Annotated in this window: 62 protein-coding genes and 3 pseudogenes (2 of these 65 only partly in view); 49 read left to right on the top strand and 16 right to left on the bottom strand. The window is 63.1% G+C overall.

The genetic code is table 11. The features are described from left to right. The 5 genes and pseudogenes from BJI47_RS05905 to BJI47_RS24455 all read left to right on the top strand — a co-directional run. Positions 1–1,220: the 3' portion of a carboxylesterase/lipase family protein gene (locus BJI47_RS05905; protein WP_088942844.1), read on the top strand. Its footprint begins 250 nt before the window's first position; 1,220 of the gene's 1,470 nt are visible here — the last part of the coding sequence; its start codon lies beyond the left edge, outside the window; the stop codon is at positions 1,218–1,220. A gap of 184 nt (positions 1,221–1,404) precedes the next feature. Further along, a complete protein-coding gene (locus BJI47_RS05900) occupies positions 1,405–1,698 on the top strand; it encodes a hypothetical protein (protein ID WP_125458665.1) in 294 nt (97 codons plus the stop codon). Beyond that, on the top strand, positions 1,695–2,675 hold the full coding sequence (locus tag BJI47_RS05895) for a hypothetical protein (protein ID WP_088942842.1): 981 nt from the start codon (positions 1,695–1,697) through the stop codon (positions 2,673–2,675). The genes BJI47_RS05900 and BJI47_RS05895 overlap by 4 nt, the downstream gene beginning before the upstream one ends. A 1-nt stretch (position 2,676) precedes the next feature. Further along, positions 2,677–3,618, top strand: coding sequence for a hypothetical protein (locus BJI47_RS05890; RefSeq protein WP_088942841.1), 942 nt, complete (start codon positions 2,677–2,679; stop codon positions 3,616–3,618). Next, positions 3,603–3,755: pseudogene (locus BJI47_RS24455) on the top strand (ISL3 family transposase); the annotation flags it as partial. The gene BJI47_RS05890 and the pseudogene BJI47_RS24455, both read left to right, overlap by 16 nt. Positions 3,756–3,775: 20 nt before the next feature. On the opposite strand, the gene BJI47_RS05885 reads toward BJI47_RS24455, so the two are convergent. Genes BJI47_RS05885 through BJI47_RS05870 form a run of 4 tightly spaced genes read right to left on the bottom strand, consistent with a single transcriptional unit; the run spans position 3,776 to position 6,840 of the window. Further along, positions 3,776–4,525: an enoyl-CoA hydratase-related protein gene (locus tag BJI47_RS05885; protein WP_088942840.1), complete on the bottom strand. Its 750-nt coding sequence runs from the start codon at positions 4,523–4,525 to the stop codon at positions 3,776–3,778. Continuing rightward, positions 4,522–5,214, bottom strand: a complete 693-nt coding sequence (locus BJI47_RS05880; protein ID WP_176224690.1) for a nitroreductase — start codon at positions 5,212–5,214, stop codon at positions 4,522–4,524. The genes BJI47_RS05885 and BJI47_RS05880 overlap by 4 nt, the downstream gene beginning before the upstream one ends. A gap of 50 nt (positions 5,215–5,264) precedes the next feature. After that, positions 5,265–6,209, bottom strand: coding sequence for a TauD/TfdA family dioxygenase (locus BJI47_RS05875; RefSeq protein WP_088942839.1), 945 nt, complete (start codon positions 6,207–6,209; stop codon positions 5,265–5,267). A gap of 10 nt (positions 6,210–6,219) precedes the next feature. After that, positions 6,220–6,840: a TetR/AcrR family transcriptional regulator gene (locus tag BJI47_RS05870; RefSeq protein ID WP_254900412.1), complete on the bottom strand. Its 621-nt coding sequence runs from the start codon at positions 6,838–6,840 to the stop codon at positions 6,220–6,222. A gap of 101 nt (positions 6,841–6,941) precedes the next feature. Between BJI47_RS05870 and BJI47_RS05865 the strand changes: the two genes are divergently transcribed. After that, positions 6,942–8,540, top strand: a complete 1,599-nt coding sequence (locus BJI47_RS05865; RefSeq protein ID WP_088942838.1) for an ABC transporter substrate-binding protein — start codon at positions 6,942–6,944, stop codon at positions 8,538–8,540. 129 nt (positions 8,541–8,669) lie between these two features. Then, positions 8,670–10,205 carry an acyl-CoA synthetase gene (locus BJI47_RS05860; RefSeq protein ID WP_088942837.1) on the top strand — a complete coding sequence of 512 codons (1,536 nt, stop codon included), beginning with the start codon at positions 8,670–8,672 and terminating at the stop codon, positions 10,203–10,205. 74 nt (positions 10,206–10,279) lie between these two features. Here the strand turns inward: BJI47_RS05860 and BJI47_RS05855 are convergent, their stop codons facing one another. After that, positions 10,280–10,753, bottom strand: a complete 474-nt coding sequence (locus tag BJI47_RS05855; RefSeq protein ID WP_254900411.1) for a carboxymuconolactone decarboxylase family protein — start codon at positions 10,751–10,753, stop codon at positions 10,280–10,282. Next, positions 10,750–11,103, bottom strand: coding sequence for a GNAT family N-acetyltransferase (locus BJI47_RS05850; protein WP_088942835.1), 354 nt, complete (start codon positions 11,101–11,103; stop codon positions 10,750–10,752). Before BJI47_RS05850 ends, BJI47_RS05855 begins: the two co-directional genes overlap by 4 nt. A gap of 74 nt (positions 11,104–11,177) precedes the next feature. Between BJI47_RS05850 and BJI47_RS05845 the strand changes: the two genes are divergently transcribed. From BJI47_RS05845 to BJI47_RS05830, 4 genes are all read left to right on the top strand, one after another. Further along, positions 11,178–12,170 (top strand): pirin family protein, encoded by a 993-nt coding sequence (locus BJI47_RS05845; protein WP_088942834.1) that lies wholly within the window; start codon positions 11,178–11,180, stop codon positions 12,168–12,170. A 212-nt stretch (positions 12,171–12,382) separates the two neighbouring features. Beyond that, on the top strand, positions 12,383–13,138 hold the full coding sequence (locus BJI47_RS05840) for a phosphoglyceromutase (protein ID WP_088942833.1): 756 nt from the start codon (positions 12,383–12,385) through the stop codon (positions 13,136–13,138). A 150-nt stretch (positions 13,139–13,288) separates the two neighbouring features. Further along, complete coding sequence (locus BJI47_RS05835) at positions 13,289–14,464, top strand: cell wall metabolism sensor histidine kinase WalK (protein ID WP_088942832.1); 1,176 nt, start codon at positions 13,289–13,291, stop codon at positions 14,462–14,464. After that, complete coding sequence (locus BJI47_RS05830) at positions 14,461–15,150, top strand: response regulator transcription factor (RefSeq protein ID WP_088942831.1); 690 nt, start codon at positions 14,461–14,463, stop codon at positions 15,148–15,150. The genes BJI47_RS05835 and BJI47_RS05830 overlap by 4 nt, the downstream gene beginning before the upstream one ends. 59 nt (positions 15,151–15,209) lie before the next feature. Here BJI47_RS05830 and BJI47_RS05825 read toward each other — a convergent pair whose 3' ends face one another. Next, positions 15,210–16,010: a hypothetical protein gene (locus tag BJI47_RS05825; RefSeq protein WP_088942923.1), complete on the bottom strand. Its 801-nt coding sequence runs from the start codon at positions 16,008–16,010 to the stop codon at positions 15,210–15,212. Positions 16,011–16,202: 192 nt separating this feature from the next. Between BJI47_RS05825 and BJI47_RS05820 the strand changes: the two are divergent. The 10 genes and pseudogenes from BJI47_RS05820 to BJI47_RS05775 form a co-directional block, all read left to right on the top strand. Beyond that, positions 16,203–16,466: pseudogene (locus tag BJI47_RS05820) on the top strand (hypothetical protein); the annotation flags it as partial. Then, positions 16,463–17,830 carry a hypothetical protein gene (locus tag BJI47_RS24025; protein ID WP_176224689.1) on the top strand — a complete coding sequence of 456 codons (1,368 nt, stop codon included), beginning with the start codon at positions 16,463–16,465 and terminating at the stop codon, positions 17,828–17,830. The pseudogene BJI47_RS05820 and the gene BJI47_RS24025, both read left to right, overlap by 4 nt. A 7-nt stretch (positions 17,831–17,837) precedes the next feature. After that, positions 17,838–18,683 carry a sugar phosphate isomerase/epimerase gene (locus BJI47_RS05810; RefSeq protein ID WP_176224688.1) on the top strand — a complete coding sequence of 282 codons (846 nt, stop codon included), beginning with the start codon at positions 17,838–17,840 and terminating at the stop codon, positions 18,681–18,683. Between the two features lie 142 nt (positions 18,684–18,825). Next, a complete protein-coding gene (locus BJI47_RS05805; protein ID WP_088942829.1) occupies positions 18,826–19,662 on the top strand; it encodes a thioesterase family protein in 837 nt (278 codons plus the stop codon). A 31-nt stretch (positions 19,663–19,693) separates the two neighbouring features. After that, the gene (proC, locus tag BJI47_RS05800) at positions 19,694–20,509 is read left to right on the top strand and encodes a pyrroline-5-carboxylate reductase (protein WP_088942828.1); all 816 of its coding nucleotides are present in this window, start codon (positions 19,694–19,696) and stop codon (positions 20,507–20,509) included. 127 nt (positions 20,510–20,636) lie between these two features. After that, positions 20,637–20,873 carry a helix-turn-helix domain-containing protein gene (locus BJI47_RS05795; protein ID WP_088942921.1) on the top strand — a complete coding sequence of 79 codons (237 nt, stop codon included), beginning with the start codon at positions 20,637–20,639 and terminating at the stop codon, positions 20,871–20,873. A gap of 231 nt (positions 20,874–21,104) precedes the next feature. Next, positions 21,105–21,206: an AURKAIP1/COX24 domain-containing protein gene (locus BJI47_RS05790; RefSeq protein ID WP_003402602.1), complete on the top strand. Its 102-nt coding sequence runs from the start codon at positions 21,105–21,107 to the stop codon at positions 21,204–21,206. Positions 21,207–21,408: 202 nt separating this feature from the next. Continuing rightward, positions 21,409–22,518 (top strand): NAD-dependent epimerase/dehydratase family protein, encoded by a 1,110-nt coding sequence (locus BJI47_RS05785; protein WP_176224687.1) that lies wholly within the window; start codon positions 21,409–21,411, stop codon positions 22,516–22,518. Beyond that, on the top strand, positions 22,515–23,591 hold the full coding sequence (locus tag BJI47_RS05780) for a lysophospholipid acyltransferase family protein (protein WP_088942827.1): 1,077 nt from the start codon (positions 22,515–22,517) through the stop codon (positions 23,589–23,591). The genes BJI47_RS05785 and BJI47_RS05780 overlap by 4 nt, the downstream gene beginning before the upstream one ends. 18 nt (positions 23,592–23,609) lie before the next feature. Continuing rightward, on the top strand, positions 23,610–24,098 hold the full coding sequence (locus tag BJI47_RS05775; protein ID WP_088942826.1) for a GNAT family N-acetyltransferase: 489 nt from the start codon (positions 23,610–23,612) through the stop codon (positions 24,096–24,098). Positions 24,099–24,117: 19 nt separating this feature from the next. On the opposite strand, the gene BJI47_RS05770 is transcribed toward BJI47_RS05775, so the two are convergent. After that, on the bottom strand, positions 24,118–25,047 hold the full coding sequence (locus tag BJI47_RS05770; RefSeq protein ID WP_088942919.1) for an HAD family phosphatase: 930 nt from the start codon (positions 25,045–25,047) through the stop codon (positions 24,118–24,120). A 352-nt stretch (positions 25,048–25,399) separates the two neighbouring features. Between BJI47_RS05770 and BJI47_RS05765 the strand changes: the two genes are divergently transcribed. The 14 genes and pseudogenes from BJI47_RS05765 (at position 25,400) to BJI47_RS05715 (ending at position 34,168) form a co-directional block, all read left to right on the top strand. Further along, the gene (locus tag BJI47_RS05765) at positions 25,400–25,672 is read left to right on the top strand and encodes a glutaredoxin family protein (protein WP_088942825.1); all 273 of its coding nucleotides are present in this window, start codon (positions 25,400–25,402) and stop codon (positions 25,670–25,672) included. Between the two features lie 181 nt (positions 25,673–25,853). Continuing rightward, positions 25,854–26,672, top strand: a complete 819-nt coding sequence (locus BJI47_RS05760; RefSeq protein WP_088942824.1) for a redox-sensing transcriptional repressor Rex — start codon at positions 25,854–25,856, stop codon at positions 26,670–26,672. Beyond that, positions 26,669–27,982 (top strand): annotated as a pseudogene (locus BJI47_RS05755) (glutamyl-tRNA reductase); the annotation flags it as partial. The gene BJI47_RS05760 and the pseudogene BJI47_RS05755, both read left to right, overlap by 4 nt. A 65-nt stretch (positions 27,983–28,047) precedes the next feature. Next, complete coding sequence (gene hemC / locus BJI47_RS05750) at positions 28,048–29,025, top strand: hydroxymethylbilane synthase (RefSeq protein WP_088942822.1); 978 nt, start codon at positions 28,048–28,050, stop codon at positions 29,023–29,025. Continuing rightward, on the top strand, positions 29,018–29,188 hold the full coding sequence (locus BJI47_RS24020) for a hypothetical protein (RefSeq protein WP_176224686.1): 171 nt from the start codon (positions 29,018–29,020) through the stop codon (positions 29,186–29,188). Before hemC ends, BJI47_RS24020 begins: the two co-directional genes overlap by 8 nt. Continuing rightward, positions 29,185–30,747 carry a bifunctional uroporphyrinogen-III C-methyltransferase/uroporphyrinogen-III synthase gene (locus tag BJI47_RS05745; protein ID WP_088942821.1) on the top strand — a complete coding sequence of 521 codons (1,563 nt, stop codon included), beginning with the start codon at positions 29,185–29,187 and terminating at the stop codon, positions 30,745–30,747. The genes BJI47_RS24020 and BJI47_RS05745 overlap by 4 nt, the downstream gene beginning before the upstream one ends. Positions 30,748–30,821: 74 nt before the next feature. Continuing rightward, positions 30,822–31,796 carry a porphobilinogen synthase gene (gene hemB, locus BJI47_RS05740; protein WP_088942820.1) on the top strand — a complete coding sequence of 325 codons (975 nt, stop codon included), beginning with the start codon at positions 30,822–30,824 and terminating at the stop codon, positions 31,794–31,796. A 16-nt stretch (positions 31,797–31,812) separates the two neighbouring features. Further along, a complete protein-coding gene (locus tag BJI47_RS05735) occupies positions 31,813–32,436 on the top strand; it encodes a hypothetical protein (protein WP_088942819.1) in 624 nt (207 codons plus the stop codon). A 79-nt stretch (positions 32,437–32,515) separates the two neighbouring features. Then, the gene (locus BJI47_RS24450) at positions 32,516–32,638 is read left to right on the top strand and encodes a hypothetical protein (RefSeq protein ID WP_254900410.1); all 123 of its coding nucleotides are present in this window, start codon (positions 32,516–32,518) and stop codon (positions 32,636–32,638) included. Between the two features lie 71 nt (positions 32,639–32,709). Continuing rightward, positions 32,710–32,868 carry a hypothetical protein gene (locus BJI47_RS24015; protein ID WP_176224685.1) on the top strand — a complete coding sequence of 53 codons (159 nt, stop codon included), beginning with the start codon at positions 32,710–32,712 and terminating at the stop codon, positions 32,866–32,868. 65 nt (positions 32,869–32,933) lie between these two features. Next, entirely contained in the window at positions 32,934–33,398 is a 465-nt protein-coding gene (locus BJI47_RS05730; protein ID WP_254900418.1) for a hypothetical protein, read from the top strand. Further along, on the top strand, positions 33,395–33,643 hold the full coding sequence (locus tag BJI47_RS05725; protein WP_254900409.1) for a hypothetical protein: 249 nt from the start codon (positions 33,395–33,397) through the stop codon (positions 33,641–33,643). Before BJI47_RS05730 ends, BJI47_RS05725 begins: the two co-directional genes overlap by 4 nt. Positions 33,644–33,658: 15 nt before the next feature. Beyond that, positions 33,659–33,940, top strand: coding sequence for a metal-sensitive transcriptional regulator (locus tag BJI47_RS05720; protein WP_088942818.1), 282 nt, complete (start codon positions 33,659–33,661; stop codon positions 33,938–33,940). Positions 33,941–33,964: 24 nt separating this feature from the next. After that, positions 33,965–34,168, top strand: a complete 204-nt coding sequence (locus BJI47_RS05715; RefSeq protein WP_254900408.1) for a heavy-metal-associated domain-containing protein — start codon at positions 33,965–33,967, stop codon at positions 34,166–34,168. Positions 34,169–34,276: 108 nt separating this feature from the next. On the opposite strand, the gene BJI47_RS05710 is transcribed toward BJI47_RS05715, so the two are convergent. After that, positions 34,277–36,250, bottom strand: a complete 1,974-nt coding sequence (locus BJI47_RS05710; RefSeq protein WP_088942817.1) for an acyl-CoA dehydrogenase — start codon at positions 36,248–36,250, stop codon at positions 34,277–34,279. A 114-nt stretch (positions 36,251–36,364) separates the two neighbouring features. Here BJI47_RS05710 and BJI47_RS05705 point away from each other — a divergent pair, with 114 nt between their 5' ends. From BJI47_RS05705 to BJI47_RS05655, 11 genes are all read left to right on the top strand, one after another. Beyond that, a complete protein-coding gene (locus BJI47_RS05705; protein ID WP_088942816.1) occupies positions 36,365–37,633 on the top strand; it encodes an adenosylmethionine--8-amino-7-oxononanoate transaminase in 1,269 nt (422 codons plus the stop codon). A 13-nt stretch (positions 37,634–37,646) separates the two neighbouring features. Then, positions 37,647–38,789: an 8-amino-7-oxononanoate synthase gene (locus BJI47_RS05700; RefSeq protein ID WP_088942815.1), complete on the top strand. Its 1,143-nt coding sequence runs from the start codon at positions 37,647–37,649 to the stop codon at positions 38,787–38,789. Beyond that, the gene (gene bioD / locus BJI47_RS05695) at positions 38,786–39,466 is read left to right on the top strand and encodes a dethiobiotin synthase (protein WP_088942814.1); all 681 of its coding nucleotides are present in this window, start codon (positions 38,786–38,788) and stop codon (positions 39,464–39,466) included. Before BJI47_RS05700 ends, bioD begins: the two co-directional genes overlap by 4 nt. Before the next feature lie 133 nt (positions 39,467–39,599). Next, on the top strand, positions 39,600–40,259 hold the full coding sequence (locus BJI47_RS24445; RefSeq protein WP_254900407.1) for a hypothetical protein: 660 nt from the start codon (positions 39,600–39,602) through the stop codon (positions 40,257–40,259). Between the two features lie 184 nt (positions 40,260–40,443). Continuing rightward, positions 40,444–41,769: a glutamate-1-semialdehyde 2,1-aminomutase gene (gene hemL, locus BJI47_RS05685; RefSeq protein ID WP_088942813.1), complete on the top strand. Its 1,326-nt coding sequence runs from the start codon at positions 40,444–40,446 to the stop codon at positions 41,767–41,769. Beyond that, entirely contained in the window at positions 41,766–42,440 is a 675-nt protein-coding gene (locus BJI47_RS05680) for a histidine phosphatase family protein (protein ID WP_088942812.1), read from the top strand. Before hemL ends, BJI47_RS05680 begins: the two co-directional genes overlap by 4 nt. Beyond that, a complete protein-coding gene (locus BJI47_RS05675) occupies positions 42,433–43,035 on the top strand; it encodes a TlpA disulfide reductase family protein (RefSeq protein ID WP_088942811.1) in 603 nt (200 codons plus the stop codon). Before BJI47_RS05680 ends, BJI47_RS05675 begins: the two co-directional genes overlap by 8 nt. Further along, positions 43,032–43,853: a cytochrome c biogenesis CcdA family protein gene (locus BJI47_RS05670; protein WP_088942810.1), complete on the top strand. Its 822-nt coding sequence runs from the start codon at positions 43,032–43,034 to the stop codon at positions 43,851–43,853. The genes BJI47_RS05675 and BJI47_RS05670 overlap by 4 nt, the downstream gene beginning before the upstream one ends. Then, complete coding sequence (locus BJI47_RS05665) at positions 43,850–45,493, top strand: cytochrome c biogenesis protein ResB (RefSeq protein WP_088942809.1); 1,644 nt, start codon at positions 43,850–43,852, stop codon at positions 45,491–45,493. The genes BJI47_RS05670 and BJI47_RS05665 overlap by 4 nt, the downstream gene beginning before the upstream one ends. 3 nt (positions 45,494–45,496) lie before the next feature. Then, entirely contained in the window at positions 45,497–46,465 is a 969-nt protein-coding gene (gene ccsB / locus BJI47_RS05660) for a c-type cytochrome biogenesis protein CcsB (RefSeq protein ID WP_088942808.1), read from the top strand. Between the two features lie 91 nt (positions 46,466–46,556). Continuing rightward, positions 46,557–47,957, top strand: coding sequence for an AAA family ATPase (locus tag BJI47_RS05655; protein ID WP_254900406.1), 1,401 nt, complete (start codon positions 46,557–46,559; stop codon positions 47,955–47,957). A 49-nt stretch (positions 47,958–48,006) separates the two neighbouring features. On the opposite strand, the gene BJI47_RS05650 is transcribed toward BJI47_RS05655, so the two are convergent. Then, positions 48,007–48,207, bottom strand: a complete 201-nt coding sequence (locus BJI47_RS05650) for a hypothetical protein (RefSeq protein WP_088942807.1) — start codon at positions 48,205–48,207, stop codon at positions 48,007–48,009. Between the two features lie 100 nt (positions 48,208–48,307). Then, positions 48,308–48,520: a BldC family transcriptional regulator gene (locus BJI47_RS05645; protein WP_084346180.1), complete on the bottom strand. Its 213-nt coding sequence runs from the start codon at positions 48,518–48,520 to the stop codon at positions 48,308–48,310. Positions 48,521–48,836: 316 nt separating this feature from the next. Between BJI47_RS05645 and BJI47_RS05640 the strand changes: the two genes are divergently transcribed. Next, positions 48,837–49,157 carry a DUF4229 domain-containing protein gene (locus BJI47_RS05640; protein WP_088942806.1) on the top strand — a complete coding sequence of 107 codons (321 nt, stop codon included), beginning with the start codon at positions 48,837–48,839 and terminating at the stop codon, positions 49,155–49,157. Beyond that, positions 49,157–50,245 (top strand): PLP-dependent cysteine synthase family protein, encoded by a 1,089-nt coding sequence (locus BJI47_RS05635; protein ID WP_088942805.1) that lies wholly within the window; start codon positions 49,157–49,159, stop codon positions 50,243–50,245. Before BJI47_RS05640 ends, BJI47_RS05635 begins: the two co-directional genes overlap by 1 nt. A 52-nt stretch (positions 50,246–50,297) precedes the next feature. On the opposite strand, the gene BJI47_RS05630 is transcribed toward BJI47_RS05635, so the two are convergent. Further along, on the bottom strand, positions 50,298–50,600 hold the full coding sequence (locus tag BJI47_RS05630) for a hypothetical protein (protein ID WP_088942804.1): 303 nt from the start codon (positions 50,598–50,600) through the stop codon (positions 50,298–50,300). Positions 50,601–50,645: 45 nt separating this feature from the next. Next, entirely contained in the window at positions 50,646–53,102 is a 2,457-nt protein-coding gene (gene pepN / locus BJI47_RS05625) for an aminopeptidase N (RefSeq protein ID WP_176224684.1), read from the bottom strand. A 75-nt stretch (positions 53,103–53,177) separates the two neighbouring features. On the opposite strand from pepN, the gene BJI47_RS05620 reads away from it, so the two are divergent. After that, positions 53,178–53,558 carry a phage holin family protein gene (locus tag BJI47_RS05620; RefSeq protein WP_084346175.1) on the top strand — a complete coding sequence of 127 codons (381 nt, stop codon included), beginning with the start codon at positions 53,178–53,180 and terminating at the stop codon, positions 53,556–53,558. Between the two features lie 4 nt (positions 53,559–53,562). Here the strand turns inward: BJI47_RS05620 and BJI47_RS05615 are convergent, their stop codons facing one another. From BJI47_RS05615 to BJI47_RS05605, 3 genes are all read right to left on the bottom strand, one after another. Continuing rightward, on the bottom strand, positions 53,563–54,432 hold the full coding sequence (locus tag BJI47_RS05615; RefSeq protein WP_088942802.1) for a 1,4-dihydroxy-2-naphthoate polyprenyltransferase: 870 nt from the start codon (positions 54,430–54,432) through the stop codon (positions 53,563–53,565). A 63-nt stretch (positions 54,433–54,495) separates the two neighbouring features. Next, a complete protein-coding gene (locus BJI47_RS05610; protein ID WP_088942801.1) occupies positions 54,496–55,773 on the bottom strand; it encodes an Hsp70 family protein in 1,278 nt (425 codons plus the stop codon). Between the two features lie 169 nt (positions 55,774–55,942). After that, positions 55,943–56,182: the 3' portion of a nuclear transport factor 2 family protein gene (locus tag BJI47_RS05605; RefSeq protein ID WP_088942800.1), read on the bottom strand. The gene runs 264 nt beyond the window's last position; 240 of the gene's 504 nt are visible here — the last part of the coding sequence; its start codon lies beyond the right edge, outside the window; its stop codon occupies positions 55,943–55,945.

Genomic DNA, 56,182 nt, shown 5'->3' with positions numbered 1-56,182 from the left:
TCAACCTCAATATCTGGACGCCGGATATTGCCGAGACCCATTTGCCGGTCTTCGTGTGGATCCACGGTGGCGCATTCGTCAACGGCAGCAATGCAGTACCGATCTACGACGGCAGCGCCTTCGCCCGCGACGGGATCGTCGCTGTCGTCATCAACTATCGACTCGGAGCCGACGGTTTCGCACGGATCGAGGGTGCGCCGGCAAACCGAGGGCTGCTCGACCAGGTCGCAGCGCTGGAGTGGGTACGTGAGAACATCGGAGTGTTCGGGGGCGATCCGGGGAAAGTGACTGTCGCGGGGGAGTCCGCCGGAGCAATGAGCATCGGGACGCTGTTGTCGATGCCGCGCGCGGAAGGGTTGTTTTGCCGGGCGATCCTGCAGAGCGGCGCCGGTCATCACGTCATCTCCGAAGCAACGGCAGTCAAAGTTTCTACTGCGCTGGCCCACGCGGTAGGGGTGAGCGCCGATGTCGAGGGGTTCGGTTCGGTCCCCGTCGACACTCTCGTGGATGCGCAACGAGACCTCGGTGACCGCATCACTGCCGAGGCGCCTACCGGTGCGTGGGGCGAACTCGCTTTCAACGCAATGCCGTTCGAGCCCTACATCGACGGGGATATCGTTCCAGAGTTGCCGTATACGCGAATCGTGGAAGGCGCCGGTGCCGACGTCGACCTACTCATCGGAACTACCAGTGAGGAGTTCGCGTTCTTCCTCGTTCCAGCCGGGGTGACCCAGTACGTCGACGAAGCCCGCCTGCGCCTCGCGCTCCGCGCGTATGGCGCCGACGTCGATGCCGCGCTTGCCGAGTATGCCGCGCAGTCACCCAACGCATCTCCGGGTGAGCTTCTCATCGCGGTGATGACCGACTGGTTCTTCCGATTGCCGGCGTTACGAGTCGTCGAGGCCAGAGGCGGGCAGGCATTCGTCTACGAATTCACTTGGCGGTCAACGCTGTACGACGGCAACCTCGGCGCGTGCCATGCCTTGGAGATCGGTTTCGTGTTCGACGCGCTGGAGCGAAGCGAACGAATCACCGGAACCGGCCCACCGCAGAATCTGGCCGGCGAAATGCACAGAGCCTGGGTCGATTTCGTGCGCGACGGCACTCCGGGGTGGACTCCTTACGGTAGCGAGCGTTCGGTCATGATGTTCGGTGAGCAGTCCGGCGTCGTCGACGATCCCAGGGCGACGACGCGCGAACTATGGTCGGGGGTGCGCTGATCGGCATCATGTGGCGGTCTCGCAACTGCTGAACACTGCGAAAGTCGCGTTTTGAACAGCGTCATCGAGATCGTCTCTCATTCAAGTACCCTGCGACCCTATGTGCGGGGTAGTTCGTCGCTTTCGTTGCGAACGTTTGTACTCGAGCTAGAGTGCCTTTCGGGATCACGATTGGGGAGAATCGTTGAAGGTCGATACTGAAATTTTGCGCATGTTCGCTGCATATCTCAGCAGCGCAAGCGCAGCGCTCGAGAGCCAGAACGTACTAGCACCGTTCGCTGAAGTTGAGTGTGCGCTTCCTGGCACCGGTTTCCAAGCCACGGTTGCAGCAGCATCTGGTGTGACAGCCACCGCCGTCCTCGGGCTATCGGGACGTATGGAGGCAGTGGCGCGTGTGGCCAGAGGCGTCGCCGGGACCTACGACACGACGGAAGTTGACTTCGTTTCGAAGTTGCAATCGATGGATACCGGTCGATGACGCCAACGGTTGCCGAAGTTTCGGGTTGGAGTCCGGCGTCGCTGATCAACGCCGGACGGCAGTTGGGCGGAATTGCTTTTGCCTTGGACTCTCAGCGTGCGGGTGTTCTGCAGGAGCAGAATGCACTTGCCGATACCTGGCATGGTGAAGCAGCTATTGCCGCAGCCGAGAGAGTAGTTGGCGAGTGCTCTCTGGTGAGTTCGGTAGCGGAACTCCTTCAATCCGTTGCCGATGAACTCACTGGGTCCGGTGGAATTGTCGACGGTGTTCGGAACCGCGTCGTTGAGGTGGTGTCTGACGCTACAACGCGATGCTTCGATGTCGAAGCTTCCGGCATGGTAAGCGCAGACAAAATGATCGCACTGTGTGCAGTAATTACGGGCCCGGCATTTGAAGATGCTGCATTGGCATTGCAGTTGGAGGCGGCCGAATTGACGCGACAGTTGCTCGAGGCTTTGCGGCAAGCCGAAGCGGCCGCGGAAGGCGTCTCGTCGAGGCTGGCAGTACACATTGCAATCGCGCAGGACCTGGCACTTCTGAGCAGCAACGGGAGTGTCGTAGAGGATGTCGACGGTGGATTCTCGTGGCAGCCCGACTATCCAGCTACCTTCGCTTCAGCGACAGTTGGTGTGATGACTGACGTGACTGGGAAGGGGTTGACCAGTGCGGCGGTGAGCTCGGTCGACGATGTGGGCAAACTGACCGGGAAGGGATTTGGCCCCGCGGGGGCAGTTCTTGGAGTCATACCAGCGATTCACAATGATATCGCCGGAGGGATGAGTCCGACCGCGGCGATCGTGACGGAAGGAGCCGCGGCGGCCGGTGGATATTTGGTCGGGTCGGTCGCCGGTGGAGTAGTGGGAACGTTCATCCCGATTCCTGTCGTGGGCACTGCGATTGGCGTTGGCGTTGGTGCTGCCCTGGGCGGTCTCGTTGCCTGGGGCGGTTCCAAAGTCATGCAGAATCTGTGGGATTGACATGGGTTCTGAAAGGGACTATCAGCAACCTCGCACAGATCTTCCAGTGCTGCAGTGGATTCCACGGTGGCCGCAGAGGATTCGGTGGACGGGTTTCTCGAGTGCAGTGTTCATTGCGGCGTTCGCCATACTGGTTTTCGTAGCGTTGTTCAAGGGAGTTGCCAACGGAAGTTGGCTGGCCACTGCCGGATTCGTCGGTCTCGCCATCGTGTTCGTGATCATGGCTGCACACATGTCGGGCACAGCTGGTATTCGGTACGTGTCACTTTCTCGACGCGTGAGAGGCTGTGATCACCCCCTCTACGGGACAGGCGTCGAGATCGGACAGCAAAGACTGGCCTACGCAGCCATGTTGACTGTTCTGGCTGGGGCGATGACCTACGGGTTCGCGGCAGTTTTCGCATGGGCCGTTGGCCAAGGCTCGACACTTCTACCTGCTGGTCGTGACGGTCGTACTGGTGCAATGATCGCCGGTGCAGCCGGCGTCGTTCTGTTGGCCGCAATGCTACTGCTTGTGCTCTTACGCAATGTTGTGACCATGTCGATCTTCGAAAGCGGACTTCACAGGACGGTAGCGAAATGGCGGTTCGGTCGAGTGCAGGTTGTAGACAGTTTTCTGCCATGGGAAGACATCGACGACGTCGTTGCCGATGACTATGTCGTCCACGTCGGTAAGTCGGTCGCGAACCCGATAATTCGTCTGAGCCATCACGACGCCGTCCTTGACGACACGTGTGTCGGACAGGATCAGAAAGGAGAACTGGTCGTGCTCGCGTACTACATGGTGTCCGAGCCGAACATGTTGCTGGCGCTGGTGAACTTTATGCGTCAAAACCCTGATGAGCGAACAGCAGTGACGCGAACGGACGCCGTCGAGATGCTGCGCCCGCCCCTATTGTCTACTCGTTTTCGGCTCTCCAGCCTATCGACGGGGTCCGCATAATCGGCGTGGACGAGCACAAGTGGAGACACGTGCGTGGACACGGCGAACCCAGTTTCGTCACGGCGATCTTGGATCTGACGCCGGTCCACGACGGGACCTTTCCCGCTCGTTTGCCGGCCATGGCCCCGGGGCGTTCCACCGCGGCGCTGTTGGACGGTCAGCGGCCGCGCCACTGGGGCGGGCGCTTTTCGAAGAATGCGCTGATGCCCTCGCTCATGTCTTCGGAGGCGCGAAAAACCTCGATGGCCTGTTCGGTGGCCTGCCAGCCGAGCTTGTCCTCGGCGGCCGTGATTGCACGCAGCGCGCGCAGGGTTTCCCCCACCGCTATGGGGGAGGACAGGCAGATGTCCTCGGCGAGCGCGAGCGCCCGCTCGAGCGCGCAGCCCGGCTCGGTCACCTCGTTGACCAGGCCCAGCTGGTATGCGCGTTCTGGTTCCAGGTGGCGGCCGGAGATGAGTAGCTCCCGCGCGATGTTCGGCGGCAGTGCCCGTGCGGCGCGGAAGAGTGCTCCCGAGGTAGCGACGAGTCCGCGTCGGGTCTCGGGAAGCCCGAAACGCGCTGTGCGGGAGGCGATGATCGCGTCGCAGGCGAGTGCGATCTCGAATCCGCCGCCGAGCGCGAGTCCTTCGACCGCGGCGATCAGCGGCGTGCGGCGCTCGCGCCGGATGACCCCGTACTCCCCGCCCCGCTCGGTCCGCAGGCTCACGCCCGCGCTGAGGTCGGTGCCCGCGCTGAACACCTGAGCGGTCCCGGTGATGACGCCGGCCCACAAATCCGGGTCGTCCTCGAGCCGGTTCAGCGCCGCGTCGATGCCCTCCGCGGTTGCCCGGTCGATGGCGTTGCGTTTGGCCTCCCGCTCGAGGCGGATGACCAGAACCCGGCCATGGAGCTCCTCGACGACGCTCATGCGCGCACCCAGGTTGCGGCTGTGGCGATGTCTGCCCGCGGGGTGCGGAAGGAGTTGGCGGGGTGCTCTTCGTCGGCGTAGCCGAACGAGATGGAACAGACCACCTTCCGGTCCTCGGGCAGGCCGAAGAACTCGCGCATGTAGGGCGCGCTACCGGCGAGCGCGGCCTGCGGGATCGTCGCCACGCCGAGGCTGTGCGCGGCGAGCAGGAAGGTGTTGACGTACAGGCCGCAGTCGACGGCTCCATAGGTCCCGAGGGCCTCGTCCGAGGTGATGACGGCGACATGGGGCGCACCGAACAGCTCGAAATTCTTCATCGTCTGCGCCGACGAGGCCTGGCGGTCGCCGGGCGCGATGCCCACGCTGGCGTACAGCTGCATCGCGCAGTCCTTACGGCGGACGCCGTAGTCACCCTGATACGCGGTGGGGAAGGGGAAGTCCGGCGCCTGCGGAGAGGACCGCACGTACTCGCCGAGGCCTTTCCTGAACCGTTCGGTGCCCTCACCCTCGGTGATCGACACCTGCCAGGGCTGGGTGTTGCACCAGGACGGGGTGCGCTGCGCCATCTCGAGGATCTGCTCGATCGTGCTGCGGGGCAAAGAGTCTGGGCGGAACGCGCGGCAACTGCTGCGCGTGTCGAGCAGTGCTTTCAGCTCGGAGTGGCGGCTGGGAGCCTGCGCCTCTATCACGATGGAACTCTCCTAATTCGATTGCTGGACAAGGGGGTAGCGTGGTGGGGCTAGTCGACGCCGATGGGCGTGTCGCCGACGATCGATATTCGCTCCATGACGCGTCGCGCCGGGAAGTAGTCGCTCGAGGCGTAGTGCTGGCTGGTGCGGTTGTCCCAGAAGGCGATCGTGTTCGGTTGCCAGCGCAGCCGAACCTGCAGCTCTGGGCGCATGGCGTGCCGGTAGAGCATGCGCAGCAGCTCGTTCGACTCGTCCGCCGAGACACCGAGGATGCGCTGGGTGAAGGCGACGTTGACGAACAGCACGCGTCGGCCGGTCTCGGGGATGACCCGCACCACCGGATGCGTGACGGGCGGGAATTGGGGTCGCAGCAAGTCGATCGCGTCCTGCGGCATTCCGGAGCCGAACGAGCGGAGCCAGTCGTGCTCGGCGTCGAGGTGGTCGATCCGTGCCTTGATGTCTTCGGGCAGCAGGTCGTACGCCGCGCCCATGTCGGCCCACAGCGTGTCCCCGCCGACCGGGGGGATCTCGACCGCGCGCAGGACCGCCGCGAACGAGGGCGTCCGATGCCAGGTGACGTCGTTGTGCCAGATGTTCTCGGCACCGACGGCGGTCGCGTCCTTGGCCAGCGTCGCGACGTCGATGTCGCTCTGTCCGGGCTGGGTGTACTTGTAGAACGGGTGCTGTTCGAGCTCTCCCCACCGTGCGGCGAACGCGCGGTGCTCCGTCCGCGTGATGTCCTGGTCGCGGAAGAACAGCACCTTCCACTCGAGCAGCGCGCGGCGCAATTCCGCAAGGACCTCCTCGGCGAGGTTCCCGCCGAGCTGGATGCCGGAGATCTCGGCGCCGATGGTGGGGGTCTGCGGATTCAGTGTGAACAGCTCGTAGGGTCGGTCGTCCGCGGCCGCCGCTAGACGGGGGGCGATGATCGGCCCGAAGTATCCCAGCGGGTCGGTCGGAGTGGGGGCCGCAGTGCCGGGAAGTGCGTATGTCATGGCTTGGCTCCTAGAGATACGGGGTGGGGGTCGAGACCGGGGCTTCGATCATGGCGGCGAGCGTGTCGACGAGGTTCGAGACGATCGCCGTGGTCTCGGCGTCGGTCCGTTCTGTGCCTTCCCGCGTGGCGAGGGCGGTCATGCTGAACATGACGGCGTTGTTGGTGCGCCAGGTCGCGATCTTTCCTGGCGCGGGGCAGAGCGCGACCAATAGCTGGTGGATGCGACGGTAGCTTTCCGCCTGAAGGTGTTTCTGGGTTACCTCGGCGAGCACGGGGTCGATCACCGCCTGCACGAGAAAGCGCGCATAGCGGCTGCCGGGTCGGCCGAGTGTCTCGGCGGCGAGGGGATGTACGAGGGCTTCCATGGCTTGTCGGACGGGCGTCGGATCGCTGGACCTCTCGATCTCCTCGAGTAGTTCTGTCCTGCGGGCATTGATGGGTCCCATGCGCGCCGCGACGAGGGCCTCGATGAGTCCCTCACGGGACCCGAAGTGGTACTTGGCCGCCGACTTGTTGGACTGGTCCGCCGCGAGTTGAACATCTTTGAGCGTGAGCGCGGGCAGTCCGCGTTCGGCGATGATCTGCTCGGCGGCGTCGATCATCGCGATTCGTGCCGTGATTTGGGTCACAAGATGTAGGTTAAGGTCGTAACCTTAAGCTGTCAAACGTCACCTGAGCTTGTACTGGCAGCGAAGTCTGGCATGCCTCCGACTGAAAGAAAGAGTGCGATATGGCCTTGCGTGCACTATCGGGAACCGGCCGCGTGTTGACCGCGTTCGCTGCGGTGGGACTACTCCTCGTGGGTTGTTCGAGCGGCGAATCCGTCTCGTCGGCGAGTTCGGAAAGCGTGGCCAACGGGCTCGTCGGGGTGCAGTCCGACGGTGATCCGAGTCCAGGCGGGACCATCGCTTACGCTGGCTACTCCTCGGTGAGCAGCCTGGACCCCGCCGCCCGTCAGGATGGCGGCTCCACTGGCGGCACCGAGATGGCCGCGCTCTACGACCTGTTGCTGCGTTATGACCAGGGCTCCTCCGAGTACGTACCCCAGCTCGCGGAGTCGATCGCGGCGAACGAGGACAACACCGTCTGGACCGTGAAGCTCCGCGACGGCGCCACCTTCAGCGACGGCACGCCTGTCGACGCGGCGGCGGTGACCTGGAGTATCGGGCGCTACCTGGAGAAAAAGGGCACTCACACGCAGGTGTGGGCGGCCTCGGTCGAGAAGACGCAGGCGACCGACGACTCGACGGTCACGTTCACGCTCAAGCGTCCGTGGCGGGAGTTCCCGGCACTGCTGACCAGCGGGCCGGGCATGGTCGTCGCGCCGTCGTCGATGGCCGGTGGCGAGTTCGCTCCCATCGGGGCGGGCCCGTTCACACTGGAGCGGTTCGCCTCGCAGGAGGAGCTGGTGCTGACGGCGCGGGCGGACTACTGGGGCGGCAAGCCGTACCTGGACTCCGTGCGCTTCCCTGCGATCGTCAACGAGACCACTCGTCTGGAGTCGGTGCAGTCCGACAACGTGCAGATCGCCTACCTGCGTAACCCCGAGAACGTGCACAAGGCGGAGGAAGCAGGTTTGCCCGGCGCGGTGTACACGGCCAACATGAGCGGCACGGTGATCATCAACAACCGTGAGGGCCGCCCGGGCGCGGACGAGCGGGTCCGCCGGGCGCTGGTCGCCGCGTACGACCCCGAACTGTTCAACCAGCGCGTGCAGAGCGACAGCGGAGTAGCGAACAGCGACATGTTCGCGCCGCAGTCGCGGTGGCACTCCGACGTCTCGGGCACCGGCTACGACCCGGACACGGCCCGCAGCCTGCTCGCCGAGGCCAAGGCCGATGGCTACGACGGCAAGATCACCTACGTGGGCACCAACGACCCCGAGACCCAGCGCAGCGCCCTCGCGATTCAAGCGATGCTCCAGGATGTGGGCTTCGAGGTGCAGATCACGTACGCCACCTCGATCAGCGACCTGGTCAAGATGCTGTACGCGCAGCACGATTACGACGTCTCCTACGCCGGCTTCAACGTGCTCGACGACGCGCCGTTCATTCGGATGTACGGCAACCTTCACAGCTCGTCCGCGTCCAACGTGCTCGGCTACGCCAACCCCGCCATGGACGAGCTACTGAGCCGTCTTCAGACGGCTCGCGACGATGACGACCAGCGCCAGACCCTGGCGGAGATCCAGACATTGGTCAACGAGACCGCGCCGATGGCGGTGACCGGTCCGTATCGGTTGTTCATGCCCTTTGCAGACAACGTGCGCGGTGTGCAAATGAGCTCGGACGGCATCTTGCTGTTCGACAAGGCATGGACCGAAAGCTGATCACGTCGTCCGGGGAGAGCGACGCGATGCGACGGCAACTGACCGAACCCGGACGATCGTCAGTTTTGTAGAGACAAATATCCCGGCTCTGTGCCGGTGCAGCCAATCGACCAACACTGGAGGACCTCGATGTACCCCGCACTGCACGCCCGCACCCATCCCGACCGCGTCGCCGTCCGGATGAGCGATGGCCCCGGCGTCACCTACGCCGAGCTCGACGAGCGATCCATCCGGCTGGCACGGGAACTGCGGGGGCGGGGTCTGCAAGTGGGCGACGGCATCGCGATCTTGTCCGAGAACCACGTCCGGTTCTTCGAGAGCTATTGGGCTGCCGTGCGTTCCGGTCTTTACATCACTGCGATCAACCGGCACAGCACGCCAGAAGAGGCCGCGTACATCATGGCGGACTCCGGTGCGAAGGTGCTGATCTGCTCGCACGGCCTGCGGGAGACCGCCGTTGGGCTGCTGCCGCTGCTCGACCCCGACGTGCACCGCATGATGTTCGACGGCGTGATCGACGGCGTCGAAACCTACGAGGACCTGCTGGGCCGGCAGTCGGCGGAGCCTCTCGACGACGAACCCCGCGGTCAGCTGATGCTCTATTCCTCCGGCACGACGGGCCGGCCCAAGGGCGTCAAGCGCGCGCTGACCGGCCTGCGGGTCGACGATGCGGCCGCACCCCGGAGTTCCGGCCTGGCCCGCAAGATCACCACGATCGACGAGGAGTCGGTGTACCTCGTGCCCGCGCCGCTGTATCACGCGGCGGCGTTCAACTGGTCGATCGCGGTGCAGGAGATCGGCGGCACCGTCGTGGTGATGCCGAAGTGGGATCCCGAGGAGTTCCTCGCGCAGATCGAGCGGCACCGCGTCACCCACACCCAGGTCGTCCCCACGATGATGGTGCGGCTGCTCAAGCTCGACCCGGAGATCCGCACTCGCCACGACCTGTCCTCGCTGCAGGGTCTGCTGCACTCGGCCGCGCCGTGCCCGGTCGACGTCAAGCGGCAGATGTTGGACTGGCTGGGCCCGATCGTCGACGAGTACTACACCGGTACCGAGGGAATCGGCGTCACGTTCATTGCGGCGCGGGACTGGGGGGAGCGGCCGGGCACCGTCGGCCGGTCGGTGACGGGCGTGATCCATATCTGCGACGACGACGGTGCGGAGGTGGGCACGGGGGAGGTCGGGACCGTCTACTTCGCGCGGGACGACGTACCTTTCAACTATCACAATGACGACGTGAAGACCGCCGGCGCGATGCACCCGGACCGGCCCACGTGGTGGACGATCGGCGACATGGGCCGCGTCGACGCCGACGGCTACCTGTACCTGACCGACCGCAAGGCGTTCATGATCATCTCCGGCGGCGTCAACATCTACCCCGCCGAGATCGAGGGCCACATGATCATGCACCCGGCGGTCGCCGACGTCGCGGTGTTCGGCCTGCCCGACGCGGACATGGGCGAGTACGTGCACGCCGTCGTGCAGCCGGCGGAGGGCAGCGTTCCTGGTCCTGAGCTGGCGGCGCAACTCCTGGAGTTCGCGCGTGAGGGGCTCTCGCGGTTCAAGGTGCCACGAGTCCTCGACTTCCGGGACGTGTTGCCCCGGATGGAGTCCGGCAAACTCCGCAAGGACGTCTTGCGGGCGGACTACCTTCCCGTGTGAGCTCAGAGAGGGGCCGTGTCGGTGCGGGGTGTAAAATTTTCGTCCCGCTATCGACACCTGTAGCTTTGTGTCGATCAGGTCGAATGTGGCCGCGGCACAACGGGATGCCCACTGAAGATCGAAATACGGTTGAAAGAGTTGATGGTGATCGCGGTGAGGATCAGCAACGAAATCTCGTCGTCGGAGAGAGATTGCCGAACCAGCTCGTAGTCTTCGTCGCTCAAGTGTTCGTCGCTCACCAGAGTGACGGCTTCGGCGATGTGCAGGGCCGCACGTTCTTTCACGGTGTACAGGGTGGTTTCGCGCCAGCTGGGTAGGACCGCGACGCGTTGCGGGGTTTCACCAGCCTTGAACGCTGCGGCGCTGTGGACGTCGAGGCAGAAGGCGCAACCGTTGATTTGCGAAACTCGGAGGTTGACCAATTCCGAAATTATGCGATCGAGCCCCATGTCCGCGGCCTGCGAGCGGAGTTCGGCGGCAGCAGCGGCCATTGCCTTGTATACCGTTGGGCTTTGCTTGTCGATGAACACTCTGGACCCTGCGGTCACTTGTTCTCGGCCCCGGCGATCTCGAGTGCGGCGGGCGTCACCGGGTCGACGACGTCGTCGAATTCGTGGTGTTTTTCGACGAATTTGGCAACGTACGAGCAGACCGGGACTATGCGCTTACCGGCATCGCGGGTGCGACTCAACGCAGCGGTTACCAATTCTCCGGCCAGGCCTCGTCCGGAATACTGATCGTCGACCACAGTGTGATGAAAGATCCGCTGGTTGTCGGCATCGATGTAGGCCGCGAACCCAGCACGCTGTCCGTCCACATGGATTTCGTAACGGTTGTGATCGGGAGCATCGACTACTGTCGACCCGTGGCCGTCGTTGTTCTGGTCTCCGTTGGTCATGATCCCACTATGCCCCAGAACGCCGGGCTGTCGTCCGAATCGGCATCCCGGATGTCACGAGATGAGGGTCGGTTGTGAGCAACCTGGAAGCATCGCCGCAGGAATTGTCGTGTGAATCGCGTCCTGATCGAGTCGTACAAGTTCTCGAGTCGCGGGAAGTCCCTTTGGGTGGTCCTCGCGCAATGACCGTCCGGCGCACTCTGCCGCAGCGTGCTCGATCATTGATCGGGGCATGGTGTTTCGTGGACCAATACGGACCCGATGACGTCTCTACCGGAGTTGGCATGCAGGTCCCGGGTCATCCGCATACCGGGCTGCAAACCGTGTCGTGGCTTTTTCGCGGTGAAATCGAGCATCGTGACACCACTGGAACCCACGCGATGGTCCGCCCCGGCGAATTGAACGTGATGACTGCGGGCACAGCAATAGCGCACTCGGAATTCTCGACACCGGACACTTCCATCCTGCACGGTGTGCAGTTGTGGATCGCATTGCCTGCCGATCACCGGTTCACCGAACCTGCCTTTCACCATTACGTTCCGCCGATAGTCGAGAACGACGGGGTGCGTGCAGCGGTCTTTCTAGGATCGATGTTCGGACAGACGTCGCCCGTCGAAATGTTCAGCCCCTTGGTGGGAGCCGAGATCATCGTGCCGGCGGGGAGCACTGCGCGCCTCGATGTCGATGTCACATTCGAACATGGCGTCCTCGTCGACACGGGTGAAGTCACCGTGTCCGGCGTGGCAGCCACCACAGGGCAATTGATCTATCACGAGCCCGGGGTCGAGACGATCACCGTGCACGCATCCACAGATGTCGACGCACGAGTTCTGCTCCTGGGAGGCGAACCGCTGAACGAGCGAATCATCATGTGGTGGAACCTCATCGGTCGCAGTCATGAGGAGATAGTCCGGTTCCGCACGGAGTGGGAGCAGGCGCGTCGGGACAATTCATCGGCCACGCACTACGGGGCGTTCCCCGCGGAATGGGAAAGCACGCTGCCTGCACCGGAATTGCCGAACACCCGGTTGCAACCGCGCAAATGTGATGGCGTCGGCAGAGGCTGAGCAGGTACGAGTGAACCCGACGTGAGTGCAACGCAGTGCTACTGAACCAGCAGCAGTGGGCAAACGCTCGGTGACGCGCAACTCGGCAGACCGAACACCCTTTTTGCAAACCCCGCATACGTGCTCGGACAGGAATGTGGCGCGTAGGTCGGTAAAAACGGTGTCCGGTCCACGCGCGCCAACTGTTGCGTGGTTCATGAGAAACTGACCCCATGAGTATCGGAACCTTGATTCTGCTCCGCCACGGCGAGAGTGAATGGAACTTCTCCAACCAGTTCACCGGGTGGGTCGATGTCCGCTTGACGGACAAGGGAGAGGCCGAAGGCAAGCGTGCCGGCGAGCTCCTTGTCGACGCGAACCTCCTGCCCGACGTGCTGTACACCTCCCTTCTGCGCCGAGCGATCAGCACGGCCAACCTCGCGCTCGACGCAGCGGACCGGCATTGGATCCCCGTCGTTCGTGACTGGCGTCTCAACGAGCGCCACTACGGTGCGCTGCAGGGATTGAACAAGGCGGAGACCAAGGACAAGTACGGCGACGAGCAGTTCATGCTGTGGCGTCGTAGCTACGACACGCCGCCGCCCGCGATCGAAGCCGGCAGCAAGTACAGCCAGGACGCGGACCCGCGCTACGCCGACCTGCCGACCGTGCCGCTGACCGAATGCCTGAAGGACGTCGTCGACCGGCTCATCCCGTACTTCGAGGACACGATCGTCGCCGAGCTGAAGGCAGGCAAGAACGTTCTGGTCGCCGCGCACGGCAACTCACTGCGGGCGCTGGTGAAGTATCTCGACGAGATTTCCGACGCCGATATCGCGGCACTGAACATTCCTACCGGCATTCCGCTGCGCTACGACTTCGAAGCCGGCGAGGGCAAGCTGGTTCCGAGCAACAGGGGAGGAACATACCTGGACCCCGAAGCGGCGGCAGCGGGAGCGGCAGCCGTCGCCAATCAGGGCGGAAAATAGGGGCTTCGATGGTTCGGCGGCTCCATTCGGTGTCCGATACCCCGAACTTCAGGTGAACGGTCGAAGAACACTGTCGGCGAGGACGGTTGCCACCAGGGGATTGCCTGCGCCCTGCGTATACGAGCTCCTCATCGAACGTACGATTCCGGTGTGAGTGTTGCATCAGCTGTGCTGCTGGCTATCGCAGCGGCCTTCGTTGGGTACCTCGTCGGCGGTGTTCTGATCCCGTACCTCTCGACTCGGCACGCGGCGCGGACACGCGCGGCATCGGGATTGACGATGCCGCAGGTGCTGGACCTGATCATTCTCGCTTCGGAGAGCGGCATCGCCGTCGTCGACAGGTTTCACGACGTCGTCCTGTCGAATCCGAGGGCGGAGGAACTCGGTCTGGTGCGCAATCGACTCATCGAGGGTCGTGCGTGGGAAGCAGCACAAAAAGTTCTCGGCGACGGGAATCCCGTCGAAGTCGACATCAGTTCGAGGGAAGCCAGGACGACGACGGGCCGCGACCGGATGGCGGTGCGGTGCGTGGCTCGGCTGCTGAGCAAAGAGGACCAACGTTTCGTTGTCCTGTTCGCCGACGACGACTCCGAGCAGGCCCGGATGGAAGCGACGCGTCGGGACTTCGTCGCCAACGTCAGCCACGAATTGAAGACACCCGTCGGCGCGATGAGCCTGCTGGCCGAAGCACTACTCGAATCCGCAGACGACCCCGACTCGGTCCGCCATTTCGGCGGTAAGGTCGTCGCCGAATCCAAGAGACTGGGCAGCATGGTGAGCGAGCTGATCGCACTCTCGCGCCTGCAGGGGGCCGAAAGGCTCCCCGACCTCGACGTCGTGGATGTCGATACCGTCGTCAACGAAGCGCTCGATCGGTCCAAGCTCGCATCGGAGAATGCCGGAATCAGCGTCACCACGGACCACCCGAGCGGCCTCGAAGTACTGGGGGACCAGGCGCTACTCGTGACGGCCCTCGCCAACCTGATTCAGAACGCGATCGCGTACTCGCCCGATGGTTCACCGGTTTCGGTGAGTCGAGGACTTCGTGGCTCGAATGTTGCGTTCGCGGTTACGGATCGGGGAATCGGCATCGCCAAGGAAGACCAGGAGCGGGTCTTCGAGCGATTCTTCCGCGTCGACAAAGCGCGTTCGAGAGCCACCGGCGGCACCGGCCTCGGTCTGGCGATCGCCAAACACGTCGCAGCCAACCACAACGGCAGTCTTTCGTTGTGGAGCAAGCTCGGCACCGGATCCACCTTCACCCTGCAGATCCCGGCGTACTTCGAAGAAGACGACCCTGCGTCGACAGAAAGAGAGACACAGTGACCAACGTGCTTATCGTCGAGGACGAGGAATCGTTGGCCGAGCCTTTGGCCTTCATCCTTCGGAAGGAGGGTTTCGAGGTCACCGTCGCCGTAGACGGCCCTTCGGCCCTCGCAGAATTCGATCGGGCAGGCGCGGATATCGTGCTCCTCGATCTGATGCTTCCGGGCATGAGCGGAACGGACGTATGCAAGCAATTGCGTTCGCGCTCAGGTGTTCCCGTCATCATGGTGACGGCGCGTGACAGTGAGATCGACAAGGTGGTCGGACTCGAACTCGGCGCGGACGACTACGTCACCAAGCCTTATTCCGCCAGAGAGTTGATCGCACGTATCCGTGCGGTATTGCGTCGAGGCAACGATGCCGAACTCGACGGCATCGCCGACACCGGTGTGCTCGAAGCCGGACCTGTTCGCATGGACGTCGAACGGCACGTGGTGCTGGTGAACACCGAGCAGATCACGTTGCCGCTCAAGGAATTCGACCTGCTCGAATATTTACTGCGCAACTCCGGGCGGGTACTCACCCGCGGTCAGTTGATCGATCGGGTGTGGGGTGCGGACTACGTCGGCGACACCAAAACCCTTGATGTGCACGTCAAACGGCTGCGATCGAAGATCGAGGCGGATCCGGCCAAACCTGAACGTCTCGTCACCGTGCGCGGGTTGGGCTACAAACTCGAGGGGTAGATGACCGCCTCGTAGGCGAGTGGAAGTGCTTGTTCGCGAAGTATTTCCACTCGCCTGGGCTACTTCGTCCGCTGCGCCTCGCGGGTTGCCGGGTGGACCGCGATGAGGCCCAATCCACGACGACGCTTGCACAACGACGCCAACTCTTCGTACGCAGGCTTTCCGAGCATCTCGGTCAGTTCGGGCTTGTACGACTCGAAAACCTGCTTCTCTCCGACGTGCGCGTCGGGCGAGCCGGAGCAGTACCAGGAAAGGTCGTGGCCGCCCTCGCCCCAACCGCGACGATCGTATTCGCCGATGGTCGTCTTGAGAATCTCTGTGCCGTCGGGCCGGGTGATCCAATCCTGCGTGCGTCGGATGGGTAATTGCCAACACACGTCGGGTTTGACCTTGAGCGGCTCGATGCCTTTGCGTAGGGCCATCGAGTGCAGCGCACAACCGATGCCGCCGGCGAACCCAGGACGGTTCTGGAAAATGCACGCACCCTTGTACCGACGTGTGCGCAGCGATTGCTCGTCGTCGAGGTCGTCGAGTTCGACGTAACCCTTCTTCCCGAGCCCCTTGTCCATCAGTTGCCAGTCTTCCGGCGTGAGTAGCTTCACGGACTCGTCGAGCTTGCGCTTGTCGTCGTCATCGGACAGGAAGGCGCCATGTGAGCAACAACCGTCGTCTGGGCGACCGGCAACCGTGCCCTGGCAGGCCGGAGTGCCGAAGACACACGTCCAATTGGACAGAAGCCATGTCAGATCGGCCGCAATGACGTGCTCGGCGTTGTCGGGATCGGGAAATTCCACCCATTCGCGGGGAAAATCGAGATCAACTTCTGCAGCAAAAGTCTGCTGCCCACTACCTGGTGTCACAAGAGAGGACGGTAGACCCAGTACCGTGGTCATGTGCGATTAGGGGTGCTCGACGTCGAATGCAACACCACACATCCATCGGTGATGGGTGCGGTTGTCGGTGGCCGCCCCGACCCTGAACTTCCCGCGAACGAACGCTTCGCCGTTCCACGGGGTGGGCTCGAATCGGAACTGCCGACGGATTTACCGGCTGCGGGCGAGCCGGACCGTACGGTGGGAACGTCGAGGACGAGTCGATCGTTGGTCCGAATGCCGGGCGCTGACCGTGCAGGATGGGGAGGCGCCGGTGTCGATCGATCACCACAGTCGGTGTCAGGAGCGTTGGTAGCGGAGGCGAGCATGCGAGCACTGTCGATCGACCCGATCGAAATCCGTCCGAGGGCGCTGAGGGAAGGTTTGATTGTGCGGAAGCTGGACACCGAAACGACCGGCGATCCGGTAGTGAGTTCGAAATGACGAGCAACAATGCAAACCCGGAGGACACCGGGCAGATCTCCGTTGCCGAGTTACTTGCGCGAAACGGTCAGAAGTCGAACCTCAATTCGGGCGGGCGCCGCCGTCGAGGCGTCAAGGGCGGTATCTCCGTCGCCGAGCTGACCGGGGAAATCCCAGTCGTGCGCGACGAGCCGGCCTCTGCCGAAGCGCCGGTTCTCGAACAGCCGCGAGCCGCCGCGCCTGCGCCGTCACCACAGCCGTCGTCCAAGCCGCAGTTTCAGCAGTCGACTCGTTGGCAGCAGGAGCCGGAACTGTTGTCGGGATCGACGACAGCTGCAGCCGATCTGCTGAATCAGGCACACGACGAGAACGAACGTCGGCCCTACGGGTCGGCTGCTCCGCAGCGACCGGTGCCGGTCCGTTCGCGTAAGGAACCAGTGTCACGTCCGGACCAAGTGTCACGTCCGGACCCAGTGTCGCGTCCGGACCCAGTGTCGCGTGAAGACACGGTGGGGAAGCCGAGCCAGGAAGCGAAACCGGTCGCGCGCAGTTCCCGCACGTCCGGCTTCGTTCAACGCAGCCGGTTCTCACGCACCGAAGCAGATGCTGTTCCGAAGACCGACGTGGTCGACAAGCCGTCGCAGGACCGGCCGCGTGCGGCCGATCAGCCCAGCACCGCCGCGATGCCGGCCCAGTCGCGACCGCAACCCTCCGACCCGGTCCGGCCCAGGACGCCAACGAACCCGGTCGTGGCAGCTGAAAAGAAGGCAGCTGAAAAGAAGGCAGCCGAAAAGAAGGCAGCCGAAAAGAAGGCGCCGGAAGCCGAAAAGAAGACATCATCGTCGCCCGCTGCAGCACCGACACTGGATGCGAAGCCGAAGTTCGGGAGAGCGTTCGACCGCCGCGCGGCATCGAAGCCCGACGACGCTGTGACCGAGGTGACCGATGCCGTCGTCCTCGAGCCGGTCGACAAGAAGGTCGAGCCGGTCGACAAGAAGGTCGAGCCGGTCGACAAGAAGGTCGAGCCGGTCGACACGAAGGATGAGAAAGATCAGGTAGTCGCCGAGGACGATCTCGCGACGGAGGGCGCGGACGCCTCGAAGGAACGATCCGACAAGAAGAACGCTGCCAAGCAATGGCTTGCACTCGTAGGACAGGGCACCGTCGCAATCGTGGTGGGCGCACTGTTGTTCAAGGGCTTCGAGAAGCTCTGGGACATGCTGCCGTGGGTTGCCCTGGCTTTGGCAGTTCTCGTCATCGTCGGGTTGGTAGCCGTGGTGCGAATTCTGCGTCGAACGGATGATTTGCTCAGCATGGTGATAGCCATTGCGGTCGGGGTGTTCGTGACGCTGGGACCGCTGGCGTTTCAATTGAGTACGGGCTGAGTCGACGGTGGCGTCGAAAGGCTTGGTAGCGGTCGGATTATCGACAGCTTCGGTGTATCCGCAGAACACCGAGGCGGCGTTTCGCTACGCGGCAGAGCTGGGCTACGACGGCGTCGAGCTGATGGTATGGGCCGAATCGGTGAGTCAGGAAGTCGACGCCGTTGCTTCGCTTTCTCGTAAGTATTCGATTCCGGTGCAGGCCATCCATGCCCCTTGCCTGTTGATTTCTCAGCGAGTGTGGGGCGCCGACCCGGTCGCAAAACTGGAACGTTCGGTGCAGGCTGCCGAGAAGTTGGGTGCATCGACAGTGGTGGTGCATCCGCCGTTTCGGTGGCAGCGGAAGTACGCGGACGGATTTGCCGATCAGGTGGCGGACCTCGAGATGGGTTCGGACGTCGTGGTCGCCGTCGAGAACATGTTCCCGATGCGTGCGGATCGGTTGTTCGGGCGCAAGGAGGGATCTGCCGCGAGGCTTCGCAAGCGTGGCGGCCCGGGTGCTGCGCTTTCGGCGTTCGCGCCGTCCTACGACCCGACCGATTCCGGGCACGCGCACTACACGCTGGATCTGTCACACACGGCAACTGCCGGGACCGATGCGATCGAGATGATGGATCGCATGGGTGCGGGCCTGGCGCATCTTCATCTGGCCGACGGTAGGGGCGCGTCGGTCGACGAGCATCTCATCCCCGGGCACGGCGAACAACCGTGTGCCGAGGTGTGTACGGAGTTGGTGCGTCGAGGATTTCGCGGGCAGGCCGTCATCGAGATCAATACGCAGAACGCGCGCACGCTGCCCGAGCGGGCCTCGATGCTCGAACAGGCCTTGGCATTCGCTCGGCGGTATCTCGGGTAGTTCGGCTCTCGCGACAGCGCGATCGATTTCGGACTCACACGGTGGGGGAATCGCCGAGTCCGACCTGGCGAGGATCCCGTCGGAATCTACGCGCACAAAATTTTCACTGACCCAGACTTCACCCCCACGAAAGGCCCGACCGATGACCGAACCCAGCCCCTTTCGTTCGGCTACAGCATTGACGACCCTCGCCCGCACCGACGTCGAGGGTTCCTTCGCAGCAGTGATCGACTCCATCTGGACCATCGGCCCCAAGGTGCACGGTGGCACGATGCTTGCCACCTGTGCGGCGGCAGCGAAGGCTCAGCTCGGCGACGCGCAAGCGCAACCTCTCGCTGTCAGCGTCAGTTACTTGAATGCGCCCGACCCCGGCCAGGTGGATCTGACGACGATCGTGCGCAAGCGTGGCAAGCAAGTGTCGAGCGTCGACGTCGAAATGTCTCAGGCCGGCCGGGTGGCTGTGCGGGCCGTCGTCACTCTGGGGCGCCCGGACACCGACTCGCCCCGTCACGAAGTTCCCTCGGCGCTCGCGTCGATGCCGATCGAACCCCCGGCGGATGCCGATGCGGTCGGCGGGGAACATCCGATGGCGTCGGTAGTGCACCTGGCGCAGGGGTGCGATATGAGAATCGACCCGACATCGGCGCACTTTCTGACCGGTAGACAGGGCGAATCGGAGATTCGTATGTGGGTCCGGCCTCGTCCGGGCGACGAAGCCGATGTCGACACCGCAGTCCTGTTCGCACACATGACCGGTGACATCTGCGCACCCGTGACGATGAACCGCGGACTGTTCGGCTGGGCTCCGACCGTGCAGTTGACGTCCTACCTTCGTCGTAACCCCGCTCACGGCTGGTTGCGGGTAGCTGCGAGCAGCACCGTGATCGGCGCTACGTGGTTCGAAGAAGATCATCTGGTGTTGGACTCGACCGGAGCCGTGGTCGTGCAGAGTAGGCAGCTGGCGATGGTCCCGCGCTAGGCACGGTGGGGTCGCCTCTAGAGTTGCAGCTATGACGAGAATTGCTGTAATCGGCGGTGGCCGCATAGGCGAGGCGCTGATCGCGGGATTGCTGGAGTCCGGGCACCCCGTCCGCGACCTGGTGGTAGCGGAGAAGTTCGAGGCCCGAGCCCGCGAGTTGGCCTCGGCGTTCGGGATCCTGACGGCGTCGATCGCGGAGGCATCGGAGAACGCCGATGTCATCGTGCTGGCGGTCAAGCCTGGCGATGTGGATGCCGTACTCACCGAGGTCGCCAAGATCGACCTGGACGGAGAACGCGAACAACTGATCGTCTCGCTCGCCGCCGGGGTGCCGACTTCCAAGTTCGAGTCCAAGCTTCCAGCAGGCTTCCCGGTCGTCCGGGTGATGCCGAATACGCCGATGCTCGTGGGCGAAGGCATGAGCGCGTTGGCCCCGGGTCGACACGCGAAGACCGAGCACCTCGCACTCGTACGAACCATTCTGTCCTCGGTCGGCAAGGTGGTGACGGTGAAGGAGTCTCAGCTCGACGCCGTCACCGCTGTTTCCGGGTCCGGTCCGGCGTACTTTTTTCTCATCGCCGAGGCGATGATCGACGCGGGTGTCGGCCTCGGATTGGCCCGGGATGTGTCCACTTCTCTCGTCGTTCAGACGATGTTGGGGTCCGCGGCGATGCTCGATCGGTCCGAAGAGTCCGCAACGGAGCTTCGTTACGCGGTAACTTCTCCCGGCGGCACGACGGCCGCAGCAGTGCGTGAATTGGAAACAAATGGCCTCCGAGCAGCGTTTTTCGACGCTTTGGGGGCCGCGAAGCGCAGATCCACTGAGATGGGCATCACAGCCGAATAGAGATTTGATTGCCCACACCCGTCGCAGTAACCCCATTGGTCCCGCTAAGCTCATCGGTAGCACGTGCGTGTCTGTTCGGCAGGAGGGGAAGCCTGCCGCGCGAGACGTGCCGGAGGTAAGTGGAGTAATGACGCCTATGAGCAAGCCCTCCAAGGGTTCGTCCCTGGATGGCCAACCAGCTTTTGCTGGAACGCAGTTCCTCACAGTCGCCGAAGTGGCGTCACTGATGAGGGTGTCCAAAATGACTGTGTACCGCTTGGTACACGGCGGAGAGTTGCCCGCTGTACGGGTGGGTCGATCGTTTCGTGTGCATACGAAAGCTGTGCACGATTACCTCGAGACCTCGTACTTCGATGCGGGCTGAGTAGCGCTCGCGCTCTCGGGTGAAGTCGGGCCGGTTTCGCAGATGAATGTCTGCACCGGTAAGATCTACACTCGTCGTGCCAGTCGCTGTTGTTGCATCGGGCTCTGGCTTCTGCAGCGCCCGAGCGCCAGCTTGGGGATCGACAACTCCGTGAGGGGTTCGAGGATGCCAGGTAGGCGTACGCAACTTCGCGTGCGCGAAAACGTAGACAGAACGTGAGGAACACCCGCCATGGGTTCAGTGATCAAGAAGCGTCGCAAGCGCATGTCGAAGAAGAAGCACCGCAAGTTGCTTCGTCGCACCCGAGTTCAGCGCAGGAAACTCGGTAAATAGAGTTCCTCGAAAGAGGCCCGTCACCTTATGGTGTCGGGTCTTTTTCGTTCGGTGAGGCACCCAGTTTTCGACGTCGGGAGTCCTGAAAGGCACTCTTGTCCGAATCTGCATTCTTCCTGCACAGGGTGCCATTTCTCGTACTCTCACATCTTCGCCGGATTCCAGTAGGCTGCTTGTTGCGGCACGAATCCTGGGGGTGTGTGTGAACTCGAACGATCGAGGCGTCGCGGCGCCGAAAGTGGTCCTCGTGACCGGTGTGAGCCGTTTTCTCGGGGGATACCTCGTCACTCGGCTCGCGCAGAATCCATCGATCGAACGGGTCATCGCTGTCGATACGCTCTCACCGAGCAAAGACCTGCTGCGGAAGATGGGCCGCGCCGAGTTCGTGCGCGCCGACATCCGCAATCCGCTCATCGGCAAGGTCCTCCGCAGCGCGGGAGTGGACACCGTCGTCCATGCCGCCACCATTGCCAAACCGCCCAGTTCCGGCGGTCGAGCGACCATGAAGGATCTCAACGTCATCGGGGCGATGCAACTCTTCGCCGTCTGCCAGAACTCACCGACTGTGCGCAAGGTCGTCTTGCGGTCTTCGTCGTCCGTCTATGGGTGCAGTGCCAAGGACCCGGTCAATTTCACCGAGGAGATGAGTGCCCGACGTCCGCCGCAGGGCGCCTACGCTCGGGACACCATCGACATCGAGGGCTACGTCCGCGGGCTCGGCCGTCGCCGTCCGGACGTCGCTGTGTCGATTTTGAGGATGGCGCCGCTGATCGGGCCACGGCTCAACGGGACAATCTCGAGGTACATGACGTCACCGATCATCCCGAGCATTCTCGGCCGCGATGCACGCATGCAATTGCTGCACGAAGAAGACGCCCTGGCCGCACTCGAGCGGGCCACTATCGGCGGACCGGCAGGCACGTTCAACGTCGGAGCCGACGGAACGATCATGTTCTCGCAGGCCATCCGGCGGGCGGGTCGCATCGAAGCGCCCGTGCCGTTCGCGTTGTTCAAGAGCGTAGGTCGAGCACTGATGGGTGGCATGATGCGCGAGTTCACCACCGAACAACTCGACTATTTCCATTTCGGCTGCGGGCTCGATACGGCCCGTATGAGATCCGACCTCGGTTTCGAACCGCGGTGGACAACCGTGCAGGCATTCGACGACTTCGTTCGCGGTGCAGCACTGCGCCCGGTCCTCAAAACCGAGTGGGTCGATGCCGCAGAGAAACACTTGTTGTCGATCGTCGATGCAGGTGCAGCAGTGTCGACGAAGGTACTGACCGTCGCGAGTCCGGGACGAAGGAGGTGAGCGATGTGGCGAAGGTAATTCCGCTGCACGGCGGTGGGTCCGGTAGAACGGCGTCCGCGAGAAACACAGACCAAAGGCGGGTAGAACGAAGTCGCAGCCGCCACCCGTCCTCGTACACCGAGGTCCGGCCGCCCACACCACTGATCACTCCAAGCCTCGCCACACCGCCGGTGACAGCCACACCGCCGGTGACGACAGCTCCGGTGTCCGTGCCCATCGACGCGATCAGAGAAAAATTGGTCGACCAGATTGCAGGAACCGCCGAGTTCCTGCGACGTCGGCTCGCCGGGGACTATCAGATCGATGAATTCGGGTACGACCCTCACTTCGCCGATGCCGTATGGCTTCCGCTGCTGCGGCCATTGTTCGACAAGTGGTTCCGTGTCGAGGTCAAGGGCATCGAGAACATTCCGAACGACGGCGGTGCACTCGTTGTCGCCAATCACGCCGGCGTCATCCCGATCGATGCGTTGATGACTTCCGTCGCGGTTCGTGATCACCATCCGGCGCACCGTCCGCTGCGCATGCTGGCAGCCGACATGGCATTCGAGATGCCCGGGGTCGGATCGATCGCACGCAAAGCCGGACACACACTCGCCTGCAACCCCGACGCCGAGCGACTGCTGCGCATGGGGGAGGTAGCGGCGGTCTTCCCCGAGGGCTTCAAGGGAATCGGTAAGCCGTTCAGCGAGCGCTACAAGTTGCAACGGTTCGGCCGCGGCGGTTTCGTATCGGCCGCCCTGCGTACGGGGGCCCCGATCATCCCGTGCTCGATCGTGGGGTCGGAGGAGATCTACCCGAAAATCGGCGACCTCACCACCCTCGCTCGGCTGATGGGGATGCCGTACTTTCCGGTCACGCCACTCTTTCCGCACTTCGGCCCACTCGGTCTCATTCCGCTGCCGTCGAAGTGGTACATCGAGTTCGGCAAGCCGATCTACACCGACTCCTACGAAGCCCAAGCTTCGGACGATCCGATGGTGCTCTTCGAGTTGACCGACCACGTTCGCGAAACGATCCAGCACACGCTCTATCGACTTCTCGCCAAGCGTCGCAACGTCTTCCTCGGATAGCTCTGTAAAGTTCTCGCGGTGCTGATTCGTGACACCATCACCGAAGACCTGCCGTCTATACTCGCCATTCACAACGACGCCATCGCCACCACGACGGCGATCTGGGACGAGACCGAAGTGGGACTCGACGAAAGAATCACCTGGTTCGACGGCCGACTTCGGGCTGGATTTCCCGTCCTGACCGCGGTCGTCGACGGTTCCATCGCGGGGTACGCGTCGTACGGGCAGTGGCGTCCGAAAAGCGGGTATCGGCTGACGGTCGAGCACTCGGTCTACGTGGACAAAGCCTTTCACCGTCGGGGCATTGCCAGCGCCTTACTCGCGGAGTTGATAGCTCGCGCCCGGACCGCAGGGATTCACGCAATGATCGCGGGAATCGAAAGTGGCAACACCACCTCGGTTGCGTTGCACGACAAATTCGGCTTCGTCACCGTCGGACAGCTCCCCGAAGTGGGGGTCAAATTCGACCGATGGCTCGACTTGACGCTGATGCAACTGAGTCTGTGACGAATTGAAGTCGGGCTGCTCAGGCAGCTCGACGACGACCGAGCACGGCAGCGAGCCCACCGCCGACGGCACCAATGGCAAGGGCCGTCGGGACCCCGATCCTCGCGGCTTTGCGTCCCGTCCGAAAATCACGGATCTCCCAGCCTCGGTTCTTGGCCACTTCCCTCAGGTCTGCGTCAGGATTGACCGCGACGGCCGTGCCGACCAGTGACAGCATGGGGACGTCGTTGTGGCTGTCGGAGTACGCGGTGCACCGTTTGAGGTTCAAACCCTCGCGCACAGCGAGTGTGCGAACGGCGTGAGCCTTTCCGAGTCCGTGCAAAATATCTCCGACCAACAGGCCGGTGAAGATTCCGTCCTTGCTTTCCGCGACGGTCCCGAGTGCACCGGTAAGTCCGAGTCGTTTGGCGATGATCTGGGCCAGCTCCAGTGGAGTCGCGGTGACCAGCCAGACCTGCTGACCCGCATCGAGGTGCATCTGTGCCAGTGCTGCGGTGCCCGGCCAGATCTTGTCGGCGATCATCTCGTCGTAGATTTCCTCGCCCAGGCGGGTCAGTTCGGCGGTCGACCTTCCAGTGATGAAGGACAACGCTTTTTCTCGGCCACTGGCGACGTCGTCGCTGTTTTCCTTGCCGCTGACTCTGAATTTAACTTGCTGCCAAGCGAACTGGGCGAGATCGCCGCTGGTGAAGTACTTTCTGGAGGCAAGGCCCCGGGCGAAGTGAATGATCGACGCGCCCTGCACCATGGTGTTGTCGACGTCGAAGAACGCCGCGGCGGTGAGGTCGAGTGGCACCGAGCCGTCGGTGTCGAGTTGCAGCGCGAGGGCAGCATCGGCACTCGCTTCTCCGGCGACGTTGGCACGGACCTGCGCGTCGGTAGGGCCGAGTGGACTGCGGAATCGACGTTTGCGGCGTTTGTCGGCCGCGGGCTGCCGGGTGTCGACCATGACGGCGTCCGGCACCTCCGATATCGGCAAGTCCGGCACTATCGCGTCCTCTTGAACTACCTCGGGCTTTTCTACTGCCTCGGGCTCGTGCGCTGTCGAATCGTGTGAATCCGACACCTGGATTTGTGAATCGTCGGAATCTTCGCCGCTGATATCAGGCGTTTTCGGGTTCCCGTCGGTCATCTTCTTGCGCACCTCCCTGCTCGAGCACTGCCACAACCCTAGTCCGTGTCTCGGTGGCGAGCGCGGACATACGGCATCGACCCACAGTCGTGGCGCCCAGCCTGCCTGTGAGCTTCGTCTCCGTGCCCGGCGGTGAGGTCTCCGTGCCCGGCGGTGAGACAGTAGGGCTATGAGCTCCCATGAATCTTCCGTGGTTCTTCTCACCCGCGCCGGTTGTCACACCTGTGTCGCCGCGTTCGAGAAGTTGACTGCAGTGTGTGCCGATTTCGGAATCGTTCCCTCGGCGGTCGATGTGGACCAGGTGGCGGCTACCGACCCTGACCTGCGAGCGGAGTACGGCGACCGTGTTCCCGTGGTGCTGCTCGATGGGCGTGAGCACAGCTACTGGGAGGTCGACGAGCCGCGATTGCGAGCGGATCTGACGGTCACCAAGGCATCCTGAGAAGGTGCGATCGATCTCGCTTTGCAGGTGAGGGCCCCTCTAGCACGGATCCAGCGACTTTGTTCATTCGTTCACAAGCGGTTACCGTGGTGCGAACAATATCAATGCTCGAAAGAGTCGTGATCTGGATGTATCAGGATCAGCGTGAGGACCGGCATCGCTGCCGTTCGGACGAGGAGCCATGAACGTGACCGAAGAGCGCCCGGCTGTACCGGGGACCGTTGAACGGTCTGCTGGGGTCGAACGCGTTATTCCACAGGCTACGGTGACGCGTTTGGCGGCCTACTTGCGGGTCCTCGGAATTCTTGCCGATGACGGAGTGCTCATCGTATCGAGCGAAGAACTGGCCAACGCCGCGGGTGTCGGGTCGGCAAAATTGCGCAAGGATCTCTCGTTCCTCGGCCCGAACGGTGTGCGTGGAGTCGGTTACGACGTCATGCGCCTACGGGCCAAGATCGAGAGCGCACTCGGTCTCGATCGCGGACACAAGGTCGTCCTCGTCGGTGTCGGGAACCTCGGTGAGGCACTCGCGCGATACGGCGGCTTCGGCCGTCGCGGATTCTCGATGGTAGGACTTTTCGATAGGGACGAGAAGAGGGTCGGCAGTGACATCGATGGACTCGAAGTCCGACACGTGGACCTGTTGGAACAGTCGTGCCGCGAACTCGAAGCGACGATTGGTGTGATTGCCACCCCCGACGCTGCCGCTCAGAGTGTCGCCTCGGCGTTCGTCGCAGGCGGCGTGGAGTGCATCCTCAGCTTCTCACCGGTGATACTCGACGTGCCGGATCGCGTCGAGGTTCGTCGAGTCGATCTGGCGGTGGAGATGCAGGTTCTGTCTTTCAACAGTTCGCGGAACGAGGCCGCTCATGGATCACCGGGCCTGTCCGGAAATCCGCGCCTCGGCCGCAGCCGAGGACCGAGGGTGACGCCCGCTTCACTACCAGGAGCCATCAGCCCTAGCAGTTCGACAAGAAACGGATCGGTGATCGCACCGTGAGTGTCCTTCTCGTCGGGATTTCGCACCGTAGTGCTCCCGTCGCAGTTCTCGAACGTGTCGCTGTCACCGACACGGATCGGCCGAAACTTACCGACAAGCTCATGGCTACCGGAAGCATCTCCGAAGTCATGGTGGTCTCGACGTGCAACCGCATCGAGGTCTACGCCGTGGTCGACGCTTTCCACGGCGCTCTGACCGCAGTGGGCGAAATACTGGCCGAGCACTCCGGGCTGGAAGTGCAAGAACTGACCCAGCACGCCTACGTCCGATACAGCGAAGCAGCCGTCGAGCATCTCTTCGCCGTCGCCAGTGGCCTCGATTCGATGGTCATCGGCGAACAACAGATTCTGGGACAGATTCGTGCTGCATACGCGGCCTCAGACAACCAGCAGGCGTCCGGACGAGTGCTCCACGAACTGGCGCAGCAGGCGTTGCGTGTAGGCAAGCGCGTTCACTCGGAGACCGGAATCGACTCCGCTGGTGCATCCGTCGTCTCGGTAGCGATCGAGCGCGCAGCGACCATGTTCGGTGGAAGCCTCGAAGGAAAGACCGCCGTAGTGGTGGGTGCCGGCGCCATGGGCGGACTGTCCGTAGCGCACCTCGGACGTGCCAGAATCGGTCGTCTGATCGTGGTCAACCGCACCCGCGAACGCGCCGAGCACCTCGCCGAAACGGCACTGTCCGCCGGTGTTCCCGCGTCGGCGATGGATTTCGAGGAACTCCCCGCTGCGCTGGCCGACGGCGACGTGCTCGTCACCTGTACGGGCGCGGTCGGTGCTGTCGTCTCCCTCGCCGACGCACACCTCGCGCTTGCGCAGCGAGATCCAGGGCGACTTCTCGCCATCTGCGACCTCGGACTGCCCCGTGACGTCGATCCCACGGTCGCAGGGCTACCGGGCGTCAGCGTGTTCGACATGGAGTCCCTGCAACGGGACCCGGCCGCAGGCGCAGCCTCTTCCGACGCCGCGGCGGCGCGCGAAATCGTCTCCGCCGAACTCTCCGGATACCTCGCCGGTCAACGGCTCGCCGAGGTGACGCCGACAGTGACGGCCCTGCGCCAACGTGCCGCCGAAGTCGTCGAAGCAGAACTCATGCGACTCGATTCGCGACTGCCCAGCCTGGACTCGCCGCAGCGCGACGAGGTCGCCCGGACAGTGCGACGCGTCGTGGACAAGCTCCTGCATTCGCCCACTGTCCGCGTCAAGCAACTAGCCACCACCCCTGGCGGCGACTCCTATGCAGCAGCGCTGCGGGAGTTGTTCGAACTGAGCCCGGGAACGGTCGACGCTGTCGCCAGCCCGATCGAGATCAATGGAATGGAACTCGTGGACGATTTCACTGCCAGCCGGATCGACGGCAAGAAGGGACCACAGCGGTGACCGTCGTAAGAATTGGAACACGAGGAAGCCTGCTCGCAACGACCCAGGCCGACACAGTTCGGCGTGGGCTGATCGCAGCAGGACTCGATGCAGAACTCGTGATCATCAAAACTGCCGGTGATATGTCGGCCGCTCCGGTGCAGACCATCGGAGTCGGCGTATTCACTGCGGCGTTGCGTGAGGCACTCACCGACGGCAAAGTCGACATCGCCGTGCACTCCTACAAAGACCTGCCCACCGCTCCCGACGAAAGATTCGTCATTGCTGCGATCCCCGAGCGGGAAGATCCGCGCGACGCACTGGTAGCTCGTGACGGCCTGGTGCTCGGCGAGCTACCCGGCGGAGCAACCGTCGGGACGTCGGCGCCGCGTCGTGCCGCGCAGTTGCGTGCACTCGGCCAGGGTCTCGATGTCAGGCCCCTGCGGGGCAACCTCGACACTCGTATCGGGAAGGTGTCGTCCGGAGAACTCGACGCCGTCGTCGTGGCACGAGCAGGACTCGCTCGAATCGGTAGGCTCGATGTCATCACCGAGGCACTCGATCCGGTGCAGATGATCTCGGCCCCGGCGCAGGGTGCATTGGCCGTCGAATGCAGGATCGCCGACACCGAGCTCATCGAGGCGATTCGCACACTCGACGACCAGAACACCCGCACCTGCGTTGCCGCTGAACGTGGTCTGCTGGCCGAACTCGAAGCAGGATGCTCGGCCCCGGTCGGTGCCATCGCCGACATCGTCGAGTCAATCGACGAGAGCGGCCGCGTCTTCGAAGAGCTGTCACTGCGTGCCTGCGTGGCAGCCCTCGACGGCAGCGATTCCATTCGCGCGTCGATCGTCGGTGCCACCGACAATGCTGAGGAGCTGGGCCGCGACCTGGCCCGCGAGATGCTCGATCTCGGCGCTCGAAGATTGGTCGACATAACCGAGCCGGCAGCTACTACGTCTGCGCATTCCGGGGGAACATCCCATGTCTAGCTCGATCAGCACTCCAGTTCGCGGACGCGCCAAACGCAGGGCCTCTCGGCCCCCGGTCCGCGGCGAATCCATCGCCACTGCACGGTTGATCCCGAAGCGGGGCCCCGCAACCTCGATCGAACTGCAACACCCACACAAGAAAGCACTGGAGAACAACCGATGAGCCCAGTCCGCAAGAATGCCAACGGACGGATCCTGTTCGTGGGATCGGGGCCGGGTGACCCAGCTCTGCTGACGGTCCGAGCCCGCGAAGTACTCGGCTCCGCCGAACTCGCGTTCACCGATCCAGATGTCGACAAAGGCGTTATCGCGCTCGTCGGTCACGATCTTCCGCGCGACCCTGAAACCGGCGAAACCGGAGTCGATGTCCGGCCGGCACTCGGTGAGCCTGCCGAGGTCGCCAAAACCCTTCTGGCCGAGGCTAAGAACGGTCACGATGTCGTGCGCCTGGTGTCCGGGGATCCCCTCACCACCGACTCGGTCATTGCCGAGGTCACCGCCGTTGCACGCACACATGTTCAGTTCGAGGTTCTTCCCGGACTGCCGTCGGGTTCAGCGGTGCCAAGCTACGCCGGAATGGCGTTGGGTTCCGGACACACCGAGGCCGACGTCCGAGGCGAGGTGGACTGGGCGGCGCTTGCAGCCGCACCCGGGCCGCTCGTACTGCACGCGACGTCGGGGCATCTGGCCGAGACGGCCAGTGCGCTCGTCGAACACGGTCTCGCTCCGCAGACACCCGCGGCCATCACGGTCCGGGGCACGACTCGTCAGCAGCGCACCGTCGAGGCCACTCTCGCCACGCTGAACGATGCAGGCAGTGAGCTCGTCGGTTCGCTCGTCGTCACGGTCGGCAAGGTCGTTTCGGGCCGAAACAAGATGTCCTGGTGGGAGTCTCGCGCACTGTACGGTTGGACCGTTCTGGTGCCACGCACCAAGGATCAGGCAGGCGAGATGAGCGATCGTCTCGTGACGCACGGTGCCATCCCGATCGAAGTTCCGACCATTGCCGTCGAACCTCCGCGTAGCCCGGCTCAGATGGAGCGCTCGGTCAAGGGACTCGTCGACGGTAGGTACCAGTGGGTCGTCTTCACCTCGACCAATGCAGTTCGCGCCGTGTGGGAGAAGTTCGAAGAGTTCGGTCTCGATGCCCGTGCATTTTCGGGTGTGAAGATCGCGTGCGTCGGCGAAGCGACGGCGGAGAAGGTCCGGTCGTTCGGTATCAACCCCGAACTGCTGCCGTCGGGCGAGCAGTCTTCCCTCGGTCTCCTCGAGGACTTCCCGCCGTACGACGAGGTTTTCGACCCGGTCAATCGGGTTCTGCTGCCGCGTGCCGATATCGCTACCGAAACGGTTGCCGAAGGGCTTCGTGAGCGCGGGTGGGAGATCGACGATGTCACTGCCTACCGAACCGTTCGCGCTGCGCCGCCTGCCGCCGAGACCCGCGAGATGATCAAGACCGGGGGGTTCGACGCGGTGTGCTTCACGTCGAGTTCGACTGTTCGAAATCTCGTCGGTATCGCTGGGAAGCCGCACGCACGCACGCTCGTTGCGTGCATCGGTCCGAAGACGGCCGAGACTGCAGTCGAGTTCGGTCTGCGGGTCGACGTTCAGCCGGAGACCGCGCAGGTCGGTCCGCTCATCGAGGCGTTGGCCGAGCATGCTGCTCGTCTGCGTGCCGAAGGTGCATTGCCGCCCCCGCGTAAGAAGAGTCGCAGGCGCTGACGCCCAAGGTGCGTGGAAACAGCTCTGGTAGAAATGTTTCCATGCACCTGCCCGACGAAGGAGGGCCCGTACAGATGTTTCCCGTAGACCGCCCACGCCGACTGCGCCGGACACCGGCATTGCGTCGGTTGGTGGCTGAAACGTCTTTGCAAGCGCGGCATCTGGTGCTGCCCATGTTCGTGGCGGACGGGCTCAGTGAGCCGCGAGAGATTTCTTCGATGCCCGGTGTCTTTCAGCACACGCTCGACTCCCTGAGCGTTGCGGCAGAAGAAGCCGTGGCGGCGGGTGTGGGTGGTCTGATGCTGTTCGGCGTGCCACGCCCTGAGGACAAGGACGCGGAGGGTTCCGGAGCAAGTAATCCCGACGGAATCCTCAATCGCGGACTTCGGTGCCTGAAGGCTGATCTCGGTGACTCGACTGTGCTCATGGCGGACACGTGCCTGGACGAATTCACCGATCACGGACACTGCGGCGTACTGACCGCCGACGGCGTCGTGGACAACGATGCGACGCTGGCACGGTACGTCGAGATGGCTCTGTCGCAGGCAGATGCCGGCGCGCATCTGTTGGGGCCGAGCGGAATGATGGACGGGCAAGTAGCCGCGATCCGGGAAGGTCTGGATGCGGCAGGCCACGATGCCGTCGGACAGCTCGCTTATTCGGCCAAATACGCGTCGGCTTTCTACGGCCCTTTCCGGGAGGCAGTCGGGTCTTCGCTTCAGGGGGATCGGCGTACCTACCAACAGGATTCGGCTAATCGCCGCGAAGCAGCCCACGAAGTCGAGCTCGACTTGGCCGAGGGGGCGGACATCGTGATGGTCAAACCAGCCATGTCGTATTTGGATATTCTGCGAGACATCGCCAATATTTCTCCGGTTCCCGTTGCTGCATATCAGATTTCGGGTGAGTACTCGATGATCACCGCGGCCGCACAGAACGGTTGGATCGATCGCGATGCGGCAATATTGGAGTCCCTGACCAGTATTCGACGGGCCGGTGCCGATGTGGTGTTGACCTACTGGGCGACGGAAGCAGCTGGGTGGCTATGACCGAACACGGTGAGAGATGACCGATCCATCGCATCCCGAAGGCGATAGTCCCCGGCCGCAGCCGGACTGGGAACGCTGGGAGGCCGAACACGGCCCGCCGTCGATGAAGATTCCGTCGTTCGATGTACTGCCGCTCGAGTCCGTCCGACGACCGGCACCGGTGGACGTCGAGACTTCGCGGCATCTGTGGTGGGGTGTAGCGCTCCTGGGCATGCTCGAGCTGCTGATGACGCTCGTTGTCGTCTACGGCGACAAGTCGATCTTCGCGCAGCAACTCGTCGACGATGTGGCGCTCCAGCAGCCATCCATGCCGCTGACCGCGGAGTCGGCGGAGAGTTACCTGACCGCAGCGCTCGTCTTCATGGTCTTCCTCGGAGTCGGTTTCGGGGGGCTGTTCTTGTTCTGGGTGAACAAGATGCGACTCGGTCGGATGTGGGCACGGATGGTCCTGACGATGATCGGGACGGTGACAGTGGTTCTTGCCTTGCCTCAGCTGTTCGGACTTGGTTCCGCCGACGGTGCTTTGTCACTGTCGATGGCGGCTGCGGGTATCGCGCAGGGTGTTCTTGCAGCCGGTGCGATCTATCTGATGCACCGCAAGGAGTCCACCGAGTATTTTCTCGCTTCACGCAAGAAGTGAAGGTCGGCGTGTCACTGCACCCCTCTCTGATCATGTGAATAGCATCACTCGATATCATCCTCGAGTGATTGGACCCCACATGACGCAACCGGAAGTCCGCGAGGTCGAGCAGGAGCGCGGTAAGCCCTGGGCGCTTCTCGGTTTGCTACTGGCAGTATCCGTCGCGGTATTCATTATGGCGCTCGGATTCAGTGCTGGTTGACCTGTGGTTTTGTCTTCCACGGCCGCCTGAGCTAGCGTGACTGCCATCACATCGGCGGTCAGAGGAGTCGTATGCAGGTTCGGACCGAGGCCAGGCAAACGCCCCATGTCGATCGCACCGAGCGTGTGGATCACAGCATGCGGATGGAGTTGCTGTTGATCGGCCTCGTAGTGACCATGGGCATCCTCGCGGCGATCGCGATCGTCCTGCCCGCTGTCGTCAGTAGCTGACGCCTCCGACCCGGGGCACTTGCACTGTGACATATGGACACGAGTCCGGTTCGCCGTTGCCGGACATGGAACTGCTGTTCGCCGAAGAAGGCGCTCGCTGGCGGGCGCTGCTGTGGGGGCCGCTGTTCTGTGTGCTGGTGTTGGTGATCGAACTCCTGACCGGCCCCGTTGTCCACTGGTTCGCTCTGGCGCTGTTTGCGCTCATCCTGGTCGGGTTCACCTACGTTCAGGTCAGTGCCGCGCGCAGACATGTCAGCGTTGCGGTGACGCCCAAGCGCTTGCAGCAGGGGGTTGAGACCCTCGACATCGCGGACATAGACGAGGTGCTGCCTCCGATCGACTACTCCGATGGCGACTACGAACCGAAGAAGTGGGAGACAGCGCGAGTGCTCGGTGAAGTGCATTCGGTGCCGCGTCGACGTACCGCGATAGGTCTCCGGATGAAGGGCGGGGCGCTCGTGCAGGCATGGGCCAAGGACGACGACGGATTGCGGGCAGCGCTCGAGCATGCGCTGATCGAGTACTCGTGATCCGGGGACTGGCAATCGCCGAGATCGTCGCCGCGGTATTGGTCGTGGCTCTGGCGATCCTGTGTTGGAACGCGGGCGTGACCGAGACGGTGTTCGTCGCGGCCGGCGACAGTGGACCCGAGTACGTCTCGACCCGCTACGCGGGGCCATGGATCGCGCTGGGTGCGGTGAGCGTCGTCCTCGCAGGTTTGTTGCTGATCGATGGCGTTCGGCGGCTCCTCAGGCCACCTCTCCATACCCGGTAGGGGTATGCTCGAGTCATGAGCAGCTATGCCACTGAACAAGACGATCTGCTGAAGAGACTCAGGCGTATCGAGGGACAGGTCGCGGGCATCTCACGAATGGTGGCCGAGGATCGCTACTGCATCGACGTACTCACTCAGGTGTCCGCGGCGACGAAAGCGTTGCAGTCGGTATCGCTGAAATTGCTCGACGCGCACCTCGCCGGATGCGTCGTCGAGGCGGCACGCAAAGGCGGCCCCGAGGCGGACGCCAAGGTCAAAGAAGCGTCCGACGCGATCGCGCGACTCGTCCGATCCTGATTCCATTCCAAGAAAGGTGAAAAAGTGCAGAACAAATACATCGTCGAAGGAATGACCTGTCAGCATTGCGCCGCATCGGTCTCCGAGGAGATCTCCGAACTAGCAGGCGTGACCGGGGTGGACGTCGACGTCGCCAGCGGTGAAGTTGTCGTCACGAGCGATCAGGACATCGACGCGGCTGCTATCGCGTCCGCGGTCACCGAGGCGGGATACACGCTCGTCTCCTGACCGCCGAATGACACATCTCCCCGATGGCGCCCAGGGACCATCACGCCCAGGGACCATCACGCCCAGGGACCATCACGCATCTGGTGATGGTCCCTACTCACGACGGCGTCAGCCTGCGTGAGCCTTGCTCGGATGATCTGCGGACTCTTCGTCGCTCCCCGCACCCGGATGGCCGAGCATGGATGCGCCGAGGAGTTCTTCGGGAATGCCGAAGCCCTCGACCAGTTCGCGTGCGTGCGGACGTAGCGAACGGCAGCGCTCGTTGATGCCGCGGGTGACGGCCTTCGATCGCTCCGTCGAGAGATAGCGGTGCTCGACGAACCAGGCTTTGTCCTCCTCGATGACGGAGAGTGCGTAGAGATCGCACACCTGCTCGAGAATCTTCTTGGCTGCTTCGTCCTCACACGAGTTGATACCGGCGACGAACGCTTCGAGAACGACTCGGTCGATGTGTGCGTGTGCCGCGTGCAACACATGGTCCTGGACGGAGTTGAAGGCGTCGAACCCGCTCATTTCCTTCGAGTTCTTCTGCAGGCGTCTTGCGACCGTCGACAGGAGGTAGTTCTCGCGATCTTCGAACATGCCTACCTGCGTGCCGCGATTGAACAGTGATCCCTCTTCCTCGTTGTCCTGGCGGGAGTCGAGGACGGTCTGGATGATCGTTTGTGCTGCAGTGCGTTTGATCACGCGGTCGCCGGCGAACTCCGCGGCGAAGCGAACCCATTCGACTGGGCTCATGCTCTTCACGTCGTCGGCGTAGGCGGTGAGCAGTTCCTTCGCGACGAGCTGCGTCAACACGTGGTTGTCACCCTCGAACGTGGTGAACACGTCGGTATCCGCCTTGAGTGAGATCAGCCGGTTCTCGGCCAGATAGCCTGCGCCACCGCAGGCTTCGCGGGCTTCCTGAATTGCGGTGGTCGCGTGCCAGGTGTTCGCCGCTTTCAACCCCGCTGCGCGGGACTCCAACTCGCGCTGCTCCTCTGGATCCGGGTCGTCACTCGTCTGAAGCTTGTGCATCTTTGCCACGAGCTCGTTCTGTGCGAATTGCAACGCGTAGGACTTGGCGATCAGTGGGAACAGTCGACGTTGATGCACCAGGTAGTCCATGATGAGGACTTCTTCTTCGGAATCCGGTGCCGTGAACTGCCTGCGCTGCAGCGCGTATTGCGTCGCGATATCCAGGGCGACGCGAGCAGCGGCGGCCGCGCTGCCACCGACGGTGACGCGACCACGAATCAACGTGCCGAGCATCGTGAAGAAGCGTCGACTCGAATTCTCGATAGGTGAGGAGTACGTGCCGTCCGCGTCGACGTCGGCGTATTTGTTGAGCAGGTTGTCGCGCGGGATGCGGACGTGGTCGAACATGATGCGTCCGTTGTCGACTCCGGGGAGTCCGCCCTTGTACTGGCAGTCGCTCGTCGTAACTCCGGGGAGGTCCGCGCCGTCGGAGTCGCGCAACGGAACGAAGAAGCAGTGGACTCCGTGTCCTTCCGGCTCCTCACCCGGTCCTGCGGTGATTAACTGCGCGAATACTGCTGCAACGGTGGCAGTTTCGGCTGCGCCGCCGATGTAGTCCTTGCGTGAGGACGGCGTGGGGGAGTGGATGACGAATTCGCCGGTCTCGGCGTCGTAGGTCGCGGTGGTCTCGAGAGCCTGCACGTCGCTGCCGTGGCCGGTCTCCGTCATCGCAAAACAGCCGAGAAGATCGAGGTCGATGAGGCGACCCACGTACGCCTCGTGATGGCGTTCGGTGCCGAGGTTTTCGATGGCTCCGCCGAACAGTCCCCATTGCACTCCGGCTTTGACCATCAGTGAAAGGTCCGACATGGCGAGCATCTCGATCATCGTCACGGCCCCGCCGACGTTACCGCCGCCGCCGTGTTCCTTCTTGAAACCGTCTTCGGCTACGCCGTTTCGAGCAAGTAGCTTCATTTGTTCCAAAGCTTTGGTGCGGGCGATCACGGTGTTCGGGGTGTAGTGCGGACGGAACTCGTCTCGAACGAGTTGTCTGCGGGCCTCGTTCTTCACATCACGCCAGCGGCCGTCCAAGGTGTTGCGAAGGTGCTCAGAAGTGGTTGCCATACTCGACGGTAACCTTTCGGCCGCCGCGCCGGGAGTGAAGGGTCGGGAAGGCCACAGAAAATTTCGACCGCACCGCAGAACCTCCCGCATCCATCGATCCTTTAGGGTCGGCCCATCGATACCTCACAGATTCTGCGAACCGATGCCGCGCACGTCTGGCACCCGTATGGCGGTTTTCCCGCCTCGACCGCACCGCTTGTCGTGGACAGTGCAGCCGGTGTCCGGTTGCGTCTGAGCGATGGCCACGAGCTGGTCGACGGCATGAGCTCGTGGTGGGCGGCCGTGCACGGGTATCGCCATCCGGTGCTCGACGCGGCGGTGCGGGACCAGCTGGGCAAGATGAGTCACGTCATGTTCGGCGGACTCACCCACGAACCGGCCGCTCGGCTCGCGGAACTTCTGGTGTCGATCACCCCGGATGGCCTCGACAAGGTGTTCTTCGCCGATTCCGGGTCGGTCTCGGTCGAGGTCGCGGTCAAGATGTGTATTCAGTTCTGGCGCAGTCGCGGTCTGCCACGCAAGAGCAGATTGTTGACCTGGCGCGGCGGCTACCACGGCGACACGTTCGCGCCGATGAGCATTTGTGATCCGGACGGCGGGATGCACACGATGTGGACCGATGTGCTCAATGCCCAGATCTTCGCTCCCGTACCTCCGAGTGAATTCGATCCGAACTACGTCGAACTGTTCGAGAAGATTCTCGCGAGCAACGCAGGCGAGATCGCGGCGATCGTCGTCGAACCGGTAGTACAAGGTGCGGGCGGGATGCGGTTCCATGATCCGCGCTACCTCGCCGAGTTGCGGCGGATGGCCGACGAGCACGATGTCTTGCTGGTGTTCGACGAGATCGCCACTGGTTTCGGACGGACCGGCGCACTCTTCGCGGCCGACCACTCGGGCGTTTCCCCGGACGTCATGTGCGTCGGGAAGGCTCTGACCGGCGGGTACATGACCTTGGCGGCCACGCTGTGCACGTCGGAGGTCGCGGAGGTCATCAGTGCAGGAGCGGCCGGTGGCTTGATGCACGGCCCGACGTTCATGGCGAACCCGTTGGCGTGCGCGGTCGCGGTTGCTGCTGTCGAATTACTTCTCGCCCGAGACTGGCGTGCGGAGGTAGCTGCACTCGAATCGGGCCTGCGCTCGGGTTTGGCGTCGGCGCAGGCTCTTCCCGATGTTGCGGACGTCCGGGTGCGAGGCGGGATCGGGGTGATCGAGATGAAAGAACCGGTCGACATGCAACGCGCGACGGATACGGCTGTGGCTCATGGTGTGTGGCTTCGACCGTTCGGGAGGTTGGTCTACGCCATGCCGCCGTACGTGTGTGAGAAGCAGGACGTCGAGCGCATCGCCACGGCGATGGTGGCTATCGCCTCAGCAACTTGAACACTGTTCAAGTATGGTCTGTCGAGTGAGGACACTCGACTGGCTGACCGAAGCGGCTAACACCCGCCGAACGCTCGGGCTTCATCGGACGCCGATCGCGCGCCATCAGGACGACTCGGTCATCGATCTCGCGTCCAACGACTACCTCGGTCTGGTTCGCCACCCCGAAGTTGTCGACGCATCCTGTGCTGCGGTGCGTGATTGGGGCACTGGCTCGACCGGATCGAGACTTGTCACCGGAACGACGACTCTGCACTGTGAGCTCGAATCCGAACTCGCGGCTTTCGTCGGCGCGCAATCGGGCCTGGTGTTCTCCTCGGGATACACCGCGAATCTTGCTGTTGTGTCGGCACTCTCGGGACGCGGTGCGCTCGTGATGTCCGACTCGGCCTCTCACGCTTCGCTCGTCGACGCCTGCAGGCTCTCGCGCGCTCGAATCGAGGTATTCGACCGAGCGGACCTCGACGCAGTCGAGCGGACGCTGCAGACCCGACAGGAAGAGCGAGCACTCCTCGTCACCGACTCGGTCTTCAGCGCCGACGGAGATCTCGCGCCGCTGACCGAACTGCATGCACTCTGCCGCAAGTACTCCGCTCTGATGATCGTCGACGAAGCACACGGACTCGGTGTCCGGGGAGACGGCGGCCGTGGGCTGGTACACGAACTCGGTCTGCACGGCCTGCCGGACCTGGTCATCACGGCGACGCTGTCCAAGGCGCTTGCCTCCCAAGGAGGGGTGGTACTAGGCCCGCCCGCAGTGCGAGAGCACCTTGTCGACGTCGCAAGGTCGTTCATCTTCGACACCGCGCTCGCGCCGGCAGCCGTCGCAGCCGCTCGCGCCGCTCTCGCGGTGCTCGTCCGCGAACCTGCGCGTGCAGCCGCAGTGCGCGAGCGGGCGCAGGATTTGGCCGACATCGTCGGGGTTGCAGAACCGGAATCGGCCGTCGTATCGGTCATACTCGGAGACGCGACAGCAGCCTATGAAGCCGCGCAATACGCCCGCCGACAAGGCGTGCACGTCGGCTGCTTTCGCCCACCGTCCGTCCCCGAGGGCACCTCGCGGTTGCGACTCACCGCACGGGCCACGCTGACCGAAATCGATCTCACCGCCGTTCGCGAAGTCCTGGGATCGGTGCTGAACAGGTCACTACGGTGAGCGTTCTACTCGTCACCGGAACGTCCACCGACGTCGGCAAGACCATTGTCACCGCGGCGCTCGCGGCGACGGTACGAGCGTCGGGACGCTCTGTTGCGGTGTGTAAACCCGCACAGACCGGTGTCGCACCCGGCGAGCCGGGAGACCTCGAAGAAATTGCCCGACTCACCGGTGTGGAAAATCTGCTGGAACTGGCGCGCTACCCGGAACCATTGGCACCCGACGTCGCCGCTCGCCGCAGCTCGATGCCGCTACTTCGACTCGAAGACGTCTGCGGTGCCGTGAGCGCCCTCGACGCCGACGTGGTGCTCGTCGAGGGCGCAGGTGGGTTACTCGTACGCCTGGGAATCGGCGGTTTCACCCTTGTCGACGTCGCCCGCGGAGTAGGTGCTCCGGTCCTTGTCGTCTGCGGGGCCGGGTTGGGAACGCTCAATCACTCCGCTCTCACCGTGTCTACGCTGGAAACAGCCGGCGTGTGGTGCGCGGGCCTGGTGATCGGGTCATGGCCGAGCGCGCCCGATACAGCGGCCGTCTCGAACCTCGACGAACTGCCCTCGGTGACGTCGACAGCCTTGCTGGGCCGCCTACCGGAAGGCGCAGGAAAGCTGAGCGAACCCGAATTCACCGCTGCAGCGCCGGCGTGGTTCGACGGAATCGAAGACGTGCTGTTTCGGTGACACGTGGATTGTCACAATTTCGACCACTGCGCCGCTGGTGAAAGCTGATAACGGGGAGTAGAACCGGACTTTTTCGTTTACTGCCGTCGACGTCGGGTACTCAAGGTGCCACACCTACAGTTGGGGGCTAGAAATGAACACTGCAGTATGGATAGTGATAGCTGTTGTAGTTGTACTGCTCATCGTTGCGATTGCACTGGCGCTTGCCCGGAAGCAAAAATCCGGCCGACGCGTGGAAGCGGAGCGTATTCGTGAGAATGCTGCCGAGAAGTCCGTGCAGGTCGAGGAGCGCCAGGCGATTGCGGACGAGAGCGCCGCGAAAGCGCGCCGGTCACAGGCCGATGCCGAGGCGAAGGCCGCCGAAGCTCGCCGTCTGTCGTTGCAGGCCGAAACCCACCAGGGTGACGCTGCGACCTCGCGTGACGAACTGGATGCAGAGTTAGCCCGCGCCAACAAGATCGATCCCGACGTGAACACCAAGACCGGCACCAGCAAGTCGGGCAGTGTCGACAAGGCGTCCGCCGAGAAGATGGTCGCACCGAACGCCACTCACACCGGCCACCATGACACCGCCCATCGTGACACCGCCCACCAGGAAACTGGTCGCCATGAGGGTGCAGTCCATGACGGGGGAGTTCGTGACGGGGGAGTTCGTGACGGCAGCGTGCGTCCGGACGGCGTCGTGGGCAACGAGGACAGTGCTGTCCGTGGTGATGCTGTTCGTGGTGATGCTGTTCGTGGTGACGAGCACCTGCCGAACGACCCGCGTGGTGGCGAGCACCGCGCACCGTAAATTTCAGCTGTAGCTCTCCACTGCCCGCCCGCCGAAGTCTCGTCTCCTACTGGGAGCGGAACTTCGGCGGGCGGGTTTTGTCGTTGCTGCACCGACGTGCTCGTTACGCAATCGCTCGGTGGCGATCGGTGAATTATTACGCCCTGTAGTTGGCGAAACTGGTAAACCTGGGACACTGGAGTTCGTGACTGTTCCGACCGGCGACGATGCCCCTGTTTCGGCCCGACTCTTCGAGCGCGCGAGCGCGGTGATTCCTGGTGGAGTGAACTCCCCGGTTCGCGCGTTTCAATCGGTAGGTGGAACCCCCCGGTTCATCGCCGAGGCCAGCGGATACACGATGATCGATGCCGACGGTAAGTCCTACGTCGACCTGATCTCCTCGTGGGGCCCGATGATCCACGGACACGCTCATCCGGTCGTCGTAGAAGCGGTCCAGAAGGCAGCAGCGACGGGCTTGTCGTTCGGTGCGCCGACCGAGCGGGAAATCGAGCTCGCAGAGGAAATCATCGGGCGTGTGGGCCCGGTGGAGCAGATTCGCCTTGTGAATTCCGGCACAGAGGCCACGATGAGCGCGGTCCGCCTCGCGCGCGGTTTCACCGGACGCACCAAGATCCTCAAGTTCTCCGGCTGCTACCACGGCCATGTCGATGCGTTGCTCGCCGATGCAGGCTCGGGTCTCGCGACACTGGGGCTGCCGACATCGCCGGGAGTGACGGGCGCTCAGGCCGGCGACACGATCGTGGTTCCGTACAACGACCTCGCCGCCGTCGAGGCAGCGTTCGCGGAGAATCCAGGCGAGTTCGCCTGCATCATCACCGAGGCTGCCGCAGGCAACATGGGCGCAGTCCCGCCGGTCACCGGCTTCAACGAAGGCCTGCGTCGCATCGCCACCGACAATGGTGCGCTGCTGATCATGGATGAAGTGATGACGGGATTCCGCGTCAGCGCCGCCGGTTGGTACGGCATCGACGGCGTCGCAGGCGATCTCTACACGTTCGGAAAGGTCATGAGCGGCGGGCTCCCCGCGGCTGCATTCGGTGGTCGCGCCGACATCATGGCGTACCTCGCCCCGGCCGGCCCGGTCTACCAAGCGGGCACATTGTCCGGTAACCCGGTAGCCGTCGCCGCCGGACTTGCCAGCCTGAGACTGGCCGATGCGGCGGTATACGAGAAGCTCGAGAAAAACTCCAAGCAGCTCGGTGGACTCCTCGGCGATGCCCTCACCGCGGCAGGCGTGCGTCATCATGTGCAGTTCGCGGGCACTATGGTGAGCGTGTTCTTCTCCGACGGACCGGTCACCGACTATGCAGGTGCCAAGGCAGCCGAGACCTGGCGTTACCCGGCCTTCTTCCACGGCCTGCTCTCCCGCGGCGTCTATCCGCCGCCGAGCGCATTCGAAGCCTGGTTCGTCTCCGCAGCCCTGGACGACAATGCCTTCTCGATCATCGCCGACGCTCTACCCGCCGCCGCTCGTGCAGCAGCCCAAGCAGAAGCTGGAACCTCCAAGTGACCGACGCGCCCACCACGAACGACGCCACGCATCCGCACCAGGCCAGCAGGACCATCGTCCATGTCCTGCGTCATGGTGAAGTGCACAACCCGAAGGGCATCCTCTATGGACGCCTTCCCGGATTCCGGCTGTCGGTCACAGGCCAGGCCCAAGCCACTGCCGTCGCCAATGCTCTTGCCGGACACGACATAGCACTCGTCGTCGCATCGCCACTCCAACGCGCACAAGAAACTGCGACACCGATCGCGGCTGCGCACGGGCTCACGGTGGAGGAAGACGAGAACCTCATCGAAGCGGGAAACGATTTCGAGGGCCTTCGCGTCGCAGTCGGTGACGGCGCCCTGAGCCGTCCGCGCCACTGGTGGAAGTTGCGTAACCCGTTCACCCCGTCGTGGGGTGAACCGTACCTACAGATCGCGCATCGCATGCTCGCCGCGGTCGGAGCGGCCCGCGTGGCCGCGGTGGGCCACGAAGCCGTCGTCGTCAGCCATCAGTTGCCGGTATGGACATTGCGGCGATTCCTGCAGGGCGAACGCCTCTGGCACGATCCGCGGCACCGTCAGTGCGGCCTCGCCTCGCTCACCTCTCTCGTCTACGAGGGCGACACCCTCGTGGACATCGTCTACTCCGAGCCCGGCGGTGCCAGCGATCCCAGGATCACCGGTGCGTAGATTTCTCACTGCCGCAGCTTCCGGCATCTCCGTCGTGGTGCTGCTCGGCGCCTGCGCTACCGGCACCGACGCGGTCGCCACCGGCGGTACCTTCGACTTCGTCTCGCCCGGTGGCCAGACCGAGATCTACTACGACCCGCCTTCCGAGCGCGGAACGGTCGGAACGTTGTCCGGGCCCGATCTGATGACCGAAGGTGCCACGACGTCGTTGTCCGATTACGAAGGCAAAGCCGTCGTGATCAATGTCTGGGGACAATGGTGCGGACCGTGCCGTGGTGAGGCCGACGACCTCGAAGAGGTCTACGAGAACACCAAGGATCTCGGCGTCGAATTCCTCGGTATCAATGTGCGCGACGGCGCCCAGGACAAAGCGCAGGACTTCGTCGTCGACAACAACGTGACCTACTCGTCGATCTACGACCCCCCGATGCGCACACTCACCGCCCTCGGCGGCATACCGACTTCGGTGGTTCCCACCACGATCGTGCTCGACAAGAAGCACCGCGTCGCAGCAGTCTTCCTACGTGAACTGCTCGCCGAGGACCTGCAACCCGTCGTCGAACGGGTCGCAGGTGAGGGGCCCGAGCAACAGTGAACAACACGGTCCACTTGGCGGGCATCGGTGAGACGTTCCAGACGACGGCGTCGACGGGTCCGCTCGTCCTCGCCTTCGGCGTGTGCGTGCTCGCCGGTCTCGTCTCGTTCGCGTCGCCGTGCGTGGTTCCGCTGGTGCCGGGATATCTGTCCTATCTCGCCGGGGTAGTCGGAGCAGACGCTCCGGCGGTGACCGCGACGGAAGCTGCGACGACGAAGGTGCGGACTCGGACTCGAATGCGAGTCGCCGGTGCGGCAGGGCTGTTCGTCCTCGGCTTCACCGTGGTTTTCGTGTTGGCGACGGCAACGGTCTTCGGTGCGATCTCGGTACTGGCGGTCAATCGCGAACTGCTGATGCGAATAGGTGGCGTCGTCACCATCGCAATGGGCTTGGTGTTCGTCGGGCTCGTGCCTGCCCTGCAGCGCGACGTCCGATTCGAGCCGCGCCGAGTCGGCAGTCTCATCGGCGCACCACTGCTCGGTGGTGTGTTCGCACTGGGATGGACCCCTTGCCTCGGACCGACACTCGCGGGCGTCATTTCGCTCGCGGCGGGAACCGAAGGTGCAACGGCGGCACGCGGAGTGATACTCATCGTCGCGTACTGCCTCGGACTCGGATTGCCGTTCGTCATTCTCGCCTTTGGATCGGTCAGCGCACTTCGCGGAGTCGGCTGGCTTCGTACCCACTCACGACAGATACAGGTATTCGGCGGAATCATGTTGATAGCAGTAGGAATTGCCCTGGTGACGGGAGCGTGGGACGTGTTCGTCGGTTGGGTCCGTGACGCCTTCGTATCGGACGTGGTGTTGCCGATATGACCGATCTCGACACCAGACCGGAGCAGGCGCCACGACGTCAGCCGGCGGCACGACGCGTCCTCGCCGGCGCCCGCAACATCTGGCGTGGTCTGACGAGCATGCGGACGGCACTCGTACTGCTCTTCCTGCTGGCCTTCGCGGCGATCCCCGGTGCACTGGTTCCTCAACGCAGCCTCAACGCGGGCAAGGTCGACGAGTACATCGCCGCCCGCCCGACGCTCGGCCCGCTGATGGATCGACTCGAACTCTTCGATGTCTTCAGCAGCTTCTGGTTCACCGCGATTTACGCGCTGCTGTTCGTCTCCCTCATCGGCTGCATCCTTCCGCGCTGCATCGAGCACGGAAAAGCTCTGCGTACCAGGCCTGTTCGGGCTCCCCGGAACCTGTCGCGGCTACCGCACCATCGCCGGTACGTCGCCGACGGTTCACCCGAGGACACCGCAGCAATCGTGCAGGCACAGTTGCGCGGCTGGCGCGTGGAGAAGCGTGAAAGCAACGGGGAGGTGACGCTGTCTGCGGAGAAGGGGTACCTCCGAGAGTTCGGCAACCTCGTCTTCCACATCTCGCTCGTCCTTCTCCTCGCCGCCATCGCGTTGGGGAAGCTGTTCGGATACGAAGGCAACGTCGTGGTCATCGCCAACGACGGACCGGGGATCTGCAGCACCTCACCGGCAATTTACGACAGCTTCCGGGCCGGTTTCGAGGTCGACGGCACCGGACTCGAACCACTGTGCGTCCGCGTCAAGGATTTCAAGGCCGACTATCTCGAGAACGGTCAGGCCGAGCAGTTCACGTCCAACATCGAGTACCAGGCAGGTGACGACCTCGCGAACAACGTCTGGAAGTCCGATGTTCTGCAGGTCAACCATCCGCTACGGGTGGCAGGGGACCGTGTGTACCTGCAAGGCCACGGATACGCGCCGACATTCACGGTGACCTTCCCGAACGGCGAAACCCGCACCGAGACCATCCAGTGGCAACCGACCGACGCCACGACATTCCTCTCCAGCGGCGTCATGCGGATCGACCCACCGGGCGGGCTCTACCCCGACGCAGAGGACCGTCGTAAGAACCAGATCGCGATCGAGGGCCTGTTCGCACCTACTGCGTTCTTCCACGGCAAACTGCTCTCCTCCAGCTACCCGGCGATGACCGACCCCGCCGTCGCCATCGACATCTACAAGGGTGACACCGGACTCGATACCGGCCTTCCGCAGTCACTGTTCACGCTGAACCAGGAGATGATCAACCAGGGTCGGCTCGTCAAACAGGACCGAGTGAACCTGAAGCCAGGTGAAGCCTCGACGCTGTCCGACGGCACGACCGTCCGATTCGACGGTGCCGAAGAGTTCGTGAATCTGCAGGTGTCGCACGATCCGGCGCAGACCTGGGTGCTCGTTTTCGCGCTGACGATGATGAGCGGACTACTGGTCTCGCTGGTGATCAAGAGGCGCCGAGTGTGGGTCCGACTTCTTGCGGACGCTGACCCACGACGTACTGTAGTAGAACTTGGCGGGTTGGCTCGTACCGATCAGGCCGGGTGGGGTGAGGAGTTCGACAACCTCTGCGAGCGTCTGATTGCCGACGTGAAAACTGTGGACGCAAACTCTGTGAACACGAAGAACGACCAGGAGAACTGACCGATGCCGATTAACGAGACGCTCTCGCAGTACAGCGACTGGTCTTTCGAGTCCTCATTCACGATCTACGTACTCGCATTCGTCCTGCTCATTGCGCAGTACGCGTCGGTGAAGGCCTCGGCCGTTCACTCCAAGGAACTGGTCGGCTCCGGTGCGCCGATCGCGACGGCCACCGGCCCGGGGCGCATAGCCGACGCGCCGAAGCCTCCGCTGTCCGAGCGTCTGGCCGGCATGGGATACGCGCTGCTGATCCTCGCACTCGTGCTGCATGTGGCAGCGGTCATCCTGCGCGGGTTCGCAACGCACAGGTTCCCGCTGGGCAACATGTACGAGTTCGTCACCATGGCCACGGCCGCTGCCACGCTGACCTCGATCGTGTTGCTGCGTAAGCGTGCGATGCGCCCGATGCTCGTCTTCGTCCTGGCGCCGATCATCATCCTGATGTTCCTCGCCGCTACCAAGCTCTACGCCGACGCCGCACCCGTCGTGCCTGCACTGCGCTCCTACTGGCTGCCGATCCACGTCACCATCGTCAGCGTCGGCAGTGGAATCCTGCTCGTCTCCGGCGTCGCGAGCCTGCTGTTTCTGCTGCGCATCAAGCAGCCTGCCGGCGAGGAGAAGAGCACCGCGCTCGGCAGATTCGCCGCCAAGCTTCCCGACGCTCAATCGCTCGACCGGCTCGCGTACAAGACGACGATCATCGCGTTCCCACTGTTCGGTGCAGGCGTCATCCTCGGTGCGATCTGGGCAGAAGCAGCGTGGGGCCGCTTCTGGGGTTGGGATCCCAAGGAAACGATGTCCTTCATCACCTGGGTCATCTACGCCGCATATCTGCACGCACGGGCAACGTCCGGGTGGCGGAACACTCGCGCAGCCTGGATCAACGTCGGTGGATTCGTCACCATGTTGTTCAACCTCTTCATCATCAACATGGTGGTCTCCGGTCTGCACTCCTATGCCGGTCTGAACTAGCTGGTAACGTCCGCCTGAAATTATAGGCAGGACCGGGGTGGCGCGCTGGGGAGCGCGTCACCCGTCTCGGTAACGGTGGGGGGACAAGTTCATGGCCGATTGGCAGATGAGTTCGTGGCAGGCGGTGCGGCCGGAAGAACCGGACGAGGACCGGCCTTCGCCGATCGCTGCACCGCCAGAAGTCACGCCCGCAGAAGTCACAACCCTGGCAGTGACACCCCCGGCAGTGACACCTGCGGCAGTGACACCTGCGGCAGTCACACCTGCGGCAGTGACACCTTCGGCAGTGACACTCCTGGATGCCGCAGCCCCGGTCGTCGCGCCGGTGAAGGCTCCGTCCCGTGAGACCGAGCTCGAGCCTGAGCCCGAGCCCACAGTGGTTCACGACGCCGAGGCACCGGTCGTCGCAGCGTCCGACGCTGCACCCGACCCTGGCTTCCGGTCGACGCCCGTACCGATGCCGGCCGAGGATCAGTATCCACGCACTGCGCCGCCGACTGCGCTGCCAACGCCGGTAATCGCTTCGTCCGCACTCGATCTGACCAACGCTCTGCTGGTGAAGCAGGTCAGCCCCGCGCCACTATCGGGCTGGCGTCGGTGGCTGTATTCCGCGTCGGGCAAGCGAGTGAACCTGGGAAACAATCCGCGTGACGAAAAGCAGTTGCGCCTGATTCGACAGGTCGACCGCCAACTGGTCGGCTGCTACCGAGTGTCGGTGCTCAGCCTCAAGGGAGGCGTCGGAAAGACCACGACGACGGCGACTCTCGGGTCCATCTTCGCGAGTATCAGAGGCGACCGCGTCATAGCTGTCGACGCCAATCCCGATCGAGGGACGCTGAGTCAGAAAGTGCCCATCGAAACGCCGGCGACGGTGCGAAACATGCTGCGCGACATCGATAGTTTGGATCGATACAGCGACGTACGCGGATACACCTCGCAGAACGAGTTCAGGCTCGAGGTGCTCGCGTCGGACTCCGACCCTGCTGTGTCGAAAGCATTCAGCGGCAGCGACTACGATCGCGCCGTCGATCTGCTCGAAAAGTTCTACAGCATCGTCCTGACCGATTGCGGTACCGGTTTGATGCACTCCGCAATGGACAGCATCCTGTCCGGTTCCGACTCTCTGGTTGTGGTCAGTTCCAGCTCGGTCGACGGCGCCCGGAGTGCATCGGCCACCCTCGATTGGCTCGACGCACACGGCTACCGAGATCTCGTTCGATCCTCGGTAGCCGTCGTCAATGCCGTGCGGCCGCGAGCGGGGAAAGTTGATCTTACGAAGGTTGTAGAGCACTTTGCGCAACGGTGCAGGCAGGTCGTGCTCGTGCCCTTCGACCCGCACCTGGAAGAGGGAGCGGAGATCGATCTCGGTCGACTCAAATCCAAGACTCGGTTCGCTCTGCTGGAATTGGCTGCTGCCGTAGCCGCAGACTTCCCCAGCACTCGACCGGACGCAGCGCACACGGAAGATCGGACAAGAACAGCCCGCTCCTGAGGAGCGGGCTGCACACAGAGGCGCTAGGACGGTTCACCCGTCTCGCTGGTTACTCTGGTCGATCTTGTTTTCCCGAATCCTGACCATCGGTGCCCGAACGCCGAGTATCTCGATTCATCTTCCACAGGAATTCTGGGTCGTCGTCAGGCCCGATCACCTTGCCTGCAGGTTCCTGCACCGTCGGGCCGAACGCCTTCCAGAACAGGACGATCACTGCTACCAGACCGATCATCGCCAAAAGATAGATCATGTCGCACCTCCTCATAAGAGGGTAGCCGCGTGGGGATGTCATGTGCACCCCACGCGGCTCGCAGTTTCCTGAGAATCGCCTTTCCTGTGTGAGCGGCGAGCTACCTGTGTCCTGCCTCCGTGGTCAGCGAGGTCAGCAAAGCCATGACCTCGGACTCGCGGAAACGACGGTGGCCGCCGGGCGTACGAAGCGATCCGAGCCGTCCTGCGTGTGCCCATCGGGTCACGGTCTTCGGATCGACATGAAAGAGCGCCGCTACCTGCCCCGGTGTGAGCAGTGAATCCTGAGCCTTGTGCAGAGTTGGTGCGCTCATCTTCTCGTGTCCTCCTGCGTGCTGTCTCGCGTGTGATCGATCGCTGATGTGTCCGGTACTGCTGGTGTCTTCACCCTGACGGGGTCCTCGGTGAAGCAAGACCCGCCCTCGTGGGGTGTGCATCCCGATTGGGATCCGCCCGCGTGGACCTGCGTTCTCGTCCGATCGGTCGAGTACGCGTGGTGTACGAGACCCATGGTTACATCCAGACCCCTAGGTACTCGACTGACCTAAAGTTGGTAAAGGGGAGGTAATGGACAAATCGGATAAGTCAGGCGGCATCGAGATGGGTTGTTCCGGGCGGTAGCCTGAGGTCGTGACCGAAAGCAACACACCCCCCGCGCCCACCGCAACGAAGGGTCAGCTGTTCCGTGACATAGCTCTTTACACCGGAGCACGCTTGTTGCTCGTCATCGTCATCGCCGCCGTCATCTTCGGAATCGGCCTGCTCTTCGGTGTCGAGGTGCCCATACTCGTTGCCGCGGTATTCGGAGTACTGATCGCGCTGCCGCTGTCGCTGCTGCTGTTCAAGTCGCTGCGCATTCGAGTCAACGTGTCGATCGCCGGAGTGGACGAGGGACGCAGACAAGCGCGTGCAGATCTGCAATCGAAGCTTCGCGGAGACGACGGCCGCTGATGACCCGCATCGTCGATCACTCGGCGTCACGTGAATGGGTCGACAACGCAGTCCGGCTGATCGACGCGGACGCCCAACGCAGCGCCGACACCCATCTCCTGCGCTACCCGCTGCCGGCCGCCTGGAACATCCAGCTCTACCTCAAAGACGAGTCCACGCACATCACCGGAAGCCTCAAGCACCGGCTCGCCCGCTCACTGTTCCTCTACTCGATCTGCAACGGTTGGGTCACCGAGAACACCACCGTCGTCGAAGCATCCTCCGGATCGACAGCAGTCAGTGAGGCATACTTCGCGCGCCTACTCGGCCTGCGCTTCGTCGCCGTCATGCCGCGCAGCACCAGCCCCGCCAAAATTGCGCTCATCGAAACCCACGGCGGGAAATGTCACTTCGTCGACGACCCGGCCGCGATGTACACCGAAGCGCACCGACTCGCCGCCGAACCCGACACGCACTACATGGACCAGTTCACGCACGCCGAACGCGCAACCGACTGGCGCGGAAACAACAACATCGCCGAATCCATCTTCGACCAACTCACCCGCGAAGAATCACCCATACCCACCTGGGTCGTGATGGGAGCCGGCACCGGCGGCACCAGCGCCACCATCGGCCGCTACATCCGGTACCGACGCCACGCCACACGATTGGCCGTCGTAGACCCGGAGAACTCCGCGTTCATCGGCGGCTACGAAAGCGGAAGCGCCGACTACCAGACCGACAAACCATCTCGGATCGAAGGAATCGGACGCACACGAATCGAACCATCCTTCGTCGGGCAAGTCATCGATCGCATGATCGCCGTACCCGACGCAGCATCCGTCGCCGCCACCAGACACGCATCCACAGTTCTCGGAAAGCGAGTCGGCGGGTCGACCGGAACCAACATCTGGGGCGCCTTCGGACTGATCTCCGACATGATCGCCGCCGGCGACCACGGCAGCGTCGTGACAGTGCTGTGCGACGGCGGAGAACGCTACGCCGACACCTACTTCGACGACAGCTGGGTCGCCGATCAGGGAATGGACCTCACCGGCCCGACCTCGGTCCTCGAAAACTTCCTCGAAACAGGAGAATTCGTACCCTGAACTCCCAGTTCCGCAGGCTCTACTCCCGCCCAACTGGGTCGTTCCGCAGGCTCTACTCCTGCATCAACACCACCGACGCCGCTGCCGTCGCCGCCGCCACCGAGCCCACCGCAGGCCAGGCGCCGATCTTCTTCGCCAGTGGGTGCGAGGCCCCGAACCCCACGAGATAGGTAGCCAGGAGCGCCCCGGCGACCTTCGGGCCTGAGGACGCATTCCATGAGAGCGTGCACGCGACACCGGTCGCCGCGAGGACAGCGCCTCCGAGCTGCCGGTTCTTCGTCTTCCGTGCCACCGCGAAACCGCCGAGGAGTCCGCCGGCCGCGAGTGCCGACGTTGCAATCGTATTAAGAGCCATACCCCGACAGTAGTGCCGAGGACGTCGTGCCGCATACGAGGTCGGTCAGGACTCGGCCGCCTCACGTACCCGAATGGCCCGGGCGAGGTGGTCCCGCTGTTCGATGACGAGCCTGCGAAGCGCCGCCGGCGCCCACTCGTGAGCAGCGAGCCACTCATCGGCAGCCTCGGTGCTCTGCTGCTGCGGGAACAATCCGATGACGAGCCTCCTGGCGATCTCGATACTTCGCCCGGCCCAGAGATCCGCGATCACCTCGAAGTAGTGAGAGTCGAAGGGCGCCAACACATCACGTCGCCCACCGGCACGGAAACCAGACACCGTTGCGTCGACGGCGTCGTTGGACAGGTCGTCGGAGTCCATCAACGCCGACCACGCAGCCGACTTCGCTTCGGAAGTGGGTCTGGCCGAGATCGCGGCGCGATACGAATTGCGGCTGGAAGCCGATGCGTCCAAGGTCGATTCGGCATCGATCGCGTCCTTGTCGGCGCGACCGGAGGCGCTGAGCGCGCGCATCAGCAACCACCGCTGCTGTGGATCGAGGTCGAGGCCCTCGAGGGGTAGGGTGCCGTCGAGTAGTCCGAAGATGTCCTCGGCCCTGGAATCGAAGTTCTGGGCCGCCGCGCCGACCGCGCGTAGCCACACCACTTGCGTGTCGCCTCCGGCATCGGCCGACATCAGTTGAGACCAGCACGTGTCCAGCCAGAGTCGGGCAGCATCCTCACCGTCCGGAAGGTAATGATCGATTGCGTACTGGGCATTGGCGAGAACGGCCTCCAGGATGCCGACCTTGCTCTCCGATGATGCGAACCGCGTGACGAGGTCCAAGAACTTCGTCGGTGCGAGTTCCGCGTCACGGGTTGCGTTCCACAGCGCCGACCAGATCAATCCCCGAGCCAAGGGATCGACGATTCGGTCCAGCGAACTGTCGATAGTGGCAATCGATTTCTCGTCGAGTCGAATCTTGGCGTACGTCAGATCGTCATCGTTGAGGAGAACCAATGCGGCACTGGGCAATTCGATGGGGGTACTCGCATCGACGATATCGATCTCGCGACGCCCCGTCCGAACGAGATTGCCGTCGGCATCCGCGTCGTACAGTCCGATGGCCAGGCGATGCGGGCGTGGATCGGTCTGCTCGACGCTGCCGTCGGTGTAAGAGAGCGTCGATACGCCGCTGCTCTGTAGCCATGCGGTAGCCCAGCTGTCCAGGTTCCGCCCGGAAGCGGCAGAGGCGTGAGTCAGTAGATCTGCGAGTGTCGTGTTGCCGAAAGCGAACTCGGCGAAATACCTCCGGGAGGCCTCGAAGAAGGCCTCGTCTCCGACGTATGCTGCCAGTTGTTTGAGTACGCTGGCGCCCTTGGCGTAGGTGATGCCGTCGAAATTCAGTTTGGCAGCTTCGAGGTCGGTGATGTCGGCGACGATGGGGTGGGTCGTCGGGAGCTGGTCTTGCAGATACGCCCAGGCCTTACGCCTGTTCGCGAAACTGACCCAGGCATCGGTGAAGCGTGTGGCGTCCGCGGAGGCGTAGGCGCCCATGAAGTCGGCGAAAGATTCTTTCAGCCATAGGTCGTCCCACCACTCCATGGTCACGAGATCGCCGAACCACATGTGCGCCATCTCGTGCAGAATCGTGTTGGCGCGAGCTTCGTACTGGGCATCTGTTGCAGCGGAACGGAATACGTAGGATTCGGTGAACGTGACCAAACCTGGATTCTCCATTGCGCCGAGGTTGTACTCGGGAACGAAGAGCTGATCGTATTTGCCGAACGGATACGGGTATCGGAATTTGTCGTGGAAGAAGTCGAGCCCCCGCCGAGTGATATCGAAGATGTCCTCGGGATCGAAGTAGTCGGCGAGAGAAGCTCTGCACAGTGCGCCGAGCTCCACAGTGAGATCGCCTCGAGTCCACGATGATTCGGATCGGTGATAGGGCCCCGCGGCGACGGCGGTGATATACGTCGAGATGGGCAGGGTAGGGGCGAAGGTCACGGTATCTCCCGTACGGATTCCAGTCCGGTTGGAGAGAACTTCCCAGCCAGACGGCGCGGTGATCACGAAGGTGAACGGCGCCTTGATGTCGGGCTGTTCGAAATTCGCGAAGACGCGTCGAGCGTCGGCCGGTTCGAATTGGGTGTAGAGATAGACCTCGTCGTCGACAGGATCGACGAAACGGTGAAGACCCTCACCGGACCTGCTGTAACGAGCCAACGCGTCGACGACGACCGTGTTTCTCGAGGCCAAACCGACGAGCTGAATGCGTGCGCCGTCGTAGTCCACGGGAATCTCGACGTCGTTGAGCCTTACCGATTTCACTTCCGCGCCGAGGAAATCGATCCAGGTCGCCGGTGTGGACGCGTCGAACGAGATGGTGGTGCGAGAGGTGAACGTATCGGTGTCGGCGTAGGGTGCGCCGAGTAGGTCCAGCTCGATCCGATACGAGACATCGGTGATGTGTCGCGAGCGACGGCGTGTCTCGGTACGGGTGAGGTTCGCAGTGTTCACATGTCGAGCGTAAGCCGCGCGATAACGCTGCGGGTGGGCACACCCGTCGCCGCTGCGCCGCATAGTCTTGTGCGCATGACATTTCTGGTACGGCTCGTTATCAATGCTCTTGCAATCTGGTTGGCTGCGCAGTGGGTCGGTGGCATCGAACTCGCGAGCTCAGGCCGTGGAACAGGATGGGATTTGATCGTCCTGGCGGGTATTGCAGCGGTCTTCACCATCGTCAATGCGTTCATCAAGCCGATGGTAAAACTGCTGTCGCTTCCCCTGGTCATTTTGACGCTCGGACTGTTCACCCTCGTCATCAACGCGCTGATGCTGCTCCTCACCGCTTGGATCTCCTCGGTGACCGATTACGGATTGGCGATTGCCGGCTTCGGTGCAGCATTCTGGGGCGCACTCATCATTTCGATCGTCAACTTCCTACTCGGCGCGTTCGTGCCCGAGAACCGCTGACGGTCTACGCCAACGCCAATGCGGCTCCGGTCGTCAAACCCCACACCAGCATCGCCAGACCGGAGTCGCGAAGCGCCGGGATGAGTGCGAATCCCGTCGCACCCGTACGTACCGGCGTGTTTGCGCGTGCTGCCAGCGGCAACGCGAGTAGCGCGAGCAGCGCCCACGGCGTACGCGCGACGAGCGCGACCGTTACCGCGAACGGAACGATCATCAGTGCAAGGTGGAGCAACCGGGTGCGGGAGTCACCCAGTCGCACAGCGAGTGTGTGTTTTCCGGAGTCCGGATCGGTGTCGATGTCACGAAGGTTGTTGGCGACGAGCACAGCGCTCGAGAAAGATCCGACTGCGACGGCCGCGACCGCGCCAACCCAGTCGACCCGACCCGCCTGCACGAACTGGGTACCGAGAACCGCAACGAGGCCGAAGAACACGAAGACCGCTACTTCACCCAAGCCGCTGTACCCGTAGGGCTTCTTGCCGCCGGTGTAGAACCACGCACCCGCAATACAGACAACGCCGACGAGGATGAGCCACCATGCACTGGTCACCGCCAATACGATCCCGGCAACTCCGCCCACTACGAAACATCCGACGGCAGCAGCCTTGACAGAGCCGGGCGAGGCCACCTTCGACCCGACGAGCCGGAGCGGGCCGACGCGTTCGTCGTCGGTTCCACGGATGCCGTCGGAGTAGTCGTTGGCGTAGTTGACACCGATGATGAGCGCCAGCGACACGAGCAGCGCGAGCAGCGCCTTCCACCACACTGCGTCCCCGAGTGACGCCGCTGCACCTGTTCCGACGAGAACGGGCGCAATAGCGTTGGGCAACGTGCGTGGGCGTGCGCCTTCGATCCATTGAGCAGTGGTGGCCATGCTGTGATCTTTGCGTATCGCCGTCGTAGATGTCCTCGGAGGGCCGAGTAACACGGCGGAGAATCAGGGAAGAGGCAGACGAGGCAACTCGGGCAGCTGAAATTTCGGCAGCTGCAGCGGCGGCAACTGGAACGGCTGCGGAGGGGGCGGAGCGGGTGGGGCTTCGGAGTTCACATCGGTGCTGCGATCGGGTACGTACCGACTTTCGGCCGTCGAAACAGCAGGCGGTGCAGTGGTCGTAACGGATGGCGCATCCGACGTCGGGATCACGACCGTGGTGGCTACTGCTGCCTTCGGCGCAGGCGTCGTGGTGGACACGATCTCGACGGTGGGTTTCTCGACGGCCGTGTCCTGGGTTCCGGTCAACGATGGTTCCTCCCCGGCGCCGGGCCACAGCATCCAGGTGAAGAAGCCCAGCGCGGCGAGGGTGGGAAGTCCGAAACGTACGAGCGGGGTCAACAGTGATGTGACGCTCCAGCGTGAGGCTCCCGATTCGGCTGTCTGCTGCTGGTCCACCCGGGCTGCGTACAGCGCTGCACCGCGAGCACTGATCAGCTCCGGATCGACGGGCACAACAACCGGAATCCGGAGATATCGCTCGAGTACCTCTTTCAACAGGGGAATTCTTGCGCCGCCACCGACCGTGACCACCACCTCGGGCGGAATCTCGGACATCTCGGCGAGATCGCGGAGGGCGGTTGCCGAGTGCTCGGCCGCTCGCATGATCTGCAGCTCGAACATGTGACGATCCAGCAGCCGAAATGCCCCGTCCGAAGTCTGTGTCGCCTCGTGCGTGGACAGCGCTTCCTTGATCTCACGACTGAATTCCAACAGAGCGTGTTCTTCGGATTCGGTGCGTGGAATCGCAAGAATGTCGAGCGTGAGGAGATGATCTCGCACAGCGCGATCGAGGACTTCGCCGCTCATCTCGGATGTTCGAGTCGCGGCGTAGACCGTTCCGCTGTCGATATCTGCGACGGTCATCTCGAGGCCGGTCGCCCCGAGGTCGTAGAGTGCGACGGTGCGATACCGGAAATCGGGGTCCGCACTCAGCTGCTCGAGAATGCCTGCAACCTCGGAGATCACGCGTACCTCCGACACGTACTCCTCTACCAGCGCGGCCTTCAACGCGGCACTGTAGCCGGGGTCGGGGAAGGCGACGCCGAGAGAATGCGGAGCGTCCGGACGGTCGACAACGACCCGGATGGCGTGCGCGACGTCCTCGGCATCGGGCGTCGGACCGGCAGTGGGGAACCATTCGGTGGAGAACGATCGGCCGTCGACAGTGCGAACTGCTCGAATGCCACTGACACCCATCGATATGCCGACTGCTGAATCCATCGCTCTCGTGGCTTCCCTTTCCTCATCGGCGGCGGTACACCTGTAGAACTTCCGTGTCAGCCTACCGTGTAAGGGTCGGTTTTTTGATCTATAACAGACCAAGAGATGCTTTTCGGCTGAACGGAAGAGTGCACACCGGTCGGAGCAGGCGCATCCGCCGAACAAGAAGCTAGGTGTCCAATCCCCAGCCTTGCACCACCTCGACGGACTCGCCCAGGGGCCGGGTCATGGACCAGAGGGGGACCGCCCGGCAATATGAAATTTTCCATTCGCCGTCCTCGACAACGTATTCGTCCTCGTACTCCATGGACGACACGGTTTCGGTGCGGGCGGTCATATCGAGTTGGCGAAACGCCAATGTCCACTTGCCTTCGGCATGGTCACCGGCGGTCAGCTTGATGTCCGGATG

It is taken from the genome of Rhodococcus sp. 1168 (assembly GCF_002091955.1).
Lineage (GTDB): Bacteria > Actinomycetota > Actinomycetes > Mycobacteriales > Mycobacteriaceae > Rhodococcoides.
This window is presented reverse-complemented; position numbering and strand designations above follow the sequence as displayed.

Coding starts and splice junctions, on each gene's coding strand:
- BJI47_RS05895 (WP_088942842.1), top strand. CDS start 1,695: ATGACGCCAACGGTTGCCGAAGTTTCGGGTTGGAGTCCGGCGTCGCTG.
- BJI47_RS05890 (WP_088942841.1), top strand. CDS start 2,677: ATGGGTTCTGAAAGGGACTATCAGCAACCTCGCACAGATCTTCCAGTG.
- BJI47_RS05885 (WP_088942840.1), bottom strand. CDS start 4,525: ATGAGCGTCGTCGAGGAGCTCCATGGCCGGGTTCTGGTCATCCGCCTC.
- BJI47_RS05875 (WP_088942839.1), bottom strand. CDS start 6,209: ATGACATACGCACTTCCCGGCACTGCGGCCCCCACTCCGACCGACCCG.
- BJI47_RS05865 (WP_088942838.1), top strand. CDS start 6,942: ATGGCCTTGCGTGCACTATCGGGAACCGGCCGCGTGTTGACCGCGTTC.
- BJI47_RS05860 (WP_088942837.1), top strand. CDS start 8,670: ATGTACCCCGCACTGCACGCCCGCACCCATCCCGACCGCGTCGCCGTC.
- BJI47_RS05850 (WP_088942835.1), bottom strand. CDS start 11,103: ATGACCAACGGAGACCAGAACAACGACGGCCACGGGTCGACAGTAGTC.
- BJI47_RS05840 (WP_088942833.1), top strand. CDS start 12,383: ATGAGTATCGGAACCTTGATTCTGCTCCGCCACGGCGAGAGTGAATGG.
- BJI47_RS24025 (WP_176224689.1), top strand. CDS start 16,463: ATGACGAGCAACAATGCAAACCCGGAGGACACCGGGCAGATCTCCGTT.
- BJI47_RS05805 (WP_088942829.1), top strand. CDS start 18,826: ATGACCGAACCCAGCCCCTTTCGTTCGGCTACAGCATTGACGACCCTC.
- proC (WP_088942828.1), top strand. CDS start 19,694: ATGACGAGAATTGCTGTAATCGGCGGTGGCCGCATAGGCGAGGCGCTG.
- BJI47_RS05795 (WP_088942921.1), top strand. CDS start 20,637: ATGACGCCTATGAGCAAGCCCTCCAAGGGTTCGTCCCTGGATGGCCAA.
- BJI47_RS05790 (WP_003402602.1), top strand. CDS start 21,105: ATGGGTTCAGTGATCAAGAAGCGTCGCAAGCGCATGTCGAAGAAGAAG.
- BJI47_RS05770 (WP_088942919.1), bottom strand. CDS start 25,047: ATGGTCGACACCCGGCAGCCCGCGGCCGACAAACGCCGCAAACGTCGA.
- BJI47_RS05765 (WP_088942825.1), top strand. CDS start 25,400: ATGAGCTCCCATGAATCTTCCGTGGTTCTTCTCACCCGCGCCGGTTGT.
- BJI47_RS05760 (WP_088942824.1), top strand. CDS start 25,854: ATGAACGTGACCGAAGAGCGCCCGGCTGTACCGGGGACCGTTGAACGG.
- BJI47_RS24020 (WP_176224686.1), top strand. CDS start 29,018: ATGTCTAGCTCGATCAGCACTCCAGTTCGCGGACGCGCCAAACGCAGG.
- BJI47_RS05745 (WP_088942821.1), top strand. CDS start 29,185: ATGAGCCCAGTCCGCAAGAATGCCAACGGACGGATCCTGTTCGTGGGA.
- hemB (WP_088942820.1), top strand. CDS start 30,822: ATGTTTCCCGTAGACCGCCCACGCCGACTGCGCCGGACACCGGCATTG.
- BJI47_RS05735 (WP_088942819.1), top strand. CDS start 31,813: ATGACCGATCCATCGCATCCCGAAGGCGATAGTCCCCGGCCGCAGCCG.
- BJI47_RS24450 (WP_254900410.1), top strand. CDS start 32,516: ATGACGCAACCGGAAGTCCGCGAGGTCGAGCAGGAGCGCGGTAAGCCC.
- BJI47_RS24015 (WP_176224685.1), top strand. CDS start 32,710: ATGCAGGTTCGGACCGAGGCCAGGCAAACGCCCCATGTCGATCGCACC.
- BJI47_RS05730 (WP_254900418.1), top strand. CDS start 32,934: ATGGAACTGCTGTTCGCCGAAGAAGGCGCTCGCTGGCGGGCGCTGCTG.
- BJI47_RS05720 (WP_088942818.1), top strand. CDS start 33,659: ATGAGCAGCTATGCCACTGAACAAGACGATCTGCTGAAGAGACTCAGG.
- BJI47_RS05710 (WP_088942817.1), bottom strand. CDS start 36,250: ATGGCAACCACTTCTGAGCACCTTCGCAACACCTTGGACGGCCGCTGG.
- BJI47_RS05700 (WP_088942815.1), top strand. CDS start 37,647: ATGGTCTGTCGAGTGAGGACACTCGACTGGCTGACCGAAGCGGCTAAC.
- BJI47_RS24445 (WP_254900407.1), top strand. CDS start 39,600: ATGAACACTGCAGTATGGATAGTGATAGCTGTTGTAGTTGTACTGCTC.
- BJI47_RS05665 (WP_088942809.1), top strand. CDS start 43,850: ATGACCGATCTCGACACCAGACCGGAGCAGGCGCCACGACGTCAGCCG.
- ccsB (WP_088942808.1), top strand. CDS start 45,497: ATGCCGATTAACGAGACGCTCTCGCAGTACAGCGACTGGTCTTTCGAG.
- BJI47_RS05655 (WP_254900406.1), top strand. CDS start 46,557: ATGGCCGATTGGCAGATGAGTTCGTGGCAGGCGGTGCGGCCGGAAGAA.
- BJI47_RS05650 (WP_088942807.1), bottom strand. CDS start 48,207: ATGATCTATCTTTTGGCGATGATCGGTCTGGTAGCAGTGATCGTCCTG.
- BJI47_RS05645 (WP_084346180.1), bottom strand. CDS start 48,520: ATGAGCGCACCAACTCTGCACAAGGCTCAGGATTCACTGCTCACACCG.
- BJI47_RS05635 (WP_088942805.1), top strand. CDS start 49,157: ATGACCCGCATCGTCGATCACTCGGCGTCACGTGAATGGGTCGACAAC.
- BJI47_RS05630 (WP_088942804.1), bottom strand. CDS start 50,600: ATGGCTCTTAATACGATTGCAACGTCGGCACTCGCGGCCGGCGGACTC.
- BJI47_RS05620 (WP_084346175.1), top strand. CDS start 53,178: ATGACATTTCTGGTACGGCTCGTTATCAATGCTCTTGCAATCTGGTTG.
- BJI47_RS05615 (WP_088942802.1), bottom strand. CDS start 54,432: ATGGCCACCACTGCTCAATGGATCGAAGGCGCACGCCCACGCACGTTG.
- BJI47_RS05610 (WP_088942801.1), bottom strand. CDS start 55,773: ATGGATTCAGCAGTCGGCATATCGATGGGTGTCAGTGGCATTCGAGCA.